Genomic DNA, 56931 nt, shown 5'->3' with positions numbered 1-56931 from the left:
TCAACTTCATACAAAAAAATGGAGCAACCATTTTAGAGATTAATCTTGATGGCTCGGATGCGGCGCTTATGCTAAGGCAGGCTCCAGTGAATAAAGGGGTGGGGACATGATAAAGAGCGGCTGGAATGTGATGTATTTGCTCATTATTGAAATAATTTTCGGTGCACTTGTTATCTTTCCATTTTACTCTTTATACGGAAAAAAAGTACCGCTACTATTCTATTTTATTATTATGATTACTAGCTGCCTGCTCTTTCTCTTTTTATTAGAAAAGTTTAAAGAAAGAGGAAAGCAGTTATATTTTGTTCTTTTAATTCCTGCTATTTTAATTGTCGGGCATGTTCTTGGATTTTCCATCATCTTCAGTATTCTTGTTAGTTTTTTTGTATTTTGGCGGACGATATCTCATGTAAGTGAACAAGATAAACAAAATGAAGGAAATTGGCTCTTATTTTCTATTCTTCTAGGGATTCTGATGCTTTTCTTTACAGGTGTTTCTTCTCCTGCAAATATGGCTGCCATTGGCGGATTGATGATTGCCCAAGTTTTATTTATCATTATTGGGGGATTTCTAAGACGTTGGCTTGATGTGGATGAGAAAACAAATAATAAAAAGCATTTTTTTCTTCCGTTCTTATCAGTACTCTTTATAATTGGAACAGTCGGAATGATTCTTGCAGGTGGAATGAATGCGATTAAAGCACTGTTTTTTTCATTGCTAAATATAGGGGTTCATATTATAACTTTCATTACGAAGCCCTTCTTTAACTGGGCAGAATCTCAAGACTGGTCGAAAAAGATTGCCAATCTGACTGACAATGAAAAACTAGAAGAAAATGCTGAAACAGAAAATGAGCTGGGTGAACTTGGGCAAAATACATTTCTAGATCCTACAGTTATTGGGACAATTCTTTTTATTGCTATTCTTTTATTTTCCTTTTTCTACATTTATAGAAGAAAGAATAAGGTTCTTGGCAATGGGGAAACGAACCCAGTAGCTGTTTTATTAACTGAGAGTTCTTTTATAAAAGAAAAGGCGGTAATTTTTCGAAAAGGGAAGAGAATTCCGCCAACTGATCCAATTCGAAAAGAAATATTTGCTTTTGAACATTTTGCACAAAAGCTTCATATGGGCAGACAGCCATTCGAGTCCTTATCAGAGTGGCTAAATCGAATCGGAATCATGGATTCAAGTGATATCATTTCCGTTTATGAAAAAGTAAGGTATGGCGGTTTTCGTACTACAAAGGAAGAGGAAGCAAATTTTATCAGAAGAATCGAAGAAAAGAAACGCGAGATAAAAGAAATTAAAAAATCTTCGAAGAAAGATACTTAGATGTTTGGTCTTTAGTTTTTCTATACATGAAATAACAATCATTGGAAAAAATAACAGTTGATATATGGAGTATATACTAAAAATTTGTATTCAGGAAAGATGAAAAGGAGTTTGATCGATAATGGTTGAAAAACAATTTACTGTAACAGCAGATACTGGCATCCATGCTCGACCTGCAACATTATTAGTACAGATAGCAAGTAAGTTTAATGCTGATATACAATTGGAATATAAAGCGAAAACAGTGAATCTAAAATCTATAATGGGAGTTATGTCTCTTGGCATTGGTCAAGGTGGAGAAATTAAGATTTCTGCTGATGGAAGTGATGAGCAGGAGGCAATTGCCGGTATTGAAGAAACATTGAAAAAAGAAGGATTGGCTGAATAATGAGCTTCTTAAATGGAATTGCTGCGTCAAGTGGGATTGCCATCGCGAAGGCATATCGTTTAATCGAACCAGACCTGTCCTTTGAGAAAAAAACAATAAAAGATTCAACAGAGGAAATTGGACGGTTTCAGTCTGCTCTCTCCGCCTCTAAAAGTGAATTGGAAGTTATCCGGGATCGTGCACTTAAGAAACTAGGTACAGATAAAGCAGCAATCTTTGATGCTCATTTACTCGTATTATGTGATCCAGAGCTTACCCATCCGATTGAAGAAAAAATTAAAAATGAGCAAGTTAATGCTGAGTATGCATTAAAAGAAACGGCAGATATGTTCGTCTTGATGTTTGAACAAATGGAAAATGAATATATGAAGGAACGTGCAGCAGATATTCGAGATGTAACAAAGAGGGTGCTTTCCCATTTACTTGGTGTCCAAATGGTTAACCCTAGTTTGATCGCCGATGAGGTTATCATCATTGCCGAAGATCTCACACCTTCCGATACTGCTCAGTTAAACAGACAATTTGTTAAAGGATTTGCAACCGACATTGGCGGAAGAACATCTCATTCAGCCATAATGGCTCGTTCATTAGAAATCCCTGCTGTAGTTGGTACGAAGGAATCTACTAAAGTCATTCAAAATGGAGACTTACTTATTGTAGATGGATTAAGAGGACTTGTTCATATTAACCCAACACCCGAGGCAGTTTCTGAATATGAAGAAGAATTAAGAAATCATGAGGTTCAAAAATCAGAGTGGGCAAAGCTTGTAAATGAAAAATCGTACACAGCTGATCAATACTTTGTTGAACTTGCCGCCAATATTGGCACACCTAATGACCTTGAAGGTGTAATTAACAATGGCGGGGAGGGAATAGGTCTTTATCGAACTGAATTTTTATATATGGGAAGAAGTCAGCTGCCGACGGAAGAGGAACAGTTTGAGGCGTATAAAACAGTATTAGAAGGGATGTCAGGAAAACCGGTCATTGTGCGGACGCTTGATATCGGGGGAGACAAAAAGTTACCTTATCTACATCTTCCAGAAGAACTGAATCCATTTTTGGGATTTCGTGCCATTCGCTTATGTTTGGAGCAGCAGGATATGTTCCGAACTCAATTGCGAGCATTGCTCAGAGCAAGCTCTTTTGGCAATTTAAAAATTATGTTTCCAATGATTGCAACCCTTGATGAGTTTCGTGAAGGAAAAACGATATTAGAAGAAGAGAAGCAGAAATTAGTAATTGAAGGGGTAACAGTGAGTGAACATATTGAGGTAGGCATAATGGTTGAAATTCCGTCAACAGCTATTATAGCCGACCAATTTGCAAAGGAAGTTGACTTCTTTAGCATTGGAACAAATGATTTAATTCAATATACAATGGCTGCTGACCGGATGAATGAAAGAGTTTCCTACTTATATCAGCCTTATAATCCGGCAATTTTGCGCTTAATTAAAATGGTTATTGATGCTGCCCATAAAGAAGGGAAATGGGCTGGCATGTGCGGAGAGATGGCTGGGGATGAAATGGCAATCCCGTTGTTATTAGGACTTGGGCTGGATGAATTTTCGATGAGTGCCACTTCAATATTAAAGGCACGCTCGCAAATCAGGGCACTAAATAAGAATGAGATGGAAAAGCTTGCAGCAGAAGCTTTAAAAATGAGAACGGCAGAAGAGGTTTTAGATGCAGTGAAAAAAATTATAAAATAATAATTTATTATTAGGTTTATTCATATAAATAATCGGGTATTGCTTATAGAAGCACTTATGTTGAACATGTAAGCTGCTCTAACAATTTCCCCCTTTTTAAACTGGCTTAAAAAAGTCAGTTTATTTTTTTGATTTTGAGGTTTACATATCATTTGAAAAGGAAAAGGTAGGAAAAAGGAGGGCAACACATGAACAGAATTGCAGTACGCAATCTTCAAATGATTTTTATTACATTTTCACTTGCAATTACTGGCTGTTCAATCAGCAATCAGGAGTCAATAGTTAACAGTCACGCAGAAGCTTTTTTAACTAAAAATAATGAACTGCAATTTCGTTTTAAGATTAATGAGAAGATTTTAAGTGGAAAAGAAGTTTATAAAGTAAAGGTTTCTATCCATAATGACAGACTTGCATCAGCATTAGGAATGAGTGAGATCGTGTATGGGGCAAGTGCTAACATAAAGGGTGAGTACATCGATGTCGACAAAAAAAACAATTTTATCTTTATGAACCCCATTCCCTTAATAAAGGACTTGCATGTTTATGAAATTGAAGAGATGATCATCAATGAAGATGCTGTTTCAGTGGAAGTTTTCAATGATGAAGAAGTCTTTGCAAAGGCATTTTTAACAAACTTCTCTTCACAGCTATAGTGTTTAATTCATTACATAAAGGAAATACTAAAAAAGCGCATGAAATATGGAGAAGGACTAGGCAGTTTGCCTAGTCTTCTTTTGATGAATCAATTAGTTTAATTTATAAAAATGTCAAACAGTGCTAGAATTGAAGAGAAAGTTCAGACATTTACAAAGAAAAACGTCTTGGCGTTTGAAGAGGGGGATCTTTATGTTACAAATTGAAAATACAATTATTGGTTTCATTGGCACCGGAGTCATGGGAAAGAGTATGGCAGAGCACCTGCTAAATGCAGGATTTTCATTAGTTGTTTATTCTCGGACGAAAGACAAGGCAGAGGATTTGCTTTCTAAAGGGGCTAAATGGGCAGGATCTCCAAAAGAGGTAGCTGAAAAGTCGAATATTATCATTACAATTGTTGGATATCCGGCTGATGTGGAAGAAGTGTATTTAGGGGAAAATGGCATTATTCCAAATGGAAAAGAAAATACATATGTTATTGATATGACGACTTCCACACCTACACTTGCGAGTAAAATATATACTGAAGCGAAAAAGAAAGGAATATTCGCATTAGATGCACCAGTTTCAGGCGGGGATATTGGTGCAAAAGAAGGAAGGCTGTCTATTATGGTAGGCGGAGATGAAGAGTCCTTTCATGCAATGGAGCCAGTGTTTAAACACTTAGGAACAAATATTGTTTATCAAGGCAAGGCGGGTTCAGGGCAGCATACAAAAATGTGTAACCAAATTGCGATCGCTTCTAATATGATCGGTGTTTGTGAAGCTATTGTATATGCAGAAAAAGCAGGACTGAATCCTGACACCGTTCTTAAGAGTATTTCAACAGGTGCTGCGGGGAGCTGGTCTTTATCGAATTTAGCACCAAGAATGATAAACAGGAATTTTGACCCAGGCTTTTATATTAAACATTTTATTAAAGACATGAATATCGCCCTGCACGAAGCTGATGCAATGGGCATGGAAACTCCAGGACTCGCCCTGGCGAAAAAAATGTATTCAGAGCTTGCTGAAATAGGGGAGGAAAATAGCGGGACACAAGCATTGTATAAATATTGGGATCGATAAAGAATAATCATCCCCCTATTAAACAATAATATAAATGATTATTACAAAAGGGGGATTTATAATGGCAAAAAAGTCAAAAAAGGATGATCCGAAGCAAAAAAATAAAAAAGGCTTTGACTCAGCGGTACTTGACACAGAGTTCTCACATGAATTTGGAAGTGCCGCAGCGAATAAAATGCATAAAGAGAAAGCAAAGAAAGAAAAAGCACCAAAAAATAATGGCAAATATAAAGGACAATAATAGTGGTGAGCGAAAAGCTCACCTTATTATTTGCCTTAATTATTACAATGGATATAGGAAAAAGTATATAGTAACATTTAACACTTCCAATAAAATGGTATAATAGTAGTGTTAATAAATTGGAAATGTTGAGTATAATAAAAGGAGCTATAAAGATAGTTAAAATGGTTTATTTTATTCTATTTTTTATCAGCTTATTTTAATTTTGCTCTGGAGGTTATGCAGTGGAAACCATGTTGGAAAAACAGCCATATGAAGAAAGAAAGGAGTACGGTGGGTTTTGGATCCGGTTTGCAGCTTATTTAATTGATGCAATCATTGTTGGGATTCCTCTTGGAATTATTTCAGTTATTATTTATATGCTATTTATTCTTCCAACAGGTGCATTAGAATTGTATGCAGATCCAGGATATTACAATCAAGATATATCGGATGAACAGGCATTATTATTTTTAGGATCTTATCTTGGGGCAACTGTTGTTACAATCTTGCTTTGCTGGATTGTAGCTATTGCATATTTTGCTGGATTACATGCATCTAAGTGGCAGGCGACAATCGGGAAAAAGCTTCTTGGTTTAAAAGTAACAGACCTTCATGGAAATCGAATATCTTTCTGGAGATCCTTAGGTCGATATTTAGCCCTTTCCTTTTTATCTGGGATCTTTTGTATCGGATTTATTATTGCTGCTTTTACAGAAAAGAAACAGTCTCTCCACGATTTAATTGCAAGTACGATCGTAATAAAAAAATAATCGTTTGCTAAATGAATCCATTTTAAAATGCTGCACTGATTATTACAGTGCAGCATTTTCATTTTTTTAGTAGGATTGTGATAAAACAATCCTAAATTCTTATAAATTTTTTTCATCAAAAATAATTATTCGTGATATAGTAATAGGTATAACTGACCATTATAAACACAGGAAGGGCGAAATAGAAGTGGATCCTAAAAAAGGAATATTATTAGAAAGCGGTACAAATGAATTAGAGATAGTAGAGTTTGGAATTGGGAAAAATAAGTTTGGTATAAATGTAATAAAAGTAAAAGAAATAATCAATCCTGTTTCTATCATTCAAGTACCTCATGCTCATAAAAATGTTGAAGGAATTATTGAACTGCGTGGGGAAGTACTCCCAGTAGTCAATGTAGCAAATGCATTGGGGTTCCCCCCATCAGAAAGTCCTGAACAGGATAAGTTTATTGTAGCTGAGTTTAATAAGCAAAAAATAGTTTTTCATGTACACAGTGTAACCCAAATTCATCGTATTTCATGGGGACAAATAGAAAAGCCGTCTGAAATGTACCAAGGTCCGGATAGTCAAATAATTGGTGTCATTAAGCTAAACGGGGAAATGATTCTTCTCCTTGACTTTGAAAAAATTGTTGTGGAAATTAATCCGGAAACAGGCATTAATGTTCAGCAAGTAAAAAAACTTGGAAAACGTGAAAGATCAAATAAGCGTCTTGTTGTCGCAGAGGATTCTCCTTTACTGCGAAAGTTATTGCACGATACTCTAATGGAAGCTGGTTTTCAATATATTGAGTTTTTCGAAAATGGACAGGATGCATTGCATTATTTAGAAAGTCTTGTACAATCTGGAAAGAATATAACTGATGAAGTACAGCTGCTTATTACAGATATAGAAATGCCGCAAATGGATGGTCACCATCTAACAAAACGAATCAAGGATAATTCTTCATTATCGAAGGTTCCAGTCATAATTTTTTCATCCTTAATTACAGATGATCTTCGTCATAAAGGTCAAATGGTTGGTGCCGATGCACAAGTCAGCAAACCTGAAATAGCTGAGCTTGTACTGCTAATTGATCAAATCGCTCTTTAATATAGAAAAAAATGCTAGGAAAGTGTTATCACTTTACCTAGCATTTTATATTTTAATTAAAAATAGCTTTCTCCAAGCTTTTTGAATACAGGTTTTTCATATGGACGTTTATTGCTATTATGGAAATCATTATTTTCCTTTAGGCCAGTGTAGGTCATTAATAATTTTTTTCCTTGGGTTAGAGATATGGAGGACCTCGGATTTCTTACATATTCATTTAACTTTCCTAAATGCGGCAATAGTTCGAAGTCCGTTTTTGTAGGGGGTAAATGAAATGAATAATTCCCGCATTCTACAAGGACATCTGATTGCTGCTGGCTATATTTAGGGTTACTAGAAAAATGCAGGCCAATTTTTTTAGCTTTTCCTTCTTTAATTAGCTTTAATAAAGCCTCTTGCTTTAGTTTGTACAAAAATTTTGGATTAGGTGCCGTTTTTGCATGGCGGTTAACGGTGAAGATTGCTTGAGAGAGGTTTTCTACCGTTGGGCGCAAATGGGGATATACATTCTTATCGGCTTTCAATATGAATAGCTCCTTTCCGAGTAATTACAGGGGTATAACTTATTATACCCCTATTTACCTAGTAATGAAAATAGTAAAGTGGGTTTAACCAGATATTTTCTTTACAGATGCAGAAGGTTTTTCAAAGGCTTCCTTACTTGTTTTTCTTAGTAAAAATAAGAGTACGATACTTCCAAACAAACATGTTGCAGTACCTGCTCCGATCATAACAGCAGCAACACTAGCCAACTTTGCAAGTAAGGCTCCTGCTGCAGGTGCAATAAGCATGGAAAAGGTTTGAATAGACATAGCAGCAGCAGAGACTCTTCCCATCATTTGTTTAGGAGTCTCTGATTGTAATACATAGCCATAAGGGACGGCTTCCCCGGATCCAAGCAGTCCAAGTAAAAATGCGCCAGCCACCCACAGGAACAAAGGCAAATCTAATATTCCCATACTTCCAAAACCAATGGCAATAATTAATGTCCCACTAAAAACAGAGGTGCCAGACATTAGATGGATAGGTTTTTTTTTCCAATTTGTCCAATAGCCTAATAATACGGAGCCTGCGACACTTCCAAGTCCAACTCCGCTTATTAGCAGACCGAAAGTTCCTTCCGAAAAACCTAAATCCTGAGCGATAAAAACAAATAGACCATCATAGAGAAAGATGATGAAAAAGGCGACAGAAGAAAGAATAATGGATATCTTTAATAAACGTGTTTGTGCAATATGTCTAATTCCTTCAGACAAATCTCTCCAATAGCTGCCCTTCTTTGCTTCCTTATTAGGTATTTGATCAGTTGTTTCATCTAGTTTTGGCATTGTTAGTAAGAAGAGTATAGCGATAAAAAAACCGATTGCTTCAAATACGAAGGGGCTTTTCACCCCGAATAATCCAATAATTCCCCCTCCGAGTGCAGGACCAATAATCTTCATTGTATTAACTGACAGCTGACTAAGAGTAACTGCTTCTGGAAGCTCGTCATCAGGCACAGTCATTCGAATTGTACTTTGTCTTGCTGGATCGTAAAGAGCAGCAACTGTTCCTTTTAAGAATACAAAAACTAAGAGAATATAAAGATTAGGAGAGAAGAAGAGTCCGCCCACAAAAAGAATTCTTAATAGCAAGCAGATAATCATTATTGGCTTTTTGGGCATCCGATCAACGAACACACTGGCAAAGGGACCAACAATTACCCATGGGAGGCCAATTACGATTATCACTGATGCAATTGCAGAGGCATCTAGTCCCCAGTTGTATGCAACAATTACCTGTATAGCAACGAAGTCAAGCCAGTTTCCTAGATCTGAAAATACTTGTGCCCCGAATAATGAACGAAATGAACGAATTTTAAGAGGCTTAAACATTCCAGCTTTCATACATCACTTCTCCTTAATGTCATTAATCGCATTTCTTCTTCTTGTTAAAATTTTATCAGTATTTTTATTAAGGTCCTGTCCCTTTGGTAAATCATTCGTCTGGAGTGCGTGAATGGCTTCATCGATCCATTTGATTTCTGCTTCTAAGCGCATTTCTGCAAAACGAATGGCTAAAGCGCTGAATTTACTTACGAAAGAGTAGCCGTTACTTGGCCATTCTTTAACAAAGCTCAGAATATCTTCTGTCTCTCCTCTTCTTTTTTGTAAATGTCCGACTAAGATCGAGTAATCCATATCGTCATGCCAGGTAGATAACTTCATAAACAGTTCATCTTTAACTACAGGATAAGCTGGTGAAGTAAGGAGCCAATTTTCAAATTCCTTCCAGCCCTTTGGGGTCAGCTCATAAAGCTTCTTTTTTCTCCCTTCTTCATCTTGTTCAAGGGTATAGATAAACCCTTCTTCTTCGAGTTTTTTTAACTTTGGATAAATGCTGCCATAGCTCATACCCCAATAAAGGCTAGCTGCCTTATGCTCGAATTCTGATTTAATATCATACCCTGTGCTAGGCCAATAACTTAATACAGCAAGCAGCGTGTGTTCAACAGACAATCGAATTGCTCCCTTCTAATGTATCATTATGATATAACAATGTGATATATCATAATGATACATTAATAAAAAGGTAAAATCAACCAATAAGTGGAGAAATCCAGCTAAATTCCTTGCCTTAAATAGTGCAATTTTAGAAACAGTCGATGTGTTTTTTGTCGTTTTATATTATAATAAGGAAAATGTACTTGAATTTTGTAATAATAGTGAATTATTTGTCTGTATGGCAAGAATATGTTTTCAACCAAGATATACATAGATACATTCCAATAAATTGGAATGAAGTCAATAAGGATGATTTTGATGGAAAATATGAAAGAAATATTATCAAGAGAGTTAAATAATGAAAAGATTAGCAATAAAATTGAAAGAATTATTTATGATATTATTTTGAAACATATTAAAGATTTGATTTTTATTATGAAGGTTGATAAAGGACCTTCATTCCGTTATTTGTTTGTAAATGAACCAGGAATTAGACATGCTAAGTTATCAAATGGTTTTATTGGAAAGACTCTTAATGAAGTTCTTTCGAAAGAAGTAGCTTCCTCATTACAATTAGAATATGAAAAAATACTTGATAGAAAAGAAACAATGATATTTTCTGATGAAGTTTTAATGCCTGATGGGAGTACAATGATTGGGGAGTCTTTCTTAACACCCATTCTTAATGAAAAAGATGAGGTTCTTTATGTTGTTTCTGTTACGAGAGATATAACCACTGCATTATTAGAGAAAAAGCGTTTAATAAAGAGCGAACAGAAGTATCGCTCAATCGTAGACCATAATTTAGATGGGATCATTTCAGTTGATTTAAAAGGGTTTATTCTCGAAGTAAATCCTGCAGGCAATCAGTTAACAGGCTATGCTGAAAAGCAATTAACTAATCGTTCTATTTTTAATTTGATTAGAGATCAGGATATACCTGACTTTCAAAACTTATTCGATATAACGAAGAATGGGTATCCGTCAGAGTCATTAGATATTCATTTTGTTCATAGAAAAGGTCATTATTTATCTATTCATTTAAAGACAGTACCAATTGTTATAAATACGGAAATAGAGGGAATCTATGTTATTATCAAAGATATTTCCGAGCAGGCAGAAAACGCCGAAACCATTAGGTATATGGCATTTCATGATCAATTAACAGGTCTATTAAATAGAAGAGCATTGCTAAGAGATTTAGATAATTATATTTTAGATGCAAAAAAAAGCGGAAAAGAATTTGCACTTCTTTCCATTGATTTAGATCGCTTCAAATATTTAAATGATACTTTAGGCCATATCGTTGGGGATGAAATCTTAAAAAAAGTAGCAGATAGATTATGTGAGCTTAGGCATAAGAATTATTCTGTTTACAGGCAAGGCGGAGATGAATTTATCATTCTTCTCCCTTATGCAGATAGAAGTAAAGCGAGACGTTTTGCACAAAATATTTTAGGAAGATTTACAAGCTCGTTTTACTTGCATTCCAAGGAATATTATATTACCCCGAGCATAGGGGTAAGTATGTATCCTAACGATGGAAATAATGCGGAAGCATTAATAAAAAATGCAGATGAAGCCTTATTTCGGGTGAAAGAAAAAGGAAAAGCCCATTTTCAATTTTATCGTTCGGAAATGAATTCCATTATTAATAATGTTGTTGAATTAGAAACATTTTTACGCAAAGCGATTGAAAAAAATGAGCTAACATTATATTATCAGCCCCAAATTGACTTAAAGACAATGAAAATAACAAGCTATGAAGCTCTCTTACGATGGAATAATCATAAACTCGGATTTATTTCTCCAGCTGATTTCATTCCACTAGCTGAGGATACCGGTTTAATTATCCCGATAGGAACTTGGGTAATTGAGACGGCATGTAAACAAATAAAGGATTGGTCAGACAAAGGAAAGAAAGATTTTAAAGTTGCAATCAATATTTCTCCTAAACAATTTCAGCAGCATAGTTTATTATCGATCATTCAGAAAGCAATAGAAAAATATCGAATCCATCCGAAATGTTTAGAAATTGAAATTACAGAAGGAGCTATGCAGGATACGAAGGATACAGCGCCAATATTATCTGGATTAAAAAAGCTAGGGGTATCGATCTCAGTTGATGATTTTGGAACGGGCTATTCATCTTTAAGCTATTTAAAGCAATTTCCAATCGATGTATTAAAAATTGATAAATCCTTTGTTAAAGATGTGCATGTAAATGAAAAAGATGCGGCCATTACTACAACGATCATCCATTTGGGAAGAAGCTTAGGGATGGAGGTCATTGCCGAAGGTGTGGAGAATGAGGAACAGGCTCAATTTCTATTAAATGCAAATTGCCATAAAGCTCAAGGATTTTTGTATTCTAAGCCGCTTCCAGCAGAGGAAATTGAAATAAAGTGATGTTTTCATCAGTGGGGGGCTTACTTCCCGTTAATCTGCGATAAAACTTATGAATAAAACGAAAAGTAACTAAAAAAGGAAAAGGAGCATGAAAGCTTCTTTTCCTTTTGTTATTTCTGAAAAAGAGAAAAAATAGTCAATTCAGGCTTGCATAAAAAGCGAAATGGCAAACGGGTTGTACCAAGCCCTCGATTGACATAGAGTGTTAGAGGGGTGCTGCCAATTGTGTAAAATCCTTCTTTATACTTTTCAGCATATGGCGGGATAACAAGTGCGCCTGCAAAAGGGATTTTTACCTGACCGCCGTGGCTATGCCCACTAAGCTGAAGCTGTATGTTAAAGTTTTTTGCCTCATCAGCTAAATCTGGGGCATGTGATAATAAAATTTTGTAGGAATCATCTGGAACCCCTTCAATCGCGGTTCGAATTTCAGGTTTACCAAGCATTGCATCATCAATCCCAATGACATAAATGCTGCTTCCATCAATTAATTTAATTTGTTGATGACTATTTAGAAGTAATTTAAAACCAGATTCTTCAATAATAGACTTATATATATCTGTTCCATATCCGCCATGATCATGATTTCCATAGACCGCAAATTTTCCAAAAGGCGCTTTTAACTCCTGTAATAGCGGAATAATGATGTTTGCTTCCTGATACTGATTAGGTGTATCCATTAAATCGCCCGTGAAAAAGATGATATCAGGTTTCAATGCATTTATTTTTTTTACAAGTTTTTTTAATTGCTGTGCATTATATTGAAATCCTAAATGGGTATCACTAAATTGAACGATTTTGAAATCATTGAAACTAGTAGGAATGGAAGAATTTATTATTTTATGCTGTTTGACATCCAATAATTTAGGTTCAACTTCCCTCGAATAATAATAGCCTCCAGCACCAACTCCAAATATGGAGAAAAGCGAGCCAATTGTTCTTTTCAAAAAGGACCTTCTTGAGATTTTTTTCGGCATGTTTTTACCAACCTATCTAAAAAAATTCATCTCTTTTATACTATCAAACAATGGTTTTAAAAAGAAGGGAGAATTTTAACAATCAAAAGTAGATTATAGATTAATAATGAAAAATAGTTCGAAAATTCTCTACTTAATGGTAGAATAAGAATGAATAATCATTCATTTTATTAGGGGGCGTTTAATTTGAAAGGGAAAGTCGTTATTGTTACAGGCGGTTCAAGTGGCATGGGAAAATATATGGCTAAGCGATTTGCTGAAGCTGGTGCATTTGTCGTTATTACGGGGAGGAATCTTGAACGACTGGAAGAAACGAAAAAGGAAATTGAAAAAGAATCTGGACAAGTATTGGCCGTTCAAATGGATGTAAGAGAAATGGAACACGTTAAGCATATGGTGACGGAAACTTTAAATACCTTTGGCAGAATCGATCATTTAATCAATAATGCTGCCGGTAATTTTATCTGTCCAGCGGAGAAACTAAGTGCAAATGGCTGGAATTCGGTTATTAATATCGTTCTAAATGGTACATTTTACTGTTCAAGTGAGGTAGGGAAATACTGGATTGAGAATGGGATAAAAGGCAGTATTATTAACATGATTGCTACATATGCTTGGGATGCTGGTCCTGGTGTTATTCATTCTGCAGCAGCGAAGGCAGGTGTTCTGTCAATGACGAGAACATTAGCTGTTGAGTGGGGAAGACAGTATGGAATAAGGGTGAATGCGATCGCTCCAGGTCCGATTGAACGAACAGGGGGAGCTGATAAATTATGGGAATCTGAAGAGGCAGCGAAGAGAACCCTTTCAAGTGTTCCATTAGGGAGGCTGGGAAAACCGGAGGAAATTGCAGAATTAGCATTCTTCTTATTATCTGAACATGCATCATATATAAATGGGGAATGTATTACAATGGATGGAGGACAATGGCTAAATCAATACCCGTTCTAAAGAAGTAAAACTGCGAATTTAATTTTAGATTTTTCCTACTATTCCAAAATAATAAAAGCGTGAAAAATAAACAGAAAAATTCATAAAATAGTAGTATACTTAAGCCGTGATGGAAATCATTCTATCATGGCTTTTTCATTAACTATTTGGAGGATGTTGAAGTGAGTACATATAGAATTGAAAAGGACTTCCTTGGTGAAAAACATGTACCAATCGAGGCCTACTATGGGATACAGACATTAAGAGCAGTTGAAAACTTTCCAATTACTGGATATCAATTAGACAAAGATTTAATTATTGCAATGGCAATCGTGAAAAAAGCTGCTGCCTTAGCAAATGCTGATGTAGGCAGACTATATAAAGGAAAAGCAGAAGTCATTTGCCAAGCGGCAGATGAAATTATTACTGGCAAATGGCATGATCATTTTCTCGTGGATCCAATACAAGGCGGCGCAGGAACTTCAATTAATATGAATACAAATGAGGTTATTGCAAATAGAGGATTAGAGCTTCTTGGTAAAGAAAAAGGTGAGTATTTTCATCTTAATCCAAATATTGATGTAAATATGGCTCAATCAACAAATGATGCTTTCCCAACGGCCATTCATATTGCAGTTTATCGTGCGCTTGAATCATTACTAGCAACAATGAAAGAAATGAAGGCAACGTTCAGTGCAAAGGCAAATGAATTTGATTCAGTTATAAAAATGGGAAGAACACATTTGCAAGATGCAGTGCCAATTAGATTAGGCCAAGAATTTAGGGCATATACAAATGTCATTGAGCGTGATATCAAAAGAATTGAACGATCAAAAGATAATTTATTAGAAGTAAATATGGGAGCTACAGCTGTAGGAACAGGCTTAAATGCTGACCCTAATTATATTGAAAAAGTTGTTCAATATTTAGCTGAAATATCAGGGATTCCTGTTGTTCCAGCAGAAAACTTAGTTGATGCAACCCAAAATACAGATGCATATGTGGAAGTTTCTGCTTCTTTGAAAATATGTATGGTAAATATGTCTAAGATTGCGAATGACCTTCGTTTAATGGCTTCAGGACCAAGAGCAGGCTTGTATGAAATTAATCTGCCTGCTCGCCAGCCAGGCTCTTCCATCATGCCTGGAAAAGTTAATCCAGTTATGCCGGAAGTCATTAATCAGATTGCATTTCAAGTAATTGGGAATGATCATACGATTTCTTTAGCATCTGAAGCTGGTCAATTTGAATTAAATGTAATGGAGCCGGTTTTATTATTTAATTTATTACAATCAATATCAATTATGAATAATGGTTTCCGTGTATTTTCAGATTTTTGTGTATCAGGTATTACTGCAAATACAGAGCGGTTAAAGGAATATGTTGAGAAAAGTGTTGGGCTGCTGACCGCTGTAAATCCTCATATTGGGTATAATGTGGCATCTGAAATTGCAAGAGAGTCAATTGTTAATGGAAAATCTATCCGTGAATTATGTTTATTATATGATGTCCTGACTGAAGAGGAATTGGATTTAATTTTAGATCCGTATGAAATGACAAAGCCTGGAATAGCTGGCTCGTCCTTACTTGATAAATAAAAATGCAGAATAAAAATACCGATGACAGTTATCGGTATTTTTATTTTACATGAAGGGAAAGTATCTGCCGACGGTTACATCGTAAAAAATATGTTATAATTATACATTATTCTTATTATTCATCTTTTCTATGGAGGTTTATGAGCATGGATGCACTGGAAATCCTTACAGACTTAGATAATGTTTTCCCATATTTTCAGCCGATATTCAGTGCGGATGAACATCGTGTCATAGGCTATGAAGTATTCGGAAGGTATCAAGGGGAAAACGGGGTGGTTAGCCTAGGACCATTTTTCCTAGATGAGAGCATTCCGGAAGAGTATCGCCTTGAAGTTGATCATGTAGTGTTGAAAAAGGCGCTTGAAAAGTTTATTACCATTTCTTCTGAAGAAGATTTGCTTTTATTTGTAAATAAAGACGCGGATTTACTTATGTATGATAATGCAGAATCATTTTTATCTCTCATCTTAGAGTATCAAGGCAAAGGGATAATGCTTGATCGAATAGTCTTGGAGTCTACAGAACGAGCTTATAAGGGGAACATGGAGCATTTAGATCATTTAATGAATTATTTGCGTACATATGGAATTAAAATTGCTATTGATAATATGGGGAATGAAAGGAGCCATTTAGACAGAATCGGCCAGCTCGCTCCGAATATTATAAAAGTTGATTTAAATGAGCTTAGGTCAACTGCATCCGCCCATGTTCTTCATGATATTTTATACACATTATCATTATTGGCAAGAAAAATTGGTGCAACCTTGCTTTTTAAAAATATAGAAATGGATTATCAGCTGCAGTTTGCATGGAGAAATGGCGGCAGGTACTACCAAGGCTATTACCTTCACAATCCCGGTGAGGACTTTGTTGATCGCGATATTATGAAAGAAAAGCTTAGAGGAAAATGTCAGCAATATATTACTTATGAAAAGAAAAAGCTAGAGGCTTTACATGAAGTATCAGAGAAATTTAATGAAAGACTCACACAATTTCTTCAGGGGAAAAGTCGCAAATTATTGGAGTACGAGGAGTTAATCAAGGTTCTTTCTCAATATCTAAATGATGTATCATTTAGACTTTACATTTGTGATGAAAATGGATTCCAAAAGTCTGCAAATATCTTTAAAAAGGATAATAAATGGATTGTCCAGCAGCAATATTTGCATAAAAATTGGAGCTGGCGACCTTACTTTTTGGAAAATATTATGAAGATGAGAAATGACAAAAAAGGAATTCTTTCTGACCTGTATAGCGATATTGAAACAGGAGAAACAATTCGAACATTCTCATATCCGCTTCATTCCAGTGATTATTTATTTATTGATTTATCATATGAGTTTCTTTATGAACGCGAAGGATTATTATAGTAGATTTTTTTGATTGGGCAGGGTCTCTTTTAAGAGACCTTGTTTTTATTTTGAAAAAAAGGCTTTTTTGTCGTATTGAAGGGGTATAGGAAAGATAGAAGGATAATCTGTCACAATCTGCAAGATTAATGCGAACGATTTTACTCTATTATTGGTGAGAATGTTGGTAGAATGAAATAATAAGCAGCGGAAAGAAAGGGAGAGTGAAATGAAAAAAAAACATCTAATATTCTTATCATGTATTCTTTTACTTAGTTTTATTTTTCCTTCTTTGTCACGTGCAGATTCGGATTTTCTCGATGATAAATCGGTTTTCCAATTTTTGCAAGAAGCATTTCGGGCTCAAGTGTCATTAGGTGAAAAGCTGCAAAGCATGGAAGAAATACATGAAGCTCTTTTTCCTTATTTTACAGAGGGTTCTATGGATCAGTTTTTAGATGAAAATCTCTTTACTGAAAATGGAAAATATATTACATACGGTACAGATTTCCCTATTTATTATATTCCTTTTTTTACCTATACATCCGAGACGAAGGTTGTTCGATCACAGGATCATATATTCATATTCGAGTTCTTCCCTGAAGCTGATGAAGGTCCAGTTTCTTACGAAAGTCATTATGAAGGTGTTAGACTTGATAAAGTAGAAGGAGACTGGAAGGTTGCAGAATTTTTATATGACAATATTCCATCAGAAATAATTGAAGAAGCAGAAGGAGCTGCTACCCCAATTAAAATGGAACTTGCTCAAAAAAGTATGGTGAAGGTTTCATTACAAATAGGGTTGGTACTAAATCCGATTGCATCATTCTATAAATATGGTAGCTCTTGTGTTGTTGATCATTTAAAATAAAAAGTAAATTAGCGGGAGCAGGCTTTCATTGAGCCTGCTCTTTTTCATCTGGAATGTTTAATTCGGCTTTCAGTTTTTCTAAGTCGAATCCAGTTATTACCGTATCTTCTATGACAATTGTCGGAGTCGAGTAGGATTGATAGGTTTCAATTAATTCCTTCCTAGCTTTTTGATCCGTTTTTATATTTCTTGCCTCATATGAGAAGCCATATTCAGTTAAAAACCTTTTTGTTATTTCACATGGGGGACAATCAGGCTGAGTGTAGAGAATAATTTTTTTCAAAGCAGGTCAGTCCTTTCATGATAATTATCATAATGAAAAAGCAAAAGAATTTCAATGAATTACTATCGATATAAGATGTTTTAATTAAAAAAATATTTTCATTTAGTTAGTTTTTACTTGTATAAATGACGGTCATTAATTTATGCTGTTATTATTGGTATGAAATAAGAGAAATGTCGAATATTCTGAATCTAAACTTTTAGGATAGAAACATGCCAAAAGAGAAACATAAACGTATGATGTTTTTGTTTTTGTTGAAAGGAGAGGGAGCATGTCACAGCTTCAAGGTATATTAACACGATTAAAAAATCTTCAGGAACAATCAGCTAGCGGTGAACCGATGCAGCGATTTTTTGAGGTGAACGGAGAAAGGAAATGCCAAGTAACATATCAGCCGAAAAGTGAAATGTTTGAGTTGGAAGTTTATCAAGACAAAGAAAAACCAAAAAGATATCAATTTGATAATATCGATATGATTACAATTGAGATATTTGATTTAATTCAATAATAGACACAAGCGTAGGAGCCTTTTAGGTTCCTTTTTTTATTCAGTAAATAGGAACAAGGCTGTTTTATACATTATAAGAGCAAGGAAAGGGAAATTGTGATACACTATATAAGCAGATAGAAAACATTAAACTGAGGAGTTTTCGACGATGATAAGTCTTCACAGTGGGGAATATTTAGAAAGTAATATTAGACAATTTATGATACCTTCAGAGCGGGTTGCACATGTGCAAGTCGGCAATAATCTAGAACATGCACTTTTAGTATTAACGAAGAGCGGCTACACGGCCATACCTGTACTAGATCCGTATTATAAACTGCATGGCTTAATTAGCACCCCAATTATTATGGATTCTATTCTTGGGCTCGAAAGAATTGAGTTTGAAAAATTAGAAGAAAAGCGTGTAGAAGAAGTGATGAACAAGAAAATTCCAAGATTGCACGTTGATTCATCTGTGCAGGATTCAATAGCTTTATTAATCGATAACCCTTTTCTATGCGTTGAAAATGAGAACGGTTACTTTGAAGGAATATTTACACGCAGAACTGTACTGAACGAATTAAACAAGCTAGCCCGGAGATTAAATAAGAAATAATTCATTGGCTCCCAAATATGGGAGCTTGATTTTTAGACGAGAGGTAATGTTCTAATGTCATCACTATCTGAATTTCACTTTCTTGCTGTATTAGCCCAGGAAATGAATATGAGAAAGGCAGCCGAACGGTTATTTGTCTCACAGCCCGCACTGTCACAGAGGCTGCAAACAATCGAAAAGGAATGGGGAGAAAGGCTTTTTATCCGTTCGCAAAAAGGTTTGTCATTAACCCCCGCTGGTGAATTGGTTATAAAATTTATCAATGAAGTCATTGAAAAGGAAGAGAAGGTTCGTGAATCGATACATGCTTTGAATGCTGAAGTGTATGGAACATTAAAGATAGCTGTCGCATCGATTGTAGGACAAAACTGGCTGCCGCAAGTCCTCAAAAAATACGTTACCCGCTATCCACAAGCGAAAATATCGCTAGTAACAGGCTGGAGCAGTGAAATATTGAAATCTCTTTATGAAGATCAAGTACATATTGGCATAATTCGCGGAACGCCTGATTGGAAAGGGGTAAAAACCCATTTGTTCCAAGATTGCCTTTATCTCGTTGATACGGAGATTACTAGTCCTGAACAGATATTAGAAACAGATCGTCCGTTTATCCAATTTAAAAGTGATTCAAACTATTATCAGGAAATCCAAGACTGGTGGCTTAAACATTTTAAAACAGCACCGAAAAGAACAATCGTTGTGGATCAAATCGAAACATGCAAACAAATGACTTTCAATGGGATAGGGTATGCGATTTTACCGGCAATTACATTAAATGGAGCAGAAAAGGATATTTTTAAAATTCCATTATTAGATGAAAATAATTTGCCTTTAAAAAGAGATACTTGGCTGCTCGGCTATGAATCAGCTTTCCAGCTTAAACAGGTACAAGCATTTGTCGAGCTGATTAAGGAACATATAAGCGAAGAAAACAAACGGTAGGCAATAAGTTTTGTTCCATTGTCGAAAATCGATATACTCTTTATAAGAGTATATGGAATGTGCAGTTAGGATGATTGATTATTTTATTCGTAAATTGGGTAAAACTAGTAGTGGGATAGTTTTTTAAAATTAATTTGTAAAAGCTATTTAATTAAATTAATTATTATTTGATATTGACACAAATTGGTAAATAACCTATAATATATTTGGTTGAATATTATTCAAATGAGAAAATAGAATCGGTTTTCTCATTTGAAAAGCTAATGGAGGGATTACATATGCCAGAACGTATGGTAGGTAAACAAGCACCACGTTTTGAAATGGATGCAGTAATGCCAAATAAAGAATTTGGTAAAGTAAGTCTTGAAGCAAATATGAAAAATGACAAATGGACTGTGCTTTTCTTCTATCCAATGGATTTCACTTTTGTATGTCCAACAGAAATTACTGCTTTATCTGATCGATTTGATGAGTTTGAAGATTTAGATGCAGAAGTAATCGGCGTTTCAACTGATACGATTCATACACATTTAGCATGGATTAATACAGATCGTAAAGCTAATGGACTTGGCGATTTAAACTATCCTCTTGCTGCTGATACAAACCATGTAGTAGCTCGTGATTACGGCGTTCTAATTGAAGAGGAAGGAATTGCTCTTCGCGGCTTATATATTATTAGCCCTGAAGGGGAGTTAATGTACTCAGTAGTAAACCACAATAATATTGGCCGTGATGTAGATGAAACTTTACGTGTTCTTCAAGCACTTCAAACAGGCGGTCTGTGCCCTGCGAACTGGAAACCAGGTCAAAAAACTTTATAGTAAAAGGATTCGAACTATAAAAGACCTAACGCTCGTTAGGTCTTTTCTTTCAGTAAATATGTAGAGGGAAAAGAAATAACACAGGGAGGATTTACGATGAAATTACGAGCACCCATGCCTGAGCTTACAGGAGCAACAGAATGGCTAAATGGAGAAGTAACGAAAGAGCAGCTTATCGGTGAAAAACCGACAATTATCCATTTTTGGTCAGTTAGCTGTCATCTTTGTAAAGAGGCAATGCCTAACGTGAATAAGTTTAGAGATGATTATCAGGATAAATTAAATGTAATTGCCGTTCATATGCCTCGATCTGAGGATGATTTAGATATTGATTTAATTAAAAAGGTAGCAGCAGAGCATGAAATTACCCAGCCAATATTCGTGGACAGTGAGCATAAACTTACAGATTCCTTCGAAAATCAATATGTACCAGCTTATTATGTTTTTGATAAAGATGGGAATCTTCGTCACTTCCAAGCCGGCGGCGGAGGCATGAAGATGCTTGAAAAGCGTGTAAATCGTGTTTTGGATTAAATGAATAAGGCAGAATAATAAATGGTTCGTATTTTAAAAGAATCAAGCATTTTAAGCTTGGTTCTTTTTTGTATTTAAAATATTTAATTCAGGTGGAGTTTCTAGTTTATGCACAAGCACATATTAAATAAGGGCTTTTTTAATTTGTTGATTATGCTACAATAAGCTAATAGAAAATATGCTAATTTGCTGGAGGAATAAGTGTGAGAAAAGAATTTGCAGTAATTGGTCTTGGACGATTTGGAGGTAGTATTTGCCGTGCATTAGCTGAAGAAGGACTAGAGGTTATGGCAATTGATAGGAATGAGGACAGGGTCAATGAATTCTCCATGATAGCTACTCACGCTGTTGTCGGTGATACGACTGATGAATCAGTTGTCAAAAGCTTAGGTATTCGGAATTTTGATCATGTGATTGTAGCAATTGGCGATAATATACAAGCAAGTATCTTAACTACTCTAATATTAAAGGAATTAGGCGTAAAAAAAATAACGGTAAAAGCACAAAATGATTATCATGAAAAAGTTTTACGGAAAATTGGTGCAGACCACGTTGTCCATCCTGAACGTGACATGGGGAAAAGAATTGCACATAGTATTGTTTCAAATAACGTTCTTGATTATTTGGAGTTATCTGATGAACACAGCATTGTCGAAATTGTAGCAAATGAAAAGTTAGCCGGGTACTCATTGATTGATTTAGACATTCGTGCAAAATACGGGATTAATATTGTAGCCATTAAGAGAAAAAATGAAATTATCGTCTCCCCAAAAGCTCATGAAAGAATTCAGGTAAATGATATACTTATCGTTATTGGTGCAGATGTAGATATTAACAGATTCGAGAAAAAAGTGATGGTGTAATTAGAAAGCAGAGGCGCTGGAGCTAGACAATAAAGAAAAACGCTGTAATCCATTTATGGATTACAGCGTTTTCTATTTTGTCTTATTAAACTTCCATAATGATAGGTAAAATCATTGGACGGCGTTTTGTTTTTTCATAAAGGAATGGAGCAAGTGTGTCTGTAATTTCATTTTTAATTTCTGACCATTGAGTTGTCTTTCGTTCCATTACTTTGTTTAGATGCTTACTAATAAGTGATTGAGCATCATTAATTAAATCTCCGGATTCTCTCATGTAGACAAAACCGCGTGAAATTAAGTCAGGACCTGCAGCAATTTTGAAATCCTTCATATTAATGCTAACGACAACAACAACTAAACCTTCTTCAGAAAGGATGCGGCGGTCTCTTAAAACGATATTCCCGATATCACCAATTCCGCTTCCATCAATATATACGGAGCCAGAAGGAATCTTTCCTGCTACTTGAGCCGTATCTTCACTTAATGCTAGTACTTCGCCATTATCCATGATGAAACAGTTTTCTTCTTGGACACCACATTCAACAGCTAATTTTGCATGCATTTTTTGCATGCGATACTCTCCATGTATTGGCATAAAGAATTTTGGTTTAATCAATCGGAGCATAAGCTTCTGCTCCTCTTGGCCGCCATGGCCAGAAGTATGGATATTAGTTAATTTTCCGTAGATAACTTCAGCACCTGCACGTGAAAGACTATCAATTGTTCTGCTAACGCTGATCGTATTGCCTGGGATAGGGGAGGATGAAAATACAACCGTATCTCCAGGAATAATTTGAATTTGGCGATGAGTGCCGTTTGCAATTCGAGAAAGGGCTGCCATTGCCTCACCCTGGCTGCCAGTACATAGAATGGTTACACGATTAGCTGGCAAGCGATTGATTTGCTGGGCATCAATAAAGGTATCTTTTGGCGCATTAATATATCCTAGTTCTTGTCCAATATTAATCGCTGCTTCCATACTTCTTCCGAAAACAGCAATTTTTCTTCCATTTTGAACAGCTGCTTCAGTTACTTGCTGAAGTCTGTGAATATTAGAGGCAAAGGTAGCAAAGATCACTCTTCCCTCAACTTTTCGGAAGATATCATGAATGCTTTCTCCAACCCGGCGCTCTGACATTGTAAATTCTGGAATTTCACTGTTCGTGCTATCTGATAATAGACAGAGAACTCCCTCTTTCCCTATTTCTGCCATTTTTGTTAAGTTTGCAGGTTCTCCTACAGGAGTAAAGTCAAACTTAAAGTCACCGGTATGAACGACTTGTCCAGGAGGAGTCTTTACAACAATCCCGTAAGAATCAGGGATACTATGCGTTGTGCGGAAGAAAGTAACGGAAGTTTTTCTGAACTTAATGACATCATCTTCTTTAATTTCATGTAACTTCGTTTGTCGAAGCAATCCATGCTCTTCTAACTTATTTTTTAGCAAACCAAGAGCAAGCTTCCCTCCATATACGGGAATATTCACTTCTCTTAATAAGTAGGGAATTCCGCCAATATGATCCTCATGGCCATGAGTGATGAAAAGTCCTTTAATTTTTTCTTCGTTTTTTACTAAGTAAGTATAGTCCGGTATCACATAATCGATCCCGAGAAGTTCATCTTCAGGGAATTTAATTCCCGCGTCAATTAGGATGATTTCATCCTGGAATTGAACAGCATACGTATTTTTGCCGATTTCCCCAAGTCCGCCAAGGGCGAAAACAGCTGTTTGGTCATTCTTTACAAATTTCATAATTTATCCTATCTCCAATACTTTAAAGTCTTCGTTTTGTTTTTCATATTCTAAGAATGCTCCTTCAAGAGCGGTAACGAACTCGATGTTATATGGTTCGTTTTTTAACTTAAGACGAACCTCTCTTTCCGACTCCCCTTCAACATAAATCGTCTGTGTTTTTTCACGAACGGGCACTTGTTTAATGGACTCTTGAAAATAAACTTTGAAAATCATCTACAATCTCTCCTTAATCCGATATAACTTTTTCTATTATATAAAAAATTAACATGTTTTTCATGTTTTTTCTTATTTAAGTTAAAATAACCAATAGTAACTTTGTAAGTATGAATGAAAAAAAGGTAACTGTCTAGCTTCATTCAATAAACAAGGAGCCCTTCACAAATTTGAAGGGCTCAAAAATGGTTTAGGCAATTGTTTTTTTTCGAAGCATATCTCTCCACTGTTTTAAAAGCTTTTTTCTTAGCTTCTTTAACATTGTCGATCATCTCCCTACATACTATTTTATACCATCCTTGTCCAATGTAAAGTGAATCAAGGATTTTACATGCGAAAAAGCTCTAGAAAAACCCTTTTTTTTATTATTATATGCTGATAAGGATGTATCTCCCGTGGGTAATTATGGATTATTTAGTGAATCAAAGATCATTTACTATTTTGTTCAAATAGTAGAGATTCATGAGTAAAAATGGAATAGATAATAGAAATTTTCGCTAATTGACTTTTTTTACTCAAGGGGTTAGTGTATTACGGGAAATGAAAGAATATAGAGTGGATGGAAAAGCTATACCTTGGAAGGAATGAATGAGAAATGAAAAAAATTGCATTTTTTGATATAGATGGTACGCTACTGGATCACAATAAGCAATTGCCACATTTAACAAAAGAAGCTTTAGCAAAATTGAAAGAAAATGGGGTGTTTGTAGCTATTGCAACGGGTCGTGCGCCGTTTATGTTTAAAAATTTAAGAGATGAGCTAGATATCGATTCTTTTGTTAGTTTTAACGGTCAATATGTAGTTTTTGAAAACGAAGTGATCTATAAAAATCCTTTAGATACACAAGAAATAGAAAATTTATATACATACTCAATGGAAAGGAACCATCCAATGGTATTCATGGATGAAAAAGTTATGAAGGCGTCCGTTGCGAATAATGAGTATATCGATTTATGCATCAAAAGTCTGAAATTTCCTTATCCAAGTGTGGATGAAAATTATTTCAGAAATAATGAAGTATTTCAATCATTAATTTTTTGTGAAGAACAAGATGATGAGCTTTATGAGGTGAATTTTCCAAATTCCCGTTTTGTGCGCTGGCATAGATTTTCTACAGATGTTTTACCAGCTGGAGGCTCGAAAGCAGAGGGAATCAAGCTCATGGCTGAACGTCTTGGATTTAATATGAAGGATGTTTACGCCTTTGGGGATGGGCTGAATGATATTGAAATGCTGCAAACAGTCGGTACTGGGATAGCTATGGGGAATGCCTCAGAACAAGTGAAAATAGCTGCTGATGTCACGACGACTTCTGTTGAAGATGATGGAATATGGAATGCACTAAAAAAACTAAAACTTATCTAAGCGAAATTAAGAGAGCATGAACCCTAATGGTTCATGCTTTTATTACCTTTCTATAGGAAGTCCATTTTCAATTGGTTTTAATGGATTTTGTTGATCAATATGATCATAGAACATTACCCCGTTAAGGTGGTCAATTTCATGCTGAAACACTATAGCCAAAATTCCTTTTGCTCTAAATTTTATTTCGTTCCCTTCGAGAGTTGTGCCTTTAACGGTGATACGTGCATATCGAGGAACATATCCGGGAATGGCTTCATCAACAGAAAGACATCCTTCGCCAGATGTGAGATAAGACTTTTCTACAGAATGGCTTACAATCTTAGGATTAAAAAGTGCATAGCTATGTAATATGCCTTTTTCATCGTGAACATGAATGACAATCATCCGTTTTGAAACATTAATTTGTGGTGCTGCTAGGCCGATCCCAGAACGTAACCCATACTTTTTTGCAATTTCAGGGTCTTGGCTATTTATAATATACGCCATCATGCTCTCTAGTATTTGTTTATCTTCTTCGGAAGGGGGATTCGGAACTTGCTTTGCTATTTTCCTAAGTGTAGGATGACCATCGCGAATAATATCCTCCATCGTTATCATAAAACTCACTCCTGTGAAAAATATGTCATCAAGCAAATAATGCAGATTATTATTATAGTCTACCAAAGTGTATGACAAATGTTAATAAAAAGAGAAGGCATAGTCAACACCTTCTCCTAAATTATCTGTCAAGCGCAAGCGTCCTATCGTCTATCAAACTTCAGGTCCCATCCCTGTAATAAGTCAACATCGGTTCGCTCTCTTTCACCGTATTACTTTTGTCGAAAGAACTGGCCTTTTGAGTTTGTACGGCGATGACCAATGCGCTTCCACTTTTCTTTTAACACCAACAAGAACAGCCAACGATAATGAGTAAAATGAACAAGACGACAATTAACGCAAATCCTCTGCCAAATCCTGCTCCGCCTCCGCCGTAACTTGGATAGCAACAGCCATAACCATATCCGCCATATCCATACATGAAGGATAACCTCCCTAATTATTATAAATTATCGTCCTTTTGCATTTTATTTTTTAATCGGACGATTTATATAGCCTATGTGTAATGATTTTTTTATGTGTAGGCCCATGCCTATGTCATAAATGAAAAGTGAGCAGAATAAAATATTACAATAGGACAAGTCTATCAAACAGGATGCTAGAATTAGGAGACTATTGCTAAGTATGGAAACAACCTATATAGTAAGTGTTGTTATTAGTAATATTATCTCCAGCGCCTAGCTCCTCAATGTCATAATTCAATCCTCCCGCAAAGGTAAAGAACACTTTAAAGAGAGGAACGCCTTATGCTTGTCGGAGCTAAACCAGGCACTCCCGCTTTTAATTATTAGGAGGTTATAACCTTGTTATTTTCCCGTAAAAGCTGCCTTATTTTCGTAATTGCCATGGGGAGCCTTGTATTATCAGGCTGCTTTAATAAATCAACACCGGTTGAAAAAATTTATGATGTTCTTGAAAAGGTTGTATCAACTGAAAATGTATTTAAAGAGCAGCAGGAGCCGCTTGTTGAGTTAGAGAAACAGGAAAAGGAAATTTACGATAAAATTATCTCATTAGGGATGAAAGAATTTGATGAAATAAACCGTCTTTCGGATCAGGCGATAGCCATTGTAGATAAACGCAAGGATCATATGAATAAGGAGCAGGAGAGTATTGCTGCTTCACAAAAGGAGTTTAAAAAAGCACTGCCGCTAATTAACGAAATAGAAGAAGCTGCATTGAAAGAAAAAGCGCAGACACTATATGACACAATGACTGAACGATACAAAATTCATGATGAATTATATCAACAATATCTTGAAGGGGTTAAACTGGATAAAGAGCTGTATCTTATGTTTAAAAAGGAGGATCTTCAACTAGAACAGCTAGATGCTCAGATTACTAAAATTAATGAAATCTATGCGAAAATTTTGAAAGAAAATGAAGAATTCAACAAAAAAACGAAAGAGTATAATGAAGCAAAATTATCCTTCTATAAAGAGTCAGGCTTAAAGATTGATTCAAAAGAATAAGTTAGAAAGTCTGCATCCTAAGGATGCAGACTTTTCTATTTTCCCTACCTGTGTTAGTAGGGAGAAAATACATTTTTTGAAAATAATGATGATTACTATTTTTCTATTAATGTGTTATAACACATGGGAAGTTTTTTTATTTTTTTATAGAACAGTTGGTTGTATTTAATAATACAGATTTAAAAAAACTGACTCCTTTTAAAAGTGTGATAATGTTGAAAAACGCATAATTTAAAGTGTGAACGCGTGTTTTTTATATGTGAAATATAAGAATCATATTGAAAATGTGTATCAATTTAGTTGCAAAAAATATTAATACAGAATATGATGATAATGGATAGATAAATATAGACGTTTATTATGGAAGAATGAAAACTAGTTAAACAGTCTTACGAGATGAATGATAATGAAAGGTTTTTCTTTAAGCGTTTTCTAATTTACCTTCATTTTGGGCAACCTAGAATCTGTGTATGAAAACTCCAAATTATAACGTCTTTTGAAAGAAAGGAAAGGGTGATTCAAATGGCTTCTAAAACAAAGAACTTACAATTCGATGCGAAAAAGCAGCTCGAAAAAGTTGAAGAACAGTTCCAGACACTACAAATCCTCAATGAAGAAGGCAAAGTTGTAAATGAATCAGCAATGCCGGAATTAAGTGATGAGCAACTTCAAGAACTAATGCGCCGTATGGTTTATACTCGCATCCTTGATCAACGATCAATTTCTTTAAATAGACAAGGAAGACTAGGCTTCTATGCACCAACTGCTGGACAAGAGGCTTCACAATTAGCCTCTCAATTTGCTTTAGAAAAAGAAGACTTCATTTTACCAGGATATCGTGATGTACCTCAAATGATTTGGCATGGCTTGCCATTATCACAAGCTTTCTTATGGTCACGCGGACATTACGAAGGCGGAAATATTCCTGAGGGAGTAAATTTAATTGCTCCACAGATTATTATTGGTGCTCAATACATTCAGACTGCTGGTGTGGCACTCGGTATGAAGAAACGCGGAAAACAATCTGTTGCAATTACTTATACTGGAGATGGCGGAACTTCTCAAGGTGACTTCTATGAAGGAATTAACTTTGCTGGCGCATTTAATGCTCCTGCAATCTTTATTGTTCAAAATAACCGCTTTGCCATTTCAACACCTGTCAGCAAACAGTCTGCAGCTAAAACACTTGCACAAAAAGCAGTTGCAGCAGGGATTCCTGGTATTCAAGTGGATGGAATGGATCCTCTTGCAGTGTATGCTGCAGTCCGTGAAGCCCGCGATCGTGCGATAAACGGTGAAGGTCCAACACTAATTGAAACACTTACTTACCGTTATGGTCCGCATACAATGGCTGGAGATGATCCGACACGTTATCGAACAGCAGATCTCGATAACGAATGGGAGAAAAAGGATCCGCTTGTTCGATTCCGAAAATTCCTAGAAGGAAAAGGACTTTGGAACGAAGAAATGGAAAATGAAATTATCGAAAAAGCAAAAGAAGATATTAAAGTTGCCATTAAACAGGCAGATGACACACCTAAGCAAAAAGTAACTGATCTAATTTCTATTATGCACGAAGAGATGCCTTATAACTTAAAAGAACAATATGAAATTTATAAAGCAAAGGAGTCGAAGTAAGCCATGGCGCAAATGACTATGATTCAAGCAATTACTGATGCATTACGCACAGAATTGCGAAACGATCCGAATGTATTAGTATTCGGTGAGGACGTAGGCGTAAACGGCGGTGTATTCCGTGCGACTGAAGGTCTTCAAAATGAATTTGGCGAAGAGCGAGTATTTGATACTCCGTTAGCTGAATCGGGAATCGGCGGCTTAGCAGTTGGGCTTGGCTTACAAGGCTACCGTCCTGTCCCGGAAATCCAATTCTTTGGATTTGTTTACGAAGTAATGGATTCTATTTCAGGTCAGCTTGCACGTATGCGATATCGTTCAGGCGGGCGCTATCACTCACCAGTTACGATTCGGTCACCATTTGGCGGAGGTGTACACACCCCAGAAATGCATGCTGATAGCTTAGAAGGATTAATGGCTCAACAGCCTGGACTAAAAGTAGTGATCCCGTCGACTCCATATGATGCGAAGGGGCTATTGATTTCTGCTATTCGTGATAATGATCCTGTTATTTACTTAGAGCACATGAAGCTATATCGTTCTTTCCGCCAAGAGGTACCGGAAGAGGAATATACTATTCCTTTAGGGAAAGCGGATATTAAGCGAGAAGGAAAGGATTTATCCATCATTACTTACGGTGCAATGGTGCATGAATCATTAAAGGCTGCTGAAGAGCTTGAGAAGGAAGGATTCTCTGCTGAAGTAATTGATTTACGTACGGTTTCCCCAATAGACATCGAAACAATTATTGCTTCTGTAGAAAAAACAGGACGTGCGATCGTCGTGCAGGAAGCCCAAAAGCAAGCTGGAATTGCTGCCAACGTAGTTGCTGAGATCAATGATCGTGCCATTCTTAGTCTTGAGGCACCTGTATTACGAGTGGCAGCTCCAGATACAGTGTTTGCTTTCCCTCAAGCTGAAACAGTTTGGCTCCCGAATTACAAGGATATTATTGAAACGGGCAAAAAGGTTCTAAATTTCTAGACAGCAGAATTTACAGGGGGGTATTATCGCCCCTGTTTCCCTTAGAGTAATCAATTAAGCAGTGTAGGAGGTTGATTCCAAGTGTCATTTGAATTTAAATTACCTGACATTGGTGAAGGTATACATGAAGGTGAAATCGTTAAATGGTTTGTAAAATCTGGCGATAAAGTTCAAGAAGATGACGTACTTTGTGAAGTGCAAAATGATAAAGCAGTCGTCGAAATTCCCTCTCCAGTAGCAGGAACGGTTGAAGAAATTAAGGTAGGAGAAGGAACTGTTGCAACAGTAGGACAAGTGCTTATTACTTTTGACGCACCTGGATATGAAAATTTGAAATTTAAAGGTGATGAAGAAGCACCTGCTAGTAAAGATACGGCTCCAGAACCAAATACTCAGAAAGCACCAGAAGCTGAAGCCCCAAAGAAGGAAACTGCTAATGCGACAACTTCTCCTGTTGAAGCAGATTCTAATCGCAGGATTATCGCGATGCCGTCCGTCCGAAAATATGCACGCGATAACGGTGTTGATATACTTCAGGTTGCTGGCAGCGGCAAAAATGGCCGTGTAGTAAAAGCGGATATTGATTCGTTCTTAAATGGCGGTGCTGCAGTTCAATCTCAAGAGGCTCCTGAACAGGAAGCGGCTGCACCACAGGAATCAAAAGCAGCACAAGCTTCTAAAGCAATCCCACAAGGGCAGTATCCTGAAACACGTGAGAAAATGAGCGGCATCCGTAAAGCAATTGCGAAGGCTATGGTAAACTCAAAGCATACAGCTCCTCACGTTACTTTAATGGATGAAGTTGATGTAACAAAGCTTGTTGCACACAGAAAGAAATTTAAGGAAGTTGCTGCAAGTAAAGGGATTAAGCTAACGTTCCTTCCATATGTTGTAAAGGCATTAACAAGTGCATTGCGTGAATTCCCAACTTTAAATACATCGATTGATGATGAAGCAAGTGAAATTATCCAAAAACACTATTACAATATTGGAATCGCAGCAGATACAGACAAAGGACTTTTAGTGCCTGTCATTAAAGACGCAGATCGTAAATCTACCTTTGCTATTTCAAATGAAATAAATGAGCTTGCTACTAAGGCGCGTGAAGGCAAGCTTACTCCAGACGAGATGAAGGGTGCTTCATGTACGATTACAAATATTGGTTCTGCAGGCGGGCAATGGTTTACACCAGTAATCAATCATCCTGAAGTAGCAATATTAGGAATTGGACGAATCGCCGAAAAACCGGTAGTTAAAGATGGGGAAATTATTGCAGCTCCAGTTCTTGCTTTATCTTTAAGCTTCGATCATCGTATAATTGATGGAGCAACAGCTCAAAATGCATTGAATCATATTAAACGTTTACTAAACGACCCTGAACTATTGTTAATGGAGGCGTAAAAAATGGTAGTAGGAGATTTCCCAATCGAAACAGATACGATTGTCATCGGTTCAGGTCCTGGTGGGTATGTAGCAGCTATTCGTGCTGCCCAGCTTGGGCAAAAAGTGACAATTGTCGAAAAAGCTAACTTAGGCGGAGTTTGTTTAAATGTTGGCTGTATTCCATCAAAGGCGTTAATTTCTGCTGGTCACCGTTATGAAAATGCCAAGCATTCTGAATCAATGGGTATCATTGCGGAAAATGTAAAGGTAGACTTCACGAAGGTACAGGAGTTTAAAGCAGGGGTAGTGAAAAAGCTTACTGGCGGTGTTGAAGGCCTGTTAAAAGGGAATAAGGTAGAGATTGTCAGTGGAGAAGCTTATTTTGTGGATGCAAATACACTTCGTGTGATGGATGAAAATTCGGCACAAACTTATACATTTAAACATGCGATTATTGCTACTGGCTCTAGACCAATTGAACTTCCAGCATTTAAATATGGTAAGCGTGTCCTTGATTCAACAGGTGCACTGGCACTTCAAGAAATACCGAAAAAAATCGTTGTTATTGGCGGTGGTGTAATCGGTATCGAATTAGGTGGTGCTTATGCAAGCTTTGGATCAGAGGTAACGATTCTTGAAGGTGCAGATGATATTCTTGTTGGCTTTGAGAAGCAAATGACTGCACTGGTAAAACGCAAGCTTAAGAAAAAGGGTGCTGAAATCGTTACAAAGGCCCTAGCTAAAAGTGTCGAAGAAAATGAAAATGGCGTTACAGTAAAATATGAAGTTAAAGGCGAAGAAATAACAGCTGAAGCTGATTATGTATTTGTCATGGTAGGCCGACGTCCTAATACAGATGAATTGGGGTTAGAGCAAGTTGGCATTAAAATGAGCGATCGTGGCATCGTTGAAATTGATAAACAATGCCGTACCAATGTAAGTAATATATTTGCAATTGGCGATGTAGTTCAAGGACCTCAATTAGCACATAAAGCATCGTATGAAGGAAAGATTGCAGCAGAGGTTATCTCTGGTCATCATTCAGAAATTGACTATTTAGGTATCCCTGCAGTAGTCTTCTCAGATCCCGAACTGGCATCAGTAGGCTATACGGAAAGTCAAGCAAAAGAAGAAGGAATTGAAGCTACTGCAGCAAAATTCCCATTTGCAGCAAACGGCCGCGCGCTTGCTTTAGATGCGACAGATGGTTTCGTTAAACTGGTAACTAGAAAAGAAGATGGTTTAATAATTGGTGCTCAAATTGCTGGTGCCAACGCTTCAGATATGATTGCAGAATTAGGTTTGGCGATTGAGTCAGGCATGACTGCAGAAGACTTAGCAATGACCATTCATGCTCACCCAACATTAGGTGAAATATCAATGGAGGCAGCAGAGGTTGCACTAGGAACTCCGATTCATATCGTTAAATAAATAAAAGCTCCAGAGACTAAAATTTAACGTCTCTGGAGCTTTTATTTGTTTTTTAAGGCTGTATAGAGTGGCTCTACAATTTGTTCTTTAGTTGCCTCTCCTTTTACCTTTACAAGAATTTTATCATTATATACGAGCAGAATAGCAGGACAGCGATCGATATCAAATTGATCATAGTAATTTTTTGCATTTTCCTTTGTAATGATCTTCATGTTTTTTATGTCGATAGGAAAATCCTTTTTTAGCTCAATTATCGCATCATAATAAGAAACTTCCTTTTCATATGCTTGGTCATCCGTGAAGAATATGAGTTGTTTTATGTCTTGATCGATATTTAAGTCTTTTTTTGAATCAACATGGTTACATGAGGAGGTTATAAAAAGAAGAGAAGCGATGAATAATAGTGGCAACCCTTTCATATTCTGTTCCCCACCTTGCTTATAATATAAATAAAATGAATAATGTCTTTTTTTGAACAAATTATGATTATTTTATCATATGAAAAATATCAAATAGCCCTTGTCACCTAAATGTTACAGAAATGAAAAATAAGATTTTCCTTTTCTACATATATTACAAATACAAGCACATTTAAGTAAAAGGAATATTGATATTTGTGGTGGTGAGAGTATGAAGACTTATACTGCGCTGCTTCTGCAGCTTATTATTTGGAGTGGATATACCTTTATTGAATGGTTATCTAAATATGATCAGCTTTTATATAAAGTATTAATGTTCTTTGTGTTTTTTTATATTGCCATTATTATAGGAAATACGATAATGAAATCGGTAAAAAAGACATTTTTTATAACTTCTTTAAGTTTAACCTTATACGCATCCTTCCATTTTACTATGGCTGTTATTAATGGATAGGGTCTTTTTTAACGTAAAAAAGAGCCTCAATGAGGCTCTTTAACTGTCTTTCCTTTGAAAAATCTTGTGATCATACTGTAAATTGCAAAGAAAAATAGGAATAAGCAAACGAAGGAAAGGATAAACGGAATAATATTAAATTTTGTTTCCTTCTCAAAAGGGGATTGAAATTTTATCTCAAGTGGGTAAAGTTTATCACCAGCTGGAAGAGTAACTGTTTGTTCAGCGTATGGAAAAGGACCCCCAAAGGATAATTGCTGGTTTATATTTTTTGGCTTCGCTTCAAAATACGAGTGAAAAATGAAAGGAGATATGAGTGTTATCACAAGGCTGAATATCCCTACTATGATTAATCTGTGTTTTAACATGAATTCACCTCATTGCTTTATTGCTCAAATAGAGCAAAATAGAAGAACAGCGATAAGCTGTCCTTCTATATTATTTCTGTTAAGAAATTTTAAAATCGTATTTAAATATCACATTGAAATAAGTTTAATTTATGTCCAGCTCCAGCGCTTGCGCATTTGATTTTACTTTCTAGGATAAAAATACATCACTCGTCCATTAAATAAATGTAACTCACCTTGCAGTTTCTTTGCTAAAAATCTACAAAACTCATTGGCCTTGCCTTTATCTCCAAATGTTGAGGATTCTGGGAGGGTAATTTGTATGTATGACTGCTCTTGCTCTGATCCATCCTCATTTAAGGCATTTTCTTTATCTACGCCAAGTAAAATAATGTTGTAGCGATCGTTTTCCGATTTCAAATAGAACCAGCTGCCTTTGCCATCAGGCATTTCTTTCATTTCATATGGAAAAGCAGCCTCATTATAATTCCAGGCAACCTGTCTTCCAGTTTTAGCGGTTATTTCTTTAAAATATTGAAATAATTCTTTTATGTCTTCAGTTGTAACAGTTTGTTTTGCTGATGAAGGCACGAGCTTTATATACGCATGACTTGCCACCATCCATCCCCCCATATCTTGTATACTCTCTATTTCATTCTAGCATTGATTAAAAACTTCTGACAACTTAATATGATGAATAATAAAAAATACTTGTAATTATACAAAAAAATAATTATAATAATATTCTAAATATTAAATAAAAAAGGAGGAAAAATATGAACCTATTTGATAAGCTGTATGATGAGAACGAAAACGCGAAAGTTCGTTTTGTAGGCTTTACAACCGAACAAGCCAGATATGATTTTGGAATTGTGTTTACAAATCTTTTCTTTGGAAAACCTCTTGTTGTTTGCATGCAAACTGGCCGCTCCACTCTCCTCGACCCCAAGGACCTCGAAGATAAGGCTTATTTACAAAAAGTCTTTAAAATGGATACACACCTTCAAGCAGAAGATTTAAGTGAGTTCTTTAAAATTGCTCTTCCAAGCCCTTCCTTTGAGACCCAATATGAATAGAATTCCTTTGAATATGGCCTAATGTCTAGCACAGGGGATATGTGTTATACTATTTAATCGCTATTTTTGAGAGTAAATAAAGATTTTCCCATTATTTTCTTTCAATGAGTTATACAATTAGGGCTTGAAAAAATAATAATGCTATATTATTATTAACTTAAGGTCATTAAAACGCTTACAATCATTTATGCGATAACTCATTGAAAAGGGGAATGAAAGATGGGCACACTTGTTTGCCAAACTTGTAATTCAACAATTGATCACTTCGAGGATGAAAAAGTAACAGTTTTGTATTCAAAGTGTAATTGCTGTAATGATGATAAAAAAAAGAATAAATAAATTTTGAAATTAGATAATCATATTTCGTACCCATAAAAAGAGCCTTCCACTAGAATTGGAAGGCTCCTTATTTATTTTATCGCAGATTAACGGGCTGTAAGACTCCATTTCAAGAAGTTGAGGAAACAAAAAATTCTAAGTGGGGGATCTAACAAGCCCGTAAATGCTCAATTGGTTCAACTAACAATCAGTGGGGGATGAAGGCCGGCTAAGAATGCCACGTCCTGAAGCGACGTAGTCACTAGCACGTCCTGTGCGTCGGAAAACCCCGCTGATTGAGTTTCACTTTATCGCACGATGTTCTTTTATTACCCGTAAGTACTTAAAATCATAGTCTTCTGGTCCTTGTACAGGAAGTCCTGCTTCCATATTTGTCTTGATGTACAATAGATTATCCCTCGTTATAATTTCACCGGGGATAAAAATTGGAATCCCGGGCGGATATACCATAATAAACTCCGCGATAATTCTGCCTTCTGATTCATCAAAAGGGACAAGTTCTGTTTCAGCATAGAATGCATCTCTTGGAGAAAGGGCTAATACTGGGATATCTGGAAGCAAAACTTGAGCTTCAATTTTATTTGTTTTACTATGTCTCTCAGTTGATAATTCCTTCAATGCTTGAATGAGTATGTCAGCCTCTTTTTCAGTGTCTCCTGGTGTGATAATGCAAAGAATATTGTATAAGTCTGACATTTCGACTTCAATATTGTATTTCTCTCGAAGCCAAAGCTCGACATCAAAGCCGCTTAACCCAAGCTCTTTTACGGAAATGATTAATTTTGTCGGGTCATAGCCATAGGCGGCATTGGATTCTAATATTTCTTCTCCTACGCAATACAGATGCTCGATTTCATTAATTTGCCGGCGAATAGATTGAGCAAGAGATATTGTCCGATTAATAAGTTCCTTCCCGTTAATAGCTAATTGTTTTCTAGCAACATCTAAAGAAGCAAGTAATAAATAGGATGTAGAAGTTGTCGTTAGCATGCTGAGAATGGATTGCACTCTTTTAGCAGAAACAAGATTTCCTTTCATATTTAAAATGGAGCTTTGAGTCATTGACCCTCCTAGCTTATGGACACTTGTTGCTGCCAAATCTGCTCCTGCCTGCATGGCAGATAAAGGCAAATCATCATGAAAATGTATATGCACTCCATGTGCCTCATCTACAAGCACAGGGACTTGATACGAATGGGCAATTTCAACAATTTTTTTCAAGTCAGCAGAAATGCCAAAATACGTTGGATTGATTACAAGGACACCCTTCGCATCAGGATGCTGTTCAAGTGCTTTAGCGACAGAATCAGTTGTAATCCCATGTGATATTCCAAGGTCTTTATCAATTTCAGGATGTATAAAAATCGGAGTTGCACCTGAAAAAACAATTGCTGACATGACGGATTTATGAACATTTCTAGGAACAATTATTTTTTCACCCGGACCGCAAACAGCCATAACCATTGTCATGATTGCACCACTAGTACCTTGAACAGAAAAGAAGGTACGATCTGCACCGAAAGCCTCAGCTGCTAGATCCTGTGCTGATTTAATTATCCCTTTTGGCTGATGTAAATCATCAAGCGGACCAATATTTATGAGATCAATGGCAAGTGCATTATCGCCGATATATGCTCTGAATTCCGGATCCATTCCATTTCCCTTCTTATGTCCGGGAATGTGAAATTGGACTGGATTTTTTTCGGCATGTGCTAATAAACCGCTGAATAACGGTGTTTCTAATTGAGACAATTTAATCTAACACCTCTTTATGTGGTAAAGTAATAAAACAAATGAATTATAGCATTATTCATTTTCTTTGCATAGAAAATATTCTTACAAAAACTTCTTCTTTTATTATTATAGTTTTCGGATGAAAACAGGAAAATATAACATTAAAATAGAATTAATATATAGGTTGGAGGATAAGGAGGTCACATAATGAATTGGAACACACGTGTAACGAATTTATTAAAAATTAAATATCCAATTATCCAGGGAGGATTAGCTCATCTAGCCTATTCTGAATTAGCTGCAGCTGTATCAAATGCCGGGGGGTTGGGCCAGGTCACTGCGATGTCGCTGGAAAGCCCAGAAGCCTTAAGAGAAGAGATTCTAAAAGTAAAACAAATGACAGATAAGCCATTCGGTGTGAATTTTGCAATAGGGCAGCATGGAAGACCCTTTTCACATTATCTTGATATAGCGATTGAAGAAGAAGTACCTGTTATTTCAATGACTGGAGGGAACCCAACACCATTCTTTGAACAACTAAAGGGAGTAAACGTGAAGAAACTAGTTCTTGTTGCGGCGAAAAGACAGGCTGTAAAAGCAGAAGAGCTAGGAGCTGATGCAGTAATGGTTGTTGGCCAAGAAGGCGGCGGACATTTAGGAAGAGATGATATCGGTTCGATCGTTTTGATTCCGCAAGTAGTTGATGCGGTCTCTATCCCAGTAATAGCTTCTGGAGGAATTGGTGATGGAAGAGGGATGCTTGCTGCCTTGAGCTTGGGGGCGGAGGGAATCGAGATGGGAACAAGATTTGTTGCCACAAAGGAATGTGTCCACGCTTCAGAATTATATAAAACAAGACTTGTCGAGGGAAGTGAAAGCGATACTGCTGTAATTAAGCGATCAATTGGTGCTCCAGCAAGAGTGATCGCTAATGAATGGGCAGATAAAATCCTGGAAATTGAAAAGGCAGCTGGGGGATATGAGCAATTAAAAGATTTTATAAGCGGGAATGCTAACAAAAAGTATATTTATGAAGGAAAGGAAAAGGAAGGCTATGCTTGGGCGGGGCAAGTGATGGGTTTAATTAAAGATGTGCCAACTGTTCAAGAGCTTTTTGAGCGGATGATTTCCGAGGGTGAAGCAATCCGTAAGAAGTGGGCTTTATAATAGCCATATTAATAAAATCAACATGAATGTACATAAGGGGGATTAAAATGGAGTATCAATATCCAATTGAAACTGATTGGTCGACGGATGAAGTAATTGATGTCATCCAATATTTCCAAAAAGTAGAAGAAGCATATAGCAGAGGAGTGGACCGTGATCTTTTTCTTGAAGCCTATCGCCGTTTTAAAGAAATTGTCCCAGGGAAAGCTCAGGAACGAAAGATTTGTGACGAATTTGAGGAGGTAAGCGGATTTTCTTCCTACCGAACTGTCAATGCAGTCAAAGCAGCAGAGTCAGGTGCAAAAATAAAAATGAAATAATAAAACCTCCGCAGAAGGAGGTTTTATTGGAAAAATAATTTAGTGGTTTAAATCATTTTGTAAAGAGGTATTAATTTCTTAAATACAGATTCAGCTGTTGCAAGAAAATCCTCGGGAACCATTTTAGCAGCTTCTTCTTTAGGAAGGTTTATTCCGCAAAGGATTTCTGCCTTTTTAATCTTTTGTAGACGAACAAACATTTCATGTAGCTCTTTCTTCGTTAATTCACCATGGCGAACAACAGATGGCTTTGTATGATCAATAGACCATACAAAGTGGTCTGGGGTTTGTTCATAAATTTTAGTGAGGTTTGCTTCTAGTGTTTTTCCGAATGCTTCTTTATGTGGAGCCTCATAAATTAAGGCAAACCAAATAAAAACGTGCGTTTCCCATAAACCAATTTGAAAATGAGGGAGCATTTTATATCCCCTTGGATTATTAGCGAAAGCAACCCAAGTATCATTTGGCGGATTTTTTGTTCTTCTTGCATGTTTGGCAACATGTGTATACATTTCATCCCCAGTCTCAACTGTGAGCATTGGTGAAAAAATTTGACCTAATTCCTCAAGTTTTGGCCGAATGTGTGTCTTAAGTGCATCCATCCGTTCTTCTAAGCCTTCGATTCTGAAAACCTGAAAGTCTGTATTTGTAAAACCAGTAAATGCCATGTAAAAAAACCTCCTTCAAGCTCTGTCAAATATTGTAGCATACTTGCAAAAAAACAGTAATCCTCATGCTTATCTACAAAATTTTATGTAAAAATAGGTAATCGCACAAATTTGTTGCAAGTAAACAAGATTCCTCATAATATAATAGTAAAAATAATCAGAAGAAACGAAATTTTAGATTATTTGGAAGGGGTGTAATGTCAATGAAACAACTTATGAACTCGGTTAAGAACAGTCCAGGAGAGAAAGAAAGAACTGCAGTTTTGCGGTTGGAAATGGATTATGAGCTTGCTACATTATTTGAGGCGATGAATACTCAAAATGAAGAAATGAAAACAAAAAGCAAGCAGAGGCTGGAAAGGATCAGACAAGAATTATTAAGACTTAAGGCTCTTTAGAAAATGGTTTAATCATGTTAAAGGAGAAAGATTGAGAAACATGTATAATGAAACAAGACTTAACCAATAAAAACGAACTCCTAGATGGAATAAGGGGTTCGTTTATTATTTTGCCCAGCAGGAGAGGATAATGCTTGAAGCAATTTTCTTTATCATTTAAGCTATTGTTATTTCATAATTGAATTTAAGCAAATAAGTATCTGACACAATGAAACAATCTTGGTGAAATAGTTCGGAGGGAATCGGATGACTAAGTGGAAAGAGATAGATCGTAACGCTAAGTCTTGGATAATGGAAGCTGGACATAGGATTAAGCAATCGTTTAGTAAAACACTAACCATTGAAACGAAATCAAATGCGAATGATTTAGTTACTGATATTGACAAAAATACGGAACAATTCTTTATTAAAAAAATAAAAGAGCAGTACCCGGATCATAAAATCCTTGGAGAGGAAGGGTTTGGAGACCAAATTAGTGATTTAAAGGGAATTGTCTGGATTATTGATCCTATTGATGGGACGATGAATTTTATACACCAGCAAAGAAACTTTGCTATTTCAATAGGAATTTATGAAGATGGGGTTGGTCATGTCGGTTTGATTTATGATGTAGTTCATGATGAGTTATATCATACGATAAAGGGAAATGGTGTCTACCTTAACGATCTTCCCCTCCCGCCATTGAAAGATGTTCAAGTGACTGAAGCGATTATTGGAATAAACGCAACATGGGTAACTGAAAATAAACGGATTAATCCGCTCCTTTTAGCACCCCTAGTTAGGAATGCCCGCGGAACGCGTTCATATGGTTCTGCAGCAATTGAAATGGCTTACATTGCCTCAGGGCGAATGGATGCATATATTTCATTAAGGTTAGCTCCTTGGGATATCGCAGCTGGAATCATCTTAGTTGAAGAGCTTGGCGGCATTGCTACAAATTTAAATGGAGAGCCGCTTAATTTTCTTGAAAAGAATTCATTATTTATTTCTAAACCGGGTCTTCATCATGAGGTAATGAAAAATTATCTTAATGAGGGAAATTGGTGAATATTTTAAACGATACAAGGTAAAAAAGATGACCAGTCTTATTAGACGGTCATCTTTTTTTATAATGTTCCATTTTCTCTCATTTTCTTTTTTGTTTTGAAACCAAGTCCCATTATGGCAATTAAACCAATGATTGCTGCAAACATCCCAATGATGCTTTCTTCTGCCACTGCTATCCCAATTCCCATTATGCATAGTGTTGCGAGAATCGCTAAAGCTAATAATGGCCATTTAATTTCCTTCAAATTTTGTACCCCCTCAAATGAAGCAGTAAGTAATAAAAATGATTTTACGGTGGATAACATAGAAAATAAAGTGTTTTATATATCTTTGCTTTATATTTTACACAAAAAACTTTTAGGTTTCCACTTTAAATATGGTATAATGTTTCAGTTGTACGTAAGACAGCAGAAATGCGCTAAATTGTTAAATACAGGTAGGAGGAACTTCCTTGAAATTAAGAGAAGATATTCGTAATATTGCCATCATTGCTCACGTCGATCATGGTAAAACGACTTTAGTAGATCAGCTTTTAAAGCAGTCCGGAACTTTTCGTTCAAATGAACATGTAGAGGAACGGGCAATGGATTCAAATGATATTGAAAGAGAACGCGGGATTACCATTTTGGCTAAAAATACTGCGATTCAATATAAAGATACACGTATTAACATTCTTGATACTCCGGGACACGCTGACTTTGGCGGAGAAGTAGAAAGAATTATGAAAATGGTTGATGGAGTATTATTAGTTGTTGATGCCTATGAAGGCTGTATGCCGCAAACACGTTTTGTTTTAAAGAAAGCATTAGAACAAAACCTAACTCCTATTGTTGTTGTTAATAAGATTGACCGTGACTTTGCTCGTCCAGAAGAAGTAATTGACGAAGTGCTTGATTTATTTATTGAGCTTGAAGCAAATGAAGATCAGCTTGATTTCCCAGTTGTTTATGCCTCTGCTATTAACGGTACAGCAAGTACAGATCCTAGCAAACAAGATGAAAACATGCAGTCTCTATATGATATGATTATTGAAAATATCCCAGCTCCAGTTGATAACAAAGAAGAACCGCTTCAATTCCAAGTGGCGCTGCTTGATTACAACGATTATGTAGGCAGAATCGGAATTGGCCGTGTTTTCCGCGGAACGATGAAAGTAGGACAGCAAGTTGCTCTAATGAAATTAGATGGTACAGTCAAAAATTTCCGCGTGACGAAAATTTTTGGCTTCTTTGGATTAAAGCGTCAAGAAATTCAAGAAGCATATGCTGGTGACTTAATTGCCGTTTCTGGAATGGAAGATATTAATGTAGGGGAAACTGTTTGCCCTGTTGAACATCAAGATGCATTACCGATCTTAAGAATTGATGAACCAACGCTTCAAATGACATTCCTAGTTAATAATAGTCCATTTGCCGGTAGAGAAGGAAAATATTTAACAGCTAGAAAAATCGAAGAGAGATTGCGCGCGCAATTACAAACAGATGTAAGTCTTCGTGTTGATAATACAGACTCTCCAGACGCATGGATTGTTTCAGGCCGTGGAGAACTGCATTTATCCATTTTAATTGAAAACATGCGCCGTGAAGGCTATGAGCTGCAAGTGTCAAAGCCAGAAGTAATCGTTAAGGTTATTGATGGAGTGCGCTGTGAACCTGTTGAGCGTGTACAGATCGAAGTTCCTGAGGAACATACAGGATCGATCATGGAATCTATTGGTGCCCGTAAAGGTGAAATGCTAGATATGATCAATAATGGGAACGGTCAGGTTCGCTTAGTTTTTAATGTACCTGCACGTGGATTAATTGGTTATACGACAGAATTCTTAACGTTAACACGCGGATTTGGAATCATTAACCATACATTTGACAGCTATCAGCCAATGGCACAAGGACAAGTTGGAGGACGTCGTCAAGGTGTGCTTGTATCTATGGAGAGCGGAAAAGCCTCAACTTATGGTATTATGCAAGTAGAGGATCGCGGAATCATCTTTGTAGAAGCTGGAACTGAAATTTATGAAGGGATGATTGTTGGTGAACATACACGTGAAAATGACATCACTGTTAACATCACGAAAGTAAAACACGCAACAAATGTCCGTTCAGCGAATAAGGATCAAACAGCTACAATGAAGAAGCCGCGTATCATGACACTTGAAGAGGCTTTGGAATACTTAAATGAAGATGAGTATTGTGAAGTAACACCAGAGTCCATCCGTCTGCGTAAAAAGATCCTTGAGAAAAACGAACGTGAAAGAATGGCGAAGAAGAAAAAATATGCTGAAATGAGCTAAGGGATGTAGGGGGAGGAGAAAAAGTGGTAGATGTAAATGAGAGTCTGTCTTTTTTCGCTGCTTTATTCAAAGTCCAAGAAAATTCTGAAGTGGGAATGTGGCTTCTTTATTTAACCATTGTTGCTTTATGCATTATTGTTTTTAAATTGGGATTTGCGAAGAAATTGCCGATTGCAAAATCAATGATTATTTATCTTTTTCTCATTTTAGGCTGTACAATTTTAACCTTTTTTGCAGTCTTTTTGCCAATTACCGAAGGGCTGGTAGTTGCTGCCTTGATCCTAATTATTTACAAAGTTCGCCTTCATCAGTCAAAAAAACTTGAAGGAAAAGAATATTAGGATGGAGTGGAGCCGATGAACTCATTACAGGATGCCTTATACAATTGGTTAACCATTAAAGTTGTTTGTGATGAAAGACCAGATGATACGGCTGCAGCAGATACTGAAAAAATGTTCTTTGGAATGCTTACAGATGATCATCAGCTTTCAAATATTGAAGTTGAAACGGATGCTGTCATGTACTACGTCCATTATGATCACTCAGGGGAAAGGAAAAAAGCACGTTATCCTAGAGAACTTATTGAAATCATGTTAAATCAAATAAATGCAAGTCCTGAAAAGTATGAGAACTATCCCCAATGAAAAAACAGCCTGTTCTATAAGAACAGGCTGTTTTTTATCTAATTCTTATTACCATTCATCTTCATTGGTTTTGCTTTGATATAGCTTAAAATTTCCTGTTTCTATTCTTTTTTGCGTTTTGTAGGTTATTCTTTCATTACACTCCATGCACATATACGTATGTATGGGACGATTTCTCAGTTTCTTTGCTTGAAGAGATTCATTTTCTATCGTTTCAATTTTATCGCATAAAACACATTTTACTTTCATTTTGCACCTCTGGAAATCCTTATTTTCATCTCTTATTTTATTATATAATATGTGGACCATCATATCGAATTTCTTTTGCAGCCTTGAAAGTTGAGAAGGGGCATACTATGATGGGGAAGAAGGAGTGATGAAATGGCAAATCAAGTTGAACCAAAACTTATTAAACCGTTGTTTGATGAACTGCAGCGGGAACTATTTTGTACATTGGCTACTGTTGATCATGAGTCAGGCGGTCCGAATGTCAGTGCAATTTCATGGATGCTTGCAAAGGATGAGGAAACGATCTATTTTGCAGTGGATAATCGATCTAGAATCATACAAAATATTAAAAATAATAACAAGGCAGTAATAAATGTAATTGCAAATGAATCTACATATTCAATTAGCGGTGAAGCAATGATAAAAGAAGAAAAGTTAGAAGGTGTTCCATTAAAACTGGCATTAGTTGAATTAAGGATCATAGAAGTAAGGGATGTAATGTTTTATGGTTCAAAAATAACAACTGTGCCACAGTATGATAAAACATATGATAAAGTGGCTGCAGCTCGCCTTGACAAGCAAGTGATGGATGCAATGAAAAAAGCTTAGTAAACACTAAGCTTTTTCATTCATCATTTTTATGGTAATTGGAATGCTTTTCTTGTTTTTTATCAAGTTTATTTTCCTCTTGATTATTTAGCTGCTTTTTAGGGTTTTCAGTTGCCTTATTGGGGCTTGAATCGATGATATCAGCAGGTATTTCAGGCATTAATCTGCCTGAAATATCGGCAAGCTCATTCATAATCCCTTGAATAGGCTTACCAGCCTGAATATCATCTGATATTTCTCTTAAACGTGCATTTATATCAGGATCTGCAATGATAATTGCTCTTGCTCCATGCGGATCATTTTTTAAACTCTCCGCTACTGAATATTTGATCGTACCTACCTCTGAACGTTCTAAGTTTTTGTTTACATCAATTCCCACAATCGCATAGTTGCCTATGACAACTGCTGTTGCATCATTTACATTAGGAATGCTTGAAGCAAGTTTTACTAGGTGTTTAGAAACATCTTGTCCGGTTGTCCGATCCACCTCTTGAATAGCACTGTTTTTGACATTTACTATATTTTGTTTTTGCCCTTCTTGAACTGAATTGTTATTACCCCCACAACCGCTTAATAATAAAACAGTGAAAATAACTAGCCATCTTTTCATGATATCCGCCTCCAAAGGTAACGCTGCACAACTAGCATTTCGCTTTTCTTATGTATTATTGTGCAAAATTTCTTCTATCTTTATTCGAAAAATCATATATTTAATCAAAGTTCTATTCGTTCCACTGTTAAGATGATCTAATAGGGGCAGGAGGCATCGAATTGAGTAAAATATATGTGTTAGATACAAATGTCTTGTTACAAGACCCGAATGCTATTTTCTCTTTTGAAGATAATGAAGTGGTAATTCCCGCCGTTGTATTAGAAGAGGTTGATTCCAAAAAGAGATATATGGATGAGATTGGCAGGAATGCAAGGCAAGTATCAAGACTCATTGATGGTTTAAGAGAATCTGGCAAGCTCCACGAAAAGATTCCGTTAGAAAATGGAGGGAGTTTGAGAATTGAATTAAACCATCGATCCTTTCAGCAATTACAAGATATCTTTGTTGAAAAAACAAATGATAACCGAATATTAGCGGTAGCAAAAAACCTCTCTCTTGAAGAAGAAGAAAGGGAAGATGGACGAACCGTCATTTTGGTAAGTAAAGATGCCCTTGTCAGAGTGAAGGCAGATGCAATTGGATTGCATTGTGAAGACTTCTTAAGTGACAGAGTAGTTGAAAACGATCATTTGTACACAGGCTTTATGGAAGTTTTTATTCCTAAGGAAAAATTAAATCTTTTTTATGAAAAAGGGGAGCTGTCACTTGATATAGTCAATACATCAGTCTACCCAAATCAATTCCTTTTGATGAAAGACTTACTGGGGTCCACCTCATCCGCGCTTGGAATTGCTGATAAAAAGGAAAACAAGATTAAAAAGCTTATTTTTGATCATGAGCATATATGGGGAATTAAACCAAGGAATGTTCAGCAAACCATTGCGATGGAGCTGCTGCTAAGGAGAGATTTGCCTTTAATTACACTAACAGGAAAAGCGGGCACAGGAAAAACCCTTATAGCACTTGCATCAGGGCTAATGCAAACGGAGGATTTCGGGTACTATAAAAAACTGCTTGTAGCAAGACCAATTGTACCAGTTGGTAAAGATCTAGGCTTTCTTCCGGGTGAAAAAGAAGAAAAGCTAAGGCCATGGATGCAGCCTATATATGATAATTTAGAGTATTTATTTAATGCAAAAAAACCTGGGGAACTAGATGCCATATTAGCAGGCATGGGATCAATTGAAGTGGAAGCATTAACTTATATTAGAGGAAGAAGTATTCCTGACCAATATATTATTATTGATGAGGCACAAAATTTAACAAAGCATGAGGTGAAAACAATTCTTACCCGTGTTGGCGAGGGAAGTAAAATTGTATTGATGGGAGACCCGGAACAAATTGATCATCCTTATTTAGATGCTTATAATAATGGACTAACTTATGTGGTAGAAAAATTTAAAGATCAAAGGATTTCTGGGCATATTAAGCTCGTTAAAGGAGAACGATCCGGGCTTGCACAATTAGCTGCGGATCTTTTGTAGAAATGGGAAAGGGCGATGATATACGAACATCGCCCTTCTTTCCTTTGTTTTATTCCACTCTAAATGACTTCACGTTTCTTATTGGATTATCTCTATTCGAACCATCCCCATAATAAACATATGCTGGTCCATCTTTTAGCAATGGTTTCCCATTTTCAGAAAAACCTAAAACTAATTCTTCTGCCTTTTGAAGTGAAATGCTTATTTCTTCTTCTTCACAAACAATTACTACCTGGCTGGCTTCACTCTCTGGTTCTGCATTTTTTAGAAATGGTTTAAATGGAATACCGAAAGTACCTGTCAGCACCTTTTCCTTCTCGTACTTTTTTTCCGTTTTTAGAGTCGGCGGAAAGACTGCACCCTCCATAATTTCTCTATCCCAATGTTTAGAAATTTCCTTCGTGTATTCTTCTAATTCATCTGTTTTTTCTTCTTCAGAATTAAAATAGGTAGTTAAATCAACTCGTCGATCATCAAAGATCCATACTCCAGGATCAAGAGTGATCGGATATTTTACTTTTCCGCTAAATAATATTATTTTTTCCATTACTAAATCCTCCTCATAGAGACAAGACCAAAACATTCAATACAACCGTAAGTATACAGATTTTTTTGGGATTTGTCATACTTACAACTTAATGAGAGAATGAAAATGACAGAAACAAGAACAATAAAATATGGCGAGTAGTAATGTTTGGAGGAAGGCAGTATGACGTGTAATTCAAATGATGATTTGCAGGCGATTGTTAATGAGGTTCGTTCCATTTCAGAAAAAGGAACAGTTGCTGACTATATTCCAGCACTAGCAAAAGTAAATAAGTCCGATTTATCAGTTGCTATTTATGAGAAGAATAATTCATGTATTTATGCAGGGGATTATATGAGGAAATTCACACTGCAGAGTATATCAAAAGTGCTTGTTCTTGCGCTCGCTCTTCAGGACAGAGGTGTTGACTATGTTTTTGAACGTGTTGGGATGGAGCCGACAGGAGATCCGTTTAATTCGATATCAAAGCTGGAAACCTCTATTCCTTCTAAACCGCTCAATCCAATGATTAATGCAGGGGCCCTTGCCGTTACAAATATGATCAAAGGAGAAAGTGAGAAAGAGAAATGGGAGCGTATCCTTCAATTTGTCCGTTGTTTAGTGAATAATACAGATGTTTCTTACGATTTGGAAGTTGCAAAATCAGAACTGGAAACAGCTTGGCTAAATCGGGCGCTGTGTTATTTTATGAAGCAGCATAAAGTGATTGAGGGCGATGTTGAAGAGTTGATGATGACCTACACAAAGCAATGTGCCATTGAAATGAACTGCTTTGATTTGGCGAGAATTGGTGCGGTATTTGCATTAAATGGGGTGGATCCAGCAACAGGGGAAAGACTGATTCCAATTCATATTGCACGTATATGTAAGACGTTTATGGTCACTTGCGGAATGTACAATGCATCTGGTGAATTTGCAATCAAGGTGGGAATCCCTGCAAAAAGCGGTGTTTCAGGAGGGATTCTTGGTGTCGTTCCTGAGAAATATGGCATTGGCATTTTTGGTCCCGCATTAGATGAAAAAGGCAATAGTATGGCGGGAATAAAACTGCTGGAAATTCTTGCAGACAGGTATAATTTTAGTATTTTTTAACTTAGTTTACAAAATGAACATTCTATTCCCTATGTACACCGTATTATCCTTGCTTTTTTCTCTTTTACCGTATAAAATTTATAGATAGGATAATCGCTCGGGAAACGGGGGGATTGAAAGTTGACTTCTGAAATCATACTAGATCATAAGAAAAAAGCAGATGCACTATTAAAGGCTGATGCAGATAAAATATTAAAATTAATTAAAGTGCAGATGGACAATCTCACCATGCCTCAATGTCCTCTTTACGAAGAAGTGCTTGATACGCAAATGTTTGGGTTATCTCGCGAAATCGAATTTGCTGTTCGGCTTGGCTTAATTGAGGAGTCTGAGGGAAAAGCTATTCTAGCTGAATTAGAAAAAGAGTTATCTATTCTGCATGAAGCATCCGTAAGAAAATAAAGTTAAAGAAAACTCAAACATTCTACTAGAATTGTTTGAGTTTTTTTATCATTGTAAATATGGGAGAGAATTAGTTCAATTTAATGTTATGCTTTTTGTTAATAGTATAACATTATTGTGGATTTTTGATAATTAGTATGATACATTTAATTTATCTTCTCTTCCATGCAGGATAATTTAATGCTTTAGTCGAATAAATATTTCAATGCAAGTAGTAAGGGAAGAGGGCTACATGTTAAAAAAAATACTAAAATCATATGATTACACATTGGTTATTGCTGTACTCATGTTATCAGTGTTTGGACTGATCATGATTTATAGTGCAAGTATGGTTACCGCGGTACAAATTAATAAGGTTGACAGTGATTATTTTTTCAATAAACAAAAGACTCATTTAATCATCTCTGCAGTAGCATTCACTTTTATGGCAATTTTTCCTTATAAAGCAATGCTGAGCAATAAAATTCTTATTCCGATGGTGTTCCTTTCCTTAGGAGGGCTTTTTGCACTCTTTGTATTTGGACAAGCTACGAACAATGCACAAAGCTGGTTTGAGTTAGGCAAGCGCAGTTTACAGCCATCCGAATTTATTAAATTATCGGTTATCATTTATTTATCTGCTGTGTATGCAAAGAAACAATCATATATTAATGAATTTAATCGAGGAGTTGTCCCTCCGCTTGCTTATTTATTTCTTGCATGTGTACTAGTAGCTATGGAACCGGACTTTGGTACAGCTGCTATCATATTTGCTATTGCAGCAACTATTATTTTTGCGTCAGGAATGAATTATAAAAATATATTTAAACTTGGATTAATCGGTTTTATCATGGTAGCTCCATTAGTCTTAATTATGAAGGATAAGATTTTCACGAAAGTGCGTATGGGCCGAATAGAAGCCTTTCAAGACCCATTTTCAACTGATTTTGGCTATCAGCTTGTAAATTCTTATTTAGCATTAGGGGCAGGAGGATTGAAGGGGTTAGGTTTAGGGAATAGCGTCCAAAAACTAGGCTATCTACCTGAAGCACATACGGACTTTATTATGGCTGTAATCGCTGAAGAACTTGGATTATTTGGTGTATGTTTTGTCCTCATAATCCTAGGCTATATTGTGTTAAAAGGAATATTTATTGGCTTAAAATGCAAGGATCCTTTTGGAAGTTTGCTGGCAATTGGTATATCTAGCATGATTGGGATTCAATCATTTATAAACTTAGCAGGTATATCTGGAGTCATTCCTCTTACTGGTGTACCTTTGCCCTTTGTAAGTTATGGGGGATCATCGCTTCTGCAATTGTCATTAGCGATGGGGATTCTTGTTAACGTATCAATGTTTGTTAACTACGAAGAAAAATATAAAAATAAGAAAGACATCAGCCAATCTGCCAATGAGGAAAAGGTTTCTGGAAATATTTATAATTACCGAAAATAACATGTATTTTATGTGTTCTTTTAGATAATTAGAAAAAAAGTTAAATAGTTTTATTGTTTTATGAGCGGTTTGCTTTTTAGACCGTTCTACACAAATAATTACCAGAAAAATCAAAAAATACATTAGGGGTGTTTTCCTTGAACCATTCAATCAACAAAGTGTTAGTAGCAAACAGAGGCGAGATTGCTATCCGCGTATTCCGTGCATGTACTGAACTACATATTCGAACAGTTGCTATCTATTCGAAGGAAGATACAGGTTCTTATCACAGATATAAGGCGGATGAAGCATATCTAGTTGGTGAAGGAAAAAAACCGATTGATGCCTATTTAGATATTGAAGGTATTATTAATATTGCGAAGAATAGTGATGTGGATGCTATTCACCCAGGATATGGATTTCTATCAGAAAATATCCATTTTGCCAGACGATGTGAAGAAGAGGGAATCATTTTTATTGGACCTGAATCCAAACATTTAGATATGTTTGGCGACAAAGTAAAAGCGAGGACACAAGCACAGCTTGCTGAAATTCCTGTAATTCCAGGCAGTGACGGACCTGTTAACAGCTTGGAGGATGTCATTAACTTTGGAGAGAGCCATGGTTTTCCTATTATCATTAAAGCCTCACTTGGCGGTGGTGGAAGAGGCATGCGGATCGTCAAGCATATTGACGAAGTAAGTGAAGCGTATGAGCGGGCAAAATCTGAAGCGAAAGCGGCATTTGGCAATGATGAAGTATATGTAGAAAAGTTTATTGAAAAACCAAAGCATATTGAAGTACAAATTATTGGTGATAAATATGGAAATATTGTTCATTTATATGAAAGGGATTGTTCGGTTCAACGCCGCCATCAAAAGGTAGTTGAAGTCGCACCATGTGTTTCATTATCTCCTAAACTTAGGGATGAAATTTGTGAGGCTGCAGTAAGATTAATGAAAAATGTGGATTATATTAATGCTGGTACTGTGGAATTTCTCGTATCGGGAGAAGAGTTTTATTTCATTGAAGTAAATCCGCGTGTACAGGTTGAGCATACAATTACAGAAATGGTTACGGGGATTGATATTGTTCATACACAAATTCTTGTTGCTGCAGGATATCCGCTTCATAGTGAAAAAATTGGGATTCCAGAGCAGGAGAATATCCATGTCAATGGTTACGCGATTCAATCTCGTGTAACTACAGAAGACCCATTGAATAACTTCATGCCTGATACAGGAAAAATAATGGCCTATCGTTCAGGTGGCGGATTTGGTGTTCGCCTAGATGCTGGAAATGGATTTCAAGGGGCTGTTATCACACCTTATTATGATTCATTGCTTGTGAAGCTATCTACTCAAGCGATGACATTTGAGCAAGCAGCTTCGAAAATGGTCCGGAACCTTCAGGAATTTCGAATTCGCGGGATAAAAACGAATATCCCTTTTCTTGAAAATGTTGTGAAGCACGAGAAGTTCCTTACAGGTGAGTACGATACATCCTTTATCGATAAAACGCCAGAATTATTCATGTTTCCAAAACGAAAAGACCGTGGAACAAAAATGCTAACCTACATTGCAAATGTTACGGTTAATGGATTTCCTGGGATCGAAAAGAAGAAGAGACCAGTATTTGAAACTCCAAGAGTGCCAAAATTAGATATGTCGAATAGTTATCAACATGGTACAAAGCAAATTTTGGATAAATATGGTCCAGATGGAGTTGTTAAATGGGTGAAGGAGCAGAAAGGGGTATTATTAACGGATACGACCTTCCGTGATGCCCATCAATCGCTATTGGCAACCCGAGTAAGGACAAATGATCTTAAACACATAGCGGAACCAACCGCAAAGCTTTTGCCAGAAATGTTTTCATTTGAAATGTGGGGAGGAGCAACTTTTGATGTTGCTTATCGTTTCCTAAAGGAAGATCCATGGGAGAGACTGCTGACTTTAAGAGAGAAAATGCCGAATGTTCTTTTTCAAATGCTTTTAAGAGGTTCAAATGCTGTAGGGTACAAGAATTACCCAGATAATGTTATCAGAGAATTTGTTGAAAAATCGGCACAAGCGGGGATTGATGTATTCCGTATCTTTGATAGCTTAAATTGGCTGAAAGGCATGGAAATTGCGATTGATGCTGTTCGACAATCAGGGAAAATTGCAGAAGCTGCTATTTGTTATACAGGTGATATTTCTGATCCTTCTAAAACTAAATATAATATAACTTATTACAAAAATTTGGCTAAAGAACTTGAAAATCAAGGTGCTCATATTTTAGGGATAAAAGATATGGCAGGTCTTCTTAAGCCGCAGTCTGCCTATCAATTGATTTCTGAACTAAAAGAAACTGTCAATATTCCAATCCACCTTCATACACATGATACAAGCGGAAATGGAATATTTACCTATGCAAAAGCAATCGAAGCAGGGGTAGATATTGTTGATGTTGCAATCAGTTCAATGGCAGGATTAACATCCCAGCCAAGTGCGAATTCACTTTATTATGCGCTTGAAGGTACCGATCGGAAACCAAATATTAATATTCAGGCACTCGAACAATTAGCATATTATTGGGAAGATGTACGGAAATATTACAAAGAATTTGAAAGTGGTATGATCGCCCCGCACTCGGAAGTGTACCAGCATGAGATGCCTGGCGGCCAGTACAGCAATCTGCAGCAGCAGGCAAAGGGTGTTGGACTTGGGGAAAAATGGGACGATGTAAAAGAAATGTATTCCCGTGTAAATCAAATGTTTGGAGATATTGTGAAAGTTACTCCTTCTTCAAAAGTAGTTGGGGATATGGCATTGTATATGGTGCAAAATCAACTGAATGAAGAAGATGTGATCAATAAAGGTTTAACATTAGATTTTCCTGATTCAGTAGTGGAGCTTTTCGAAGGTTATCTTGGACAGCCATATGGCGGATTCCCAAAAGAATTGCAAAACGTAATCTTAAAAAACAAACAGCCAATTTCAGTTCGACCGGGAGAATTGCTGGAGGATGTTGATTTTGAAGCAATAAAAGAAAAATTATTCAACGATCTTGGCAGACAAATAACAATATTTGATACACTTGCTTATGCATTATATCCAAAGGTATATATGGATTATATCAAGACGGTTGAACAATTTGGTGATATATCAGTTCTAGATACTCCGACTTTCCTTTATGGGATGAGATTGGGTGAGGAAATAGAAATAGAAATTGAAACAGGTAAAACACTTATTGTTAAGCTAGTTTCGATTGGTCAGCCTCAGGCTGATGGAAATAGAGTAGTATACTTTGAATTAAATGGACAGCCGCGCGAGGTTGTCATTAAAGATGAAAGTATAAAGTCAACTGTGGTTTCTAAGGTGAAGGCTGATCCACATAATGATCATCATATTGGTGCTTCTATGCCAGGAACAGTCATAAAGGTATTGGTTGAAAAAGGGGAGAAAATAGAAAAGGGTGATCATCTCATGATCACAGAAGCAATGAAAATGGAAACAACTGTACAAGCACCATTCTCTGGTACAGTCAGCGATATTTTCGTAACAAATGGCGAGGCAATTCAAACTGGAGATTTATTAATTGAATTAAAAAAATAAAAAAACGCTGCAGCATTAGCTGCAGCGTTTTTTTTACATTAATGGATAGTAACAGGCGGAATTGGAACCTTTTTTTCTTCTGCAGCCTGTATTTCCTCAAGGGCTAATGCATTTTTCTTGCTGCGTGAAGTTAAAAGGATGAAATAGCTTAAAACCCCAAACAGACAAGATATAAAGAATGCATGAGCAAGCGCGATATATAAATTAAGCCTTGTAATTATAACTAAAGCACCAGCTATTACTTGGAGAGTGACAAGGATGAAAGAAATAACCCATCCCCAATAAATAACCTTTTGGTCTTTGTAATGCTTTACTGCCAGATAAGTAATATAGGCAATCCATATAAATATTACACCTGCAGCAGCGCGATGCCCCATTTGCACCCATTCATGCATGTTCCCAGGAAGTGAAAATGAACTATTTATGCATAATGGCCAATCTCGGCATACTAAGCTAGCATTCACATGACGGACTAAGGCACCAGTATATACCACGACATAGCTATAGATTGAAACACCAATGATATGCTTTTTCATCCGTTTATCGAGAATAACCTTTTCCGCTTCGAATTTTTTGTCAACTTCAAATATTAGGAGGGTAAGCAATAATACGGTAGCAAATGAAATTAGTGAGATGCCGAAATGAAGAGCAAGAACAAAGTCTGATTGTCCCCAAATGACAGCAGCAGCACCTATTAACCCTTGTAAGACAAGAAAAAAGAATGAAGTAAATGATAAAAACTTCGTTTCTCTTATATGACCAATTGTCTTCCATGTCCATACGGAAAGAAGCAATACCATTAAACCTACAGTACCTGAAACGACTCTATGAGCCAGTTCAATTATTAATTCAGGGGTAATATCGGTAGGGACGAGTTCACCATTGCAAAGTGGCCATGATCTTCCGCAGCCCATTCCTGATTCGGTTTTTGTAACAAGCGCTCCCCCCAACAATATGAGCAGCATCCCAATTGTTGTTAAAACGGCGAGCCATTTCAATGATCGTTGCAAAACTTTTCACCTTCTTCTAAAAGATTCGTTCATTATAATAGAAAACAAATAATAATATTGTCATTGAATAAGTATATCGTACCCATCATATCGAATTTAATATGAAATGAACAGAAATAGTAGATGCTTTTTCAGATTCTAATGGAAATATTTTAGTTATTCAATATTTTTATTATTTTTTCACTGTAATTATAGTAATAAGGGTTGAAAGTTTTTACAGAGTTTGCTAGAAATAGAATGGAGGTTTAAATAGGTGAAAGAATAAACGATAACTACCTTATTCTAGCTAAGTCCAAGTGGATTCTAAGGGACATGGATAAACTCTTTTATATTATGGCAGAAAAACAACATTTCTTTAAGAGAAAAAATGCGTTGACACAAAAAATTCACAATTTATTCGAAAAATGTTCACAAAAAATCATAAAAGTGTGATTTAATATACAGAGGAAGGTCTGTTTTTCTACATAAAAATTTTACAATGTTTTTACGTTATCTATAGTGAAAAAGTATTGTACACATAATGTATAAGGATGTACCCTTCGTTTTTTATTGCAAATATAGCAATGAAAGCTGTAATGCTTTATAGTAGTTGTAGTGAATAATGGTGTATTTGTGATAAGAGATAAAGGAGGAAATAGAATCATGTCTAATACGAGGGCTGTCATTGATGGAGGCATCGACAACAATGATCAAGGCCTAGATAATAAAGTGCCAAAATCTACTGCGTGGAAGGATTTTCTTTCGCTCATCAAGATTGGAATTGTTAATTCAAACCTAATTACGACTTTTACAGGATTATGGCTTGCTTTGCATTTTTCATCCAAAGGCTTTTTTAACAACTTAGATCTAGTGTTCTACACATTAATTGGATCAGGATTAATTATTGCTGGTTCATGTGCTCTTAATAACTACATAGATCGAGATATTGATCCTTTAATGGAAAGAACGAAGAAAAGGCCTACAGTTACTGGCAAAGCAAATCCCACAAAAGTTGCTGCAATGAGCTTCCTATTAATTATAGCTGGAACTCTTTTCTTAATGTTGACAACAATGACAGCTGTAGTTATTGGGTTAATTGGAGTATTTAGCTATATCGTTCCTTATACAATTTGGTCAAAAAGAAGATATGTTTCTAATACGGTTATTGGCAGTTTCTCTGGTGCAGTACCGCCGTTAATTGGCTGGGCTGCTGTAGACGCAAATCTTGATGTTATCGCATGGGTTTTATTTTTAATTATGTTTTTTTGGCAGCCGCCACATTTTTATGCACTTGCTATGAGAAGAGTGGAGGAATATCGGTCTGCCGGAGTACCAATGCTTCCAGTTGTAAAAGGTTTTAAAACTACCAAGCGTCATATTTATCTTTGGATTGCAGCATTACTGCCGCTCCCGTTTTTTCTTCCTGAGTTAGGAATGCCTTTCCTGGTCCTTGCCACATTGTTAAATATTGGCTGGATCGGTACAGGGATATATGCAAGGAAATTCAAGGATGATATTAAATGGGCAACTTTAATGTTTGTATACTCTCTACAATATCTGACTATCATGTTTGTAGCTATGGTAATAATCACACTTTTATAAAAAAGTTTCCAGAACGAAGAAATATTTGGTTTATTTTTTATCAAAAGCACGTTCTGCTTTTCTTTTTATCAACAAACGAATAATTGTTTCAATTTAATAATAATTTCTACTAATAAGTTACATACTAAAATGTCAAAAACAACTATTGTTAGGAATTCTTTCTTTTCCTAAGTATTGAAAGAATTTATTCATAATTTTTTTG

General features: G+C 36.2%; 61 protein-coding genes. 42 read left to right on the top strand and 19 right to left on the bottom strand.

Going from position 1 to position 56931, the window contains the following annotated elements; genetic code table 11:
* Positions 1-106 precede the first annotated feature (106 nt).
* The 8 genes from C1726_RS02085 to C1726_RS02050 all read left to right on the top strand — a co-directional run bounded on the left by C1726_RS02085 (position 107) and on the right by C1726_RS02050 (position 7247).
* A complete protein-coding gene (locus C1726_RS02085; protein WP_102271638.1) occupies positions 107-1336 on the top strand; it encodes a hypothetical protein in 1230 nt (409 codons plus the stop codon).
* Positions 1337-1457: 121 nt separating this feature from the next.
* A complete protein-coding gene (locus tag C1726_RS02080) occupies positions 1458-1724 on the top strand; it encodes a phosphocarrier protein HPr (RefSeq protein ID WP_102271637.1) in 267 nt (88 codons plus the stop codon).
* Positions 1724-3436, top strand: a complete 1713-nt coding sequence (gene ptsP, locus C1726_RS02075; RefSeq protein ID WP_102271636.1) for a phosphoenolpyruvate--protein phosphotransferase — start codon at positions 1724-1726, stop codon at positions 3434-3436. The genes C1726_RS02080 and ptsP overlap by 1 nt, the downstream gene beginning before the upstream one ends.
* Before the next feature lie 188 nt (positions 3437-3624).
* Entirely contained in the window at positions 3625-4089 is a 465-nt protein-coding gene (locus C1726_RS02070) for a hypothetical protein (RefSeq protein WP_235822683.1), read from the top strand.
* A gap of 121 nt (positions 4090-4210) precedes the next feature.
* Positions 4211-5161: an NAD(P)-dependent oxidoreductase gene (locus C1726_RS02065; protein ID WP_407642004.1), complete on the top strand. Its 951-nt coding sequence runs from the start codon at positions 4211-4213 to the stop codon at positions 5159-5161.
* A 61-nt stretch (positions 5162-5222) separates the two neighbouring features.
* The gene (locus C1726_RS02060; RefSeq protein WP_102271634.1) at positions 5223-5402 is read left to right on the top strand and encodes a hypothetical protein; all 180 of its coding nucleotides are present in this window, start codon (positions 5223-5225) and stop codon (positions 5400-5402) included.
* 224 nt (positions 5403-5626) lie between these two features.
* Positions 5627-6154: an RDD family protein gene (locus C1726_RS02055; RefSeq protein ID WP_102271633.1), complete on the top strand. Its 528-nt coding sequence runs from the start codon at positions 5627-5629 to the stop codon at positions 6152-6154.
* A 187-nt stretch (positions 6155-6341) separates the two neighbouring features.
* Complete coding sequence (locus C1726_RS02050) at positions 6342-7247, top strand: chemotaxis protein (protein WP_102271632.1); 906 nt, start codon at positions 6342-6344, stop codon at positions 7245-7247.
* Positions 7248-7303: 56 nt separating this feature from the next.
* Here the strand turns inward: C1726_RS02050 and C1726_RS02045 are convergent, their stop codons facing one another.
* The 3 genes from C1726_RS02045 to C1726_RS02035 form a co-directional block, all read right to left on the bottom strand.
* A complete protein-coding gene (locus C1726_RS02045; RefSeq protein ID WP_102271631.1) occupies positions 7304-7771 on the bottom strand; it encodes a YkyB family protein in 468 nt (155 codons plus the stop codon).
* An 84-nt stretch (positions 7772-7855) separates the two neighbouring features.
* Positions 7856-9133, bottom strand: a complete 1278-nt coding sequence (locus tag C1726_RS02040; protein ID WP_102271630.1) for an MFS transporter — start codon at positions 9131-9133, stop codon at positions 7856-7858.
* 3 nt (positions 9134-9136) lie between these two features.
* Positions 9137-9745, bottom strand: a complete 609-nt coding sequence (locus C1726_RS02035; protein ID WP_102271629.1) for a helix-turn-helix transcriptional regulator — start codon at positions 9743-9745, stop codon at positions 9137-9139.
* 303 nt (positions 9746-10048) lie between these two features.
* Between C1726_RS02035 and C1726_RS02030 the strand changes: the two genes are divergently transcribed.
* Positions 10049-12139 (top strand): sensor domain-containing protein, encoded by a 2091-nt coding sequence (locus tag C1726_RS02030; protein ID WP_180968065.1) that lies wholly within the window; start codon positions 10049-10051, stop codon positions 12137-12139.
* A 110-nt stretch (positions 12140-12249) separates the two neighbouring features.
* On the opposite strand, the gene C1726_RS02025 is transcribed toward C1726_RS02030, so the two are convergent.
* On the bottom strand, positions 12250-13116 hold the full coding sequence (locus C1726_RS02025; protein ID WP_102271628.1) for a metallophosphoesterase: 867 nt from the start codon (positions 13114-13116) through the stop codon (positions 12250-12252).
* Between the two features lie 228 nt (positions 13117-13344).
* On the opposite strand from C1726_RS02025, the gene fadH reads away from it, so the two are divergent.
* The 4 genes from fadH (at position 13345) to C1726_RS02005 (ending at position 17864) form a co-directional block, all read left to right on the top strand.
* Positions 13345-14067 (top strand): 2,4-dienoyl-CoA reductase, encoded by a 723-nt coding sequence (gene fadH / locus C1726_RS02020; protein ID WP_235822711.1) that lies wholly within the window; start codon positions 13345-13347, stop codon positions 14065-14067.
* 161 nt (positions 14068-14228) lie between these two features.
* Positions 14229-15644 (top strand): aspartate ammonia-lyase, encoded by a 1416-nt coding sequence (gene aspA, locus C1726_RS02015; protein WP_235822682.1) that lies wholly within the window; start codon positions 14229-14231, stop codon positions 15642-15644.
* A gap of 146 nt (positions 15645-15790) precedes the next feature.
* Entirely contained in the window at positions 15791-17014 is a 1224-nt protein-coding gene (locus tag C1726_RS02010) for an EAL domain-containing protein (RefSeq protein ID WP_102271625.1), read from the top strand.
* Positions 17015-17222: 208 nt separating this feature from the next.
* A complete protein-coding gene (locus C1726_RS02005; RefSeq protein WP_102271624.1) occupies positions 17223-17864 on the top strand; it encodes a DUF3993 domain-containing protein in 642 nt (213 codons plus the stop codon).
* Positions 17865-17889: 25 nt separating this feature from the next.
* On the opposite strand, the gene C1726_RS02000 is transcribed toward C1726_RS02005, so the two are convergent.
* Entirely contained in the window at positions 17890-18147 is a 258-nt protein-coding gene (locus C1726_RS02000) for a glutaredoxin family protein (protein WP_102271623.1), read from the bottom strand.
* Between the two features lie 271 nt (positions 18148-18418).
* On the opposite strand from C1726_RS02000, the gene C1726_RS01995 reads away from it, so the two are divergent.
* From C1726_RS01995 to C1726_RS01970, 6 genes are all read left to right on the top strand, one after another.
* Entirely contained in the window at positions 18419-18655 is a 237-nt protein-coding gene (locus C1726_RS01995; protein ID WP_053475424.1) for a YkuJ family protein, read from the top strand.
* 148 nt (positions 18656-18803) lie between these two features.
* Complete coding sequence (gene cbpB / locus C1726_RS01990; RefSeq protein WP_102271622.1) at positions 18804-19250, top strand: cyclic-di-AMP-binding protein CbpB; 447 nt, start codon at positions 18804-18806, stop codon at positions 19248-19250.
* Between the two features lie 54 nt (positions 19251-19304).
* Complete coding sequence (locus tag C1726_RS01985; RefSeq protein WP_102271621.1) at positions 19305-20192, top strand: LysR family transcriptional regulator; 888 nt, start codon at positions 19305-19307, stop codon at positions 20190-20192.
* A gap of 278 nt (positions 20193-20470) precedes the next feature.
* Positions 20471-21013 (top strand): peroxiredoxin, encoded by a 543-nt coding sequence (locus C1726_RS01980; RefSeq protein WP_102271620.1) that lies wholly within the window; start codon positions 20471-20473, stop codon positions 21011-21013.
* Between the two features lie 96 nt (positions 21014-21109).
* Positions 21110-21547, top strand: coding sequence for a TlpA family protein disulfide reductase (locus tag C1726_RS01975; RefSeq protein ID WP_102271619.1), 438 nt, complete (start codon positions 21110-21112; stop codon positions 21545-21547).
* A 203-nt stretch (positions 21548-21750) separates the two neighbouring features.
* On the top strand, positions 21751-22410 hold the full coding sequence (locus tag C1726_RS01970; RefSeq protein WP_102271618.1) for a potassium channel family protein: 660 nt from the start codon (positions 21751-21753) through the stop codon (positions 22408-22410).
* An 85-nt stretch (positions 22411-22495) separates the two neighbouring features.
* Here C1726_RS01970 and rnjA read toward each other — a convergent pair whose 3' ends face one another.
* Positions 22496-24163: a ribonuclease J1 gene (rnjA, locus tag C1726_RS01965; RefSeq protein ID WP_102271617.1), complete on the bottom strand. Its 1668-nt coding sequence runs from the start codon at positions 24161-24163 to the stop codon at positions 22496-22498.
* Between the two features lie 3 nt (positions 24164-24166).
* Entirely contained in the window at positions 24167-24379 is a 213-nt protein-coding gene (locus tag C1726_RS01960; protein WP_102271616.1) for a DNA-dependent RNA polymerase subunit epsilon, read from the bottom strand.
* Between the two features lie 595 nt (positions 24380-24974).
* Here C1726_RS01960 and C1726_RS01955 point away from each other — a divergent pair.
* Positions 24975-25745, top strand: a complete 771-nt coding sequence (locus C1726_RS01955) for a Cof-type HAD-IIB family hydrolase (protein ID WP_102271615.1) — start codon at positions 24975-24977, stop codon at positions 25743-25745.
* A 42-nt stretch (positions 25746-25787) separates the two neighbouring features.
* On the opposite strand, the gene def is transcribed toward C1726_RS01955, so the two are convergent.
* Together def and C1726_RS01945 are read right to left on the bottom strand one after the other, a co-directional pair.
* Entirely contained in the window at positions 25788-26342 is a 555-nt protein-coding gene (gene def / locus C1726_RS01950; RefSeq protein ID WP_102271614.1) for a peptide deformylase, read from the bottom strand.
* Between the two features lie 280 nt (positions 26343-26622).
* A complete protein-coding gene (locus C1726_RS01945) occupies positions 26623-26763 on the bottom strand; it encodes a YjcZ family sporulation protein (protein ID WP_102271613.1) in 141 nt (46 codons plus the stop codon).
* 382 nt (positions 26764-27145) lie between these two features.
* Between C1726_RS01945 and C1726_RS01940 the strand changes: the two genes are divergently transcribed.
* The 5 genes from C1726_RS01940 to lpdA all read left to right on the top strand — a co-directional run bounded on the left by C1726_RS01940 (position 27146) and on the right by lpdA (position 33247).
* Positions 27146-27814 carry a YkyA family protein gene (locus C1726_RS01940; RefSeq protein WP_235822681.1) on the top strand — a complete coding sequence of 223 codons (669 nt, stop codon included), beginning with the start codon at positions 27146-27148 and terminating at the stop codon, positions 27812-27814.
* Between the two features lie 522 nt (positions 27815-28336).
* Positions 28337-29452 (top strand): pyruvate dehydrogenase (acetyl-transferring) E1 component subunit alpha, encoded by a 1116-nt coding sequence (gene pdhA / locus C1726_RS01935; protein WP_102271612.1) that lies wholly within the window; start codon positions 28337-28339, stop codon positions 29450-29452.
* A gap of 3 nt (positions 29453-29455) precedes the next feature.
* The gene (locus tag C1726_RS01930; protein WP_053475438.1) at positions 29456-30433 is read left to right on the top strand and encodes an alpha-ketoacid dehydrogenase subunit beta; all 978 of its coding nucleotides are present in this window, start codon (positions 29456-29458) and stop codon (positions 30431-30433) included.
* Positions 30434-30514: 81 nt separating this feature from the next.
* Complete coding sequence (locus tag C1726_RS01925) at positions 30515-31834, top strand: dihydrolipoamide acetyltransferase family protein (protein ID WP_102271611.1); 1320 nt, start codon at positions 30515-30517, stop codon at positions 31832-31834.
* A gap of 3 nt (positions 31835-31837) precedes the next feature.
* Positions 31838-33247: a dihydrolipoyl dehydrogenase gene (lpdA, locus tag C1726_RS01920; protein WP_102271610.1), complete on the top strand. Its 1410-nt coding sequence runs from the start codon at positions 31838-31840 to the stop codon at positions 33245-33247.
* A gap of 41 nt (positions 33248-33288) precedes the next feature.
* Here the strand turns inward: lpdA and C1726_RS01915 are convergent, their stop codons facing one another.
* Entirely contained in the window at positions 33289-33666 is a 378-nt protein-coding gene (locus tag C1726_RS01915; protein ID WP_102271609.1) for a small peptidoglycan-associated lipoprotein, read from the bottom strand.
* Between the two features lie 211 nt (positions 33667-33877).
* On the opposite strand from C1726_RS01915, the gene C1726_RS01910 reads away from it, so the two are divergent.
* On the top strand, positions 33878-34120 hold the full coding sequence (locus tag C1726_RS01910; protein ID WP_102271608.1) for a hypothetical protein: 243 nt from the start codon (positions 33878-33880) through the stop codon (positions 34118-34120).
* 26 nt (positions 34121-34146) lie between these two features.
* Here the strand turns inward: C1726_RS01910 and C1726_RS01905 are convergent, their stop codons facing one another.
* Together C1726_RS01905 and C1726_RS01900 are read right to left on the bottom strand one after the other, a co-directional pair.
* A complete protein-coding gene (locus C1726_RS01905) occupies positions 34147-34488 on the bottom strand; it encodes a hypothetical protein (RefSeq protein WP_102271607.1) in 342 nt (113 codons plus the stop codon).
* Between the two features lie 162 nt (positions 34489-34650).
* Positions 34651-35085 (bottom strand): DUF1885 family protein, encoded by a 435-nt coding sequence (locus C1726_RS01900; protein WP_180968064.1) that lies wholly within the window; start codon positions 35083-35085, stop codon positions 34651-34653.
* Positions 35086-35243: 158 nt separating this feature from the next.
* Here C1726_RS01900 and C1726_RS01895 point away from each other — a divergent pair, with 158 nt between their 5' ends.
* Both C1726_RS01895 and C1726_RS01890 read left to right on the top strand, forming a co-directional pair.
* On the top strand, positions 35244-35543 hold the full coding sequence (locus C1726_RS01895) for a DUF3055 domain-containing protein (protein WP_102271605.1): 300 nt from the start codon (positions 35244-35246) through the stop codon (positions 35541-35543).
* 219 nt (positions 35544-35762) lie between these two features.
* Positions 35763-35882 carry a GapA-binding peptide SR1P gene (locus C1726_RS01890; protein WP_082631857.1) on the top strand — a complete coding sequence of 40 codons (120 nt, stop codon included), beginning with the start codon at positions 35763-35765 and terminating at the stop codon, positions 35880-35882.
* A gap of 282 nt (positions 35883-36164) precedes the next feature.
* On the opposite strand, the gene C1726_RS01885 is transcribed toward C1726_RS01890, so the two are convergent.
* Positions 36165-37634 (bottom strand): aminotransferase class I/II-fold pyridoxal phosphate-dependent enzyme, encoded by a 1470-nt coding sequence (locus tag C1726_RS01885; protein ID WP_102271604.1) that lies wholly within the window; start codon positions 37632-37634, stop codon positions 36165-36167.
* 189 nt (positions 37635-37823) lie between these two features.
* Between C1726_RS01885 and C1726_RS01880 the strand changes: the two genes are divergently transcribed.
* On the top strand, positions 37824-38783 hold the full coding sequence (locus C1726_RS01880) for an NAD(P)H-dependent flavin oxidoreductase (protein WP_102271603.1): 960 nt from the start codon (positions 37824-37826) through the stop codon (positions 38781-38783).
* A 47-nt stretch (positions 38784-38830) separates the two neighbouring features.
* On the top strand, positions 38831-39103 hold the full coding sequence (locus C1726_RS01875) for a UPF0223 family protein (protein WP_102271602.1): 273 nt from the start codon (positions 38831-38833) through the stop codon (positions 39101-39103).
* A 47-nt stretch (positions 39104-39150) separates the two neighbouring features.
* Here C1726_RS01875 and C1726_RS01870 read toward each other — a convergent pair whose 3' ends face one another.
* Positions 39151-39771, bottom strand: coding sequence for a YktB family protein (locus C1726_RS01870; RefSeq protein ID WP_102271601.1), 621 nt, complete (start codon positions 39769-39771; stop codon positions 39151-39153).
* Positions 39772-39974: 203 nt separating this feature from the next.
* On the opposite strand from C1726_RS01870, the gene C1726_RS01865 reads away from it, so the two are divergent.
* Both C1726_RS01865 and C1726_RS01860 read left to right on the top strand, forming a co-directional pair.
* Entirely contained in the window at positions 39975-40169 is a 195-nt protein-coding gene (locus C1726_RS01865; RefSeq protein ID WP_057766239.1) for a hypothetical protein, read from the top strand.
* Positions 40170-40415: 246 nt separating this feature from the next.
* Positions 40416-41216, top strand: a complete 801-nt coding sequence (locus C1726_RS01860; protein ID WP_102271600.1) for an inositol monophosphatase family protein — start codon at positions 40416-40418, stop codon at positions 41214-41216.
* Positions 41217-41275: 59 nt separating this feature from the next.
* Here C1726_RS01860 and C1726_RS01855 read toward each other — a convergent pair whose 3' ends face one another.
* Positions 41276-41461 (bottom strand): YlaF family protein, encoded by a 186-nt coding sequence (locus C1726_RS01855; RefSeq protein ID WP_102271599.1) that lies wholly within the window; start codon positions 41459-41461, stop codon positions 41276-41278.
* Positions 41462-41667: 206 nt separating this feature from the next.
* Here C1726_RS01855 and typA point away from each other — a divergent pair, with 206 nt between their 5' ends.
* The 3 genes from typA to C1726_RS01840 are packed head-to-tail and all read left to right on the top strand — an operon-like array spanning position 41668 to position 44150.
* Positions 41668-43506, top strand: coding sequence for a translational GTPase TypA (typA, locus tag C1726_RS01850; RefSeq protein WP_102271598.1), 1839 nt, complete (start codon positions 41668-41670; stop codon positions 43504-43506).
* 23 nt (positions 43507-43529) lie between these two features.
* On the top strand, positions 43530-43847 hold the full coding sequence (locus C1726_RS01845) for a YlaH-like family protein (RefSeq protein ID WP_102271597.1): 318 nt from the start codon (positions 43530-43532) through the stop codon (positions 43845-43847).
* Positions 43848-43862: 15 nt separating this feature from the next.
* On the top strand, positions 43863-44150 hold the full coding sequence (locus C1726_RS01840) for a hypothetical protein (RefSeq protein ID WP_102271596.1): 288 nt from the start codon (positions 43863-43865) through the stop codon (positions 44148-44150).
* Between the two features lie 48 nt (positions 44151-44198).
* Here the strand turns inward: C1726_RS01840 and C1726_RS01835 are convergent, their stop codons facing one another.
* Complete coding sequence (locus C1726_RS01835; RefSeq protein ID WP_102271595.1) at positions 44199-44399, bottom strand: YlaI family protein; 201 nt, start codon at positions 44397-44399, stop codon at positions 44199-44201.
* 132 nt (positions 44400-44531) lie between these two features.
* Between C1726_RS01835 and C1726_RS01830 the strand changes: the two genes are divergently transcribed.
* Entirely contained in the window at positions 44532-44987 is a 456-nt protein-coding gene (locus C1726_RS01830; protein WP_102271594.1) for a pyridoxamine 5'-phosphate oxidase family protein, read from the top strand.
* Between the two features lie 16 nt (positions 44988-45003).
* Here C1726_RS01830 and C1726_RS01825 read toward each other — a convergent pair whose 3' ends face one another.
* Positions 45004-45597 (bottom strand): YhcN/YlaJ family sporulation lipoprotein, encoded by a 594-nt coding sequence (locus C1726_RS01825; protein WP_102271593.1) that lies wholly within the window; start codon positions 45595-45597, stop codon positions 45004-45006.
* Between the two features lie 161 nt (positions 45598-45758).
* On the opposite strand from C1726_RS01825, the gene C1726_RS01820 reads away from it, so the two are divergent.
* Complete coding sequence (locus C1726_RS01820) at positions 45759-47084, top strand: PhoH family protein (RefSeq protein ID WP_102271592.1); 1326 nt, start codon at positions 45759-45761, stop codon at positions 47082-47084.
* Positions 47085-47133: 49 nt separating this feature from the next.
* Here C1726_RS01820 and C1726_RS01815 read toward each other — a convergent pair whose 3' ends face one another.
* Entirely contained in the window at positions 47134-47631 is a 498-nt protein-coding gene (locus tag C1726_RS01815) for a hypothetical protein (RefSeq protein ID WP_102271591.1), read from the bottom strand.
* Positions 47632-47793: 162 nt separating this feature from the next.
* On the opposite strand from C1726_RS01815, the gene glsA reads away from it, so the two are divergent.
* From glsA to pyc, 4 genes are all read left to right on the top strand, one after another.
* Entirely contained in the window at positions 47794-48723 is a 930-nt protein-coding gene (gene glsA, locus C1726_RS01810; RefSeq protein ID WP_102271590.1) for a glutaminase A, read from the top strand.
* 120 nt (positions 48724-48843) lie between these two features.
* Positions 48844-49125: a YlaN family protein gene (locus C1726_RS01805; RefSeq protein WP_102271589.1), complete on the top strand. Its 282-nt coding sequence runs from the start codon at positions 48844-48846 to the stop codon at positions 49123-49125.
* 232 nt (positions 49126-49357) lie between these two features.
* The gene (locus C1726_RS01800) at positions 49358-50560 is read left to right on the top strand and encodes an FtsW/RodA/SpoVE family cell cycle protein (RefSeq protein ID WP_102271588.1); all 1203 of its coding nucleotides are present in this window, start codon (positions 49358-49360) and stop codon (positions 50558-50560) included.
* Positions 50561-50697: 137 nt separating this feature from the next.
* Positions 50698-54138 carry a pyruvate carboxylase gene (pyc, locus tag C1726_RS01795; RefSeq protein WP_102271587.1) on the top strand — a complete coding sequence of 1147 codons (3441 nt, stop codon included), beginning with the start codon at positions 50698-50700 and terminating at the stop codon, positions 54136-54138.
* 38 nt (positions 54139-54176) lie between these two features.
* On the opposite strand, the gene C1726_RS01790 is transcribed toward pyc, so the two are convergent.
* The gene (locus C1726_RS01790) at positions 54177-55148 is read right to left on the bottom strand and encodes a COX15/CtaA family protein (RefSeq protein WP_102271586.1); all 972 of its coding nucleotides are present in this window, start codon (positions 55146-55148) and stop codon (positions 54177-54179) included.
* A gap of 642 nt (positions 55149-55790) precedes the next feature.
* Between C1726_RS01790 and cyoE the strand changes: the two genes are divergently transcribed.
* A complete protein-coding gene (gene cyoE / locus C1726_RS01785) occupies positions 55791-56729 on the top strand; it encodes a heme o synthase (protein WP_102271585.1) in 939 nt (312 codons plus the stop codon).
* Positions 56730-56931 lie beyond the last annotated feature (202 nt).

Origin of the sequence: Cytobacillus massiliigabonensis, from assembly GCF_900199725.1 — a bacterium.
Taxonomy (GTDB): domain Bacteria; phylum Bacillota; class Bacilli; order Bacillales; family Cytobacillaceae; genus Cytobacillus; species Cytobacillus massiliigabonensis.
This window is presented reverse-complemented; position numbering and strand designations above follow the sequence as displayed.

What these genes read in the sequence shown, in the direction of transcription:
- C1726_RS02085 (WP_102271638.1), top strand. Translation starts at nt 107, where the DNA reads ATGATAAAGAGCGGCTGGAATGTGATGTATTTGCTCATTATTGAAATA.
- C1726_RS02080 (WP_102271637.1), top strand. Translation starts at nt 1,458, where the DNA reads ATGGTTGAAAAACAATTTACTGTAACAGCAGATACTGGCATCCATGCT.
- ptsP (WP_102271636.1), top strand. Translation starts at nt 1,724, where the DNA reads ATGAGCTTCTTAAATGGAATTGCTGCGTCAAGTGGGATTGCCATCGCG.
- C1726_RS02070 (WP_235822683.1), top strand. Translation starts at nt 3,625, where the DNA reads ATGAACAGAATTGCAGTACGCAATCTTCAAATGATTTTTATTACATTT.
- C1726_RS02060 (WP_102271634.1), top strand. Translation starts at nt 5,223, where the DNA reads ATGGCAAAAAAGTCAAAAAAGGATGATCCGAAGCAAAAAAATAAAAAA.
- C1726_RS02040 (WP_102271630.1), bottom strand. Translation starts at nt 9,133, where the DNA reads ATGAAAGCTGGAATGTTTAAGCCTCTTAAAATTCGTTCATTTCGTTCA.
- C1726_RS02030 (WP_180968065.1), top strand. Translation starts at nt 10,049, where the DNA reads ATGGAAAATATGAAAGAAATATTATCAAGAGAGTTAAATAATGAAAAG.
- C1726_RS02025 (WP_102271628.1), bottom strand. Translation starts at nt 13,116, where the DNA reads ATGCCGAAAAAAATCTCAAGAAGGTCCTTTTTGAAAAGAACAATTGGC.
- fadH (WP_235822711.1), top strand. Translation starts at nt 13,345, where the DNA reads ATGGGAAAATATATGGCTAAGCGATTTGCTGAAGCTGGTGCATTTGTC.
- C1726_RS02010 (WP_102271625.1), top strand. Translation starts at nt 15,791, where the DNA reads ATGGATGCACTGGAAATCCTTACAGACTTAGATAATGTTTTCCCATAT.
- C1726_RS02005 (WP_102271624.1), top strand. Translation starts at nt 17,223, where the DNA reads ATGAAAAAAAAACATCTAATATTCTTATCATGTATTCTTTTACTTAGT.
- C1726_RS01995 (WP_053475424.1), top strand. Translation starts at nt 18,419, where the DNA reads ATGTCACAGCTTCAAGGTATATTAACACGATTAAAAAATCTTCAGGAA.
- cbpB (WP_102271622.1), top strand. Translation starts at nt 18,804, where the DNA reads ATGATAAGTCTTCACAGTGGGGAATATTTAGAAAGTAATATTAGACAA.
- C1726_RS01985 (WP_102271621.1), top strand. Translation starts at nt 19,305, where the DNA reads ATGTCATCACTATCTGAATTTCACTTTCTTGCTGTATTAGCCCAGGAA.
- C1726_RS01980 (WP_102271620.1), top strand. Translation starts at nt 20,471, where the DNA reads ATGCCAGAACGTATGGTAGGTAAACAAGCACCACGTTTTGAAATGGAT.
- C1726_RS01975 (WP_102271619.1), top strand. Translation starts at nt 21,110, where the DNA reads ATGAAATTACGAGCACCCATGCCTGAGCTTACAGGAGCAACAGAATGG.
- rnjA (WP_102271617.1), bottom strand. Translation starts at nt 24,163, where the DNA reads ATGAAATTTGTAAAGAATGACCAAACAGCTGTTTTCGCCCTTGGCGGA.
- C1726_RS01960 (WP_102271616.1), bottom strand. Translation starts at nt 24,379, where the DNA reads ATGATTTTCAAAGTTTATTTTCAAGAGTCCATTAAACAAGTGCCCGTT.
- C1726_RS01955 (WP_102271615.1), top strand. Translation starts at nt 24,975, where the DNA reads ATGAAAAAAATTGCATTTTTTGATATAGATGGTACGCTACTGGATCAC.
- def (WP_102271614.1), bottom strand. Translation starts at nt 26,342, where the DNA reads ATGATAACGATGGAGGATATTATTCGCGATGGTCATCCTACACTTAGG.
- C1726_RS01945 (WP_102271613.1), bottom strand. Translation starts at nt 26,763, where the DNA reads ATGTATGGATATGGCGGATATGGTTATGGCTGTTGCTATCCAAGTTAC.
- pdhA (WP_102271612.1), top strand. Translation starts at nt 28,337, where the DNA reads ATGGCTTCTAAAACAAAGAACTTACAATTCGATGCGAAAAAGCAGCTC.
- C1726_RS01930 (WP_053475438.1), top strand. Translation starts at nt 29,456, where the DNA reads ATGGCGCAAATGACTATGATTCAAGCAATTACTGATGCATTACGCACA.
- lpdA (WP_102271610.1), top strand. Translation starts at nt 31,838, where the DNA reads ATGGTAGTAGGAGATTTCCCAATCGAAACAGATACGATTGTCATCGGT.
- C1726_RS01915 (WP_102271609.1), bottom strand. Translation starts at nt 33,666, where the DNA reads ATGAAAGGGTTGCCACTATTATTCATCGCTTCTCTTCTTTTTATAACC.
- C1726_RS01910 (WP_102271608.1), top strand. Translation starts at nt 33,878, where the DNA reads ATGAAGACTTATACTGCGCTGCTTCTGCAGCTTATTATTTGGAGTGGA.
- C1726_RS01905 (WP_102271607.1), bottom strand. Translation starts at nt 34,488, where the DNA reads ATGTTAAAACACAGATTAATCATAGTAGGGATATTCAGCCTTGTGATA.
- C1726_RS01895 (WP_102271605.1), top strand. Translation starts at nt 35,244, where the DNA reads ATGAACCTATTTGATAAGCTGTATGATGAGAACGAAAACGCGAAAGTT.
- C1726_RS01890 (WP_082631857.1), top strand. Translation starts at nt 35,763, where the DNA reads ATGGGCACACTTGTTTGCCAAACTTGTAATTCAACAATTGATCACTTC.
- C1726_RS01880 (WP_102271603.1), top strand. Translation starts at nt 37,824, where the DNA reads ATGAATTGGAACACACGTGTAACGAATTTATTAAAAATTAAATATCCA.
- C1726_RS01875 (WP_102271602.1), top strand. Translation starts at nt 38,831, where the DNA reads ATGGAGTATCAATATCCAATTGAAACTGATTGGTCGACGGATGAAGTA.
- C1726_RS01870 (WP_102271601.1), bottom strand. Translation starts at nt 39,771, where the DNA reads ATGGCATTTACTGGTTTTACAAATACAGACTTTCAGGTTTTCAGAATC.
- C1726_RS01865 (WP_057766239.1), top strand. Translation starts at nt 39,975, where the DNA reads ATGAAACAACTTATGAACTCGGTTAAGAACAGTCCAGGAGAGAAAGAA.
- C1726_RS01860 (WP_102271600.1), top strand. Translation starts at nt 40,416, where the DNA reads ATGACTAAGTGGAAAGAGATAGATCGTAACGCTAAGTCTTGGATAATG.
- C1726_RS01840 (WP_102271596.1), top strand. Translation starts at nt 43,863, where the DNA reads ATGAACTCATTACAGGATGCCTTATACAATTGGTTAACCATTAAAGTT.
- C1726_RS01835 (WP_102271595.1), bottom strand. Translation starts at nt 44,399, where the DNA reads ATGAAAGTAAAATGTGTTTTATGCGATAAAATTGAAACGATAGAAAAT.
- C1726_RS01830 (WP_102271594.1), top strand. Translation starts at nt 44,532, where the DNA reads ATGGCAAATCAAGTTGAACCAAAACTTATTAAACCGTTGTTTGATGAA.
- C1726_RS01825 (WP_102271593.1), bottom strand. Translation starts at nt 45,597, where the DNA reads ATGAAAAGATGGCTAGTTATTTTCACTGTTTTATTATTAAGCGGTTGT.
- C1726_RS01815 (WP_102271591.1), bottom strand. Translation starts at nt 47,631, where the DNA reads ATGGAAAAAATAATATTATTTAGCGGAAAAGTAAAATATCCGATCACT.
- glsA (WP_102271590.1), top strand. Translation starts at nt 47,794, where the DNA reads ATGACGTGTAATTCAAATGATGATTTGCAGGCGATTGTTAATGAGGTT.
- C1726_RS01800 (WP_102271588.1), top strand. Translation starts at nt 49,358, where the DNA reads ATGTTAAAAAAAATACTAAAATCATATGATTACACATTGGTTATTGCT.
- cyoE (WP_102271585.1), top strand. Translation starts at nt 55,791, where the DNA reads ATGTCTAATACGAGGGCTGTCATTGATGGAGGCATCGACAACAATGAT.